This window comes from Caldiplasma sukawensis (assembly GCF_052315375.1).
Lineage (GTDB): Archaea > Thermoplasmatota > Thermoplasmata > Thermoplasmatales > Thermoplasmataceae > Cuniculiplasma.
Map to the genome: position 1 here is coordinate 1 of NZ_JBLSDG010000008.1, position 55,855 is coordinate 55,855.

The following is a 55,855-nucleotide window of genomic DNA, read 5'->3' on the forward strand; positions in this document are numbered from 1 at the left end:
CATTTATCTGAGAGCAGCAGAGATAAATGACAAATGGTCAATGAGATCATTGAGGGGATATTATAAATGCATTGATGAGATTAAGGAAATGTTCCAAAGGAGGTATCCTTTATAAATACACAACATTTGGGACACTATGATAAAATGGAATGTATAGAATTTTTTTAATAAAGAAAAAATAAACAGCAAATGAAATTATGAAAGAATGAAAAACTATTCGAAATGTTCTACGTTTTCTCTAAGAAGTTATAACGCTAAGAAACAAAGCTGGTATTTTCATTGAGTGAAAGAGAATATTGTAATTATGAGATAATTATTTTCTAAATGAATCCTGTTAGGAAACACGTTACATACGCAATTGCTTTCATTAATCTACATGAAAGAGGCGTTGAAGAACCAGTTTTGTTCATAGCAGATGGACTTCCAGGAATAGAAGAGGAGGTAAAACAGATGCATCAAAAGGGAGGCTTCCCGCTATTTGTATTTCATATCAGTGAATTGTGAAAATGATATGATAGTGCGGGAAAGTAAATGATAAGGATTATGATCTGAAAGATATATTCCTTTCAAGCAAAATAGAAGATTAAATTTATCAATTTTAATAATCCAGAACAGATGGTCAAATAAATATCTAAGAACAATGTGAAACCTTCAAGAAGATCCTAATATATTCTTAAATTATCCATACCCTCAAAATTACTTAATGAGATCAACACATTCAAAAAAAAACTTTGAACAATGAGGTGAGAATAATTATCAAGACAATCGATTAAATTAAGTCATTAATCAATTTGATGAAGACTATTTATTTTAAATTATATTAGATAAATGTTCAATCACATTTTGAGTGATTTTTAAATAAAAATGATAAGATTGATTAAATGTTGCAGGATAATTATAATTTAAGAATACACAACAATTTTTGGACTATTATTTAGATTCATATTGAAATACAATAATATACTGAAAAGAGCGGGGGAATAAAGAGGTATGTTTACACCATCTTTTCCCACATTTTCATTGAACTCACAGAGGATCAGAAATTAATTCTGGAAAAATTTCAACTCAATTGTGTTTTAAAATAGGGTAAAAATCCAATAGAATACTCAGTGTATTAAATAGTTGGAAAAAACTATAAAAGGATAAATGTGGTATCATTTTAAACAGTTTTTATGATTTGACCTTGAGTTTTCTTTGTAAAGAAAAAATATAGAGTTCTGAGCTTATTTTTATCATGTGGAATTTTCGTAATGATTTTAACTAGTCAAACTATAATCACACTACATAACGTTATTCCATTAAATCTTTTGAGACTTTCTGAATTAAAGTAAAATAAGGGAATGAGTCATAATCATTTCATCTTAAATAGACACAATTATCTGTTCTTCATAAAAAATTAAATCCACAGGTCGTTTTTAAAAAATAAAGAAATTAAAAACCCTTTGAGTTTTTAACTATTTTGAAGTTCTTCTCCAAATCAGTATTCCGATTACAGCAACCACTACGGCTAAAATAGCTCCAATCTCAATGTAAAATGTTATTGAACTGGAAGTTGATTGAGTGAACTTTATGGTTATTGAGACACTAGTTCCTTTCATTGTTATATTGCCTGTCCCGTTTGTGAGAGAGTAGCCGTTAATAGAACCTACTGAATAGTAGTATGTACCATTAGGGAGGTATATTGAGAAGCTATTCCCAGTAACATTATGCTCAACTCCATTTAAAGTTATTTTCCACATTGTACCATTTGGAAGACCAACTTCATTAAAGGTAAATTTGTATTTGAGCTGTGTAAATGCAATATAGACTGTGACAGGTCTTCCAGTTACTTCCACCGGTCCGGCTTTATTTGTGATGGAATATCCACTTACAGGATTTACACTGTAATAGTATGTACCGTTGGGTAAATTCAATGATATATCTGAACCACTCCCCATTACATTTATTGCATATGAACTATTATTAAGTCTCAAAGACCATGATATTCCTGTTCCAAGCCCAGTTTCATTGAATGTAACACCGTATGTAACTGAAGAGAATTTTATATAAACTGTTTTTGATGAATTTGCATATATTGTTCCACCAGTTGCAGTGAATTTTTTATTACTTGTTCCAATTGTATACGTATAATTTCCCTGTTTTAGATTGACTGAGTATACAGAACCTGATAACAGTGCACCAGAGGAGTTCATGCCGGTAATGTTAACGAACCATGTTCCATTTGCTTGTAGTCCACTTTCTTCAAAACTTATATTGTATGCTTTTGTTACAGCATATGAGTGAAATATGCTTTCCCTTCCATTAAAATTCAGACTGAATATTGTCTGATTTATAGAACTGAATTCTATATTGGACTGAGGCTCTCTAATGAGAATAGACATTACAACCTTTCCGTTGCTTGGTGTTATTATGGTAATATTGCCTGTACATGAACAGAAAGCTGTACTTTCACTGGAAACATACAGGTAGCCATTTAATGGATCAAAGTAACCTCCTAAAACTTCCCCGGGTATAGTTGGGCCATAACAAAAGCTTGATGAGATTGCATTAAAGATTAAAGTGGTATTATTCTCTTTATTGCTAACAATAAACTTTCCATTTTGACCATAGGGTACAAGTAAACCTGTACAATAGTATTTTGGAGCTGCATAATAGGCCTGGTGACCGCTGGAAAGATTCAAAACGTCGATGCCCGTACCATTTGCAATTAGAAGATCCTGACCATACATTGTTGGTGAAAGTAGAGCATATTGACCAAAAATTAAATTCTGTGGACATAGTTTTGTGTAGTTATGCTCCATGAGAATTTCACCTGTGTTAGAAAGGATAAATGAAGTACCATTTTCCGGATTGGTAATATTAAAGCCAAATAAGTATATGTCTTGAGAGTTTGTTGATTGAGTTATTGCAAAATCGCTACCCTTTAACGAAGGAAAACTTATATTTTCTATTATGGAAAGAGTTCTTCCATTAATTATGGTAAGATTTCCTGTACCTCTGTTACTGACATATAGATACCCATTTTGATTGTCATAGTATTCACAGGCGGGATAAGAATTAGAGCCAAGGGTGATGTTTTTCAGATACATTCCGGTTGTTATGTTGTAGGGTACAATTATACCATTGTTCTGTAAAATTGAAAAAATCATATTTGAACTACTGTCTACCGCCAGATCTGTTAGGACTCCATTTCCTGTTAAGATGTTATTATACCCATTATTCTGCTCTTCCATGGATGGGTTGAACGATTTAAGTGGTTTCAGGAGGGAAAGATTTTTGGGGCTTTCGAATTCTATTATATAAGTTTCTGGGAAACCATTTACATTTATTATCTTGTAATCTGGGAAAGGTACGTATCCGTTTGATGTATCATTAAATGTCACAATAAAAGAGCCATTTTGGATATTGACAACAATTGAAGACATGTTTGAGGTATATGCTGTAAAATTGCTAGAATTCGTGAATAGGTTGAGCTTCCAGTCAGTTCCCTTGGGGAGACCAGTTTCTTCAAAAGTCGTAGCAGTTTTTGCTATTACAAATGATACATTTATGAATACATTACTGTTTTTCACTGTAAAATTACCTTTGTTTTGGAAAGCTTGGTATCCTGGATCATCAGAGTATACTGTATAGTTATATACTCCAGGTACAAGGGAATAGTTGAAACAGGACAGAGATGTTATCCCATTGTTTTCCAGTGTATTTATAAGGTTCGGAATATCTATTCCCCAATATCCTCCTGATTGTAAACCATTTTCTTTGAATGTTACCTTGTGCAAGGAGAATGAATATGGGATTCCGGCTCCATCAGGGGTTGAATTAAATTCCATTATGTATTTAAAATCATTAACCTTTGGAAAATCTAAAGCCTGGAAACCAAGTGTCAAGTTCAATTCCTGAGAGCTTGGTACCAGTAAACTATTCCTCGATGAGTTCTGGAAAATATTGTCCAAGGTACCTCTCACATAGGAATCATTTATAAAACCAGTACCGAAAATATGATAATCATTGATGTTTGCCGACTTAGAATAGTTGTAATAATAAAGACTTTCACCATTGTAAAAAGTAAGTCCAAATCCATTTGTCAGGTTTTCTGTCCATCCTGAAGTAAAAACAGGAGAGGTATAATCCATTCCACCTTTTCCAAATCCAACGCCTCCAAGAGAGTAGCTTTTACTATCATTGGTCTGTGGTGTATTCATAATTCCATAAGCCTCAACGCATGATGGATATGAAAATTGCAATCTTGATGTTATATATGAGTCGGATTCGGTGAAGCTTATCCCATTGTCTACTGTGTAATTGGCGTTCAAAGCATTCCATTTGGCCTTGTCAAGAGTTGTTCCTGCAAAGTTGTCATAAAAGTTAAAGATGTGTGAGCCGTCATCGTATAGTCCATAAACATTAGTGAGTTGCGGTGCCTCACCTATGGAGTAATTATTCAGGATATTTGTTCCCAATGTTGCCGCATTCATGCAGATTTCCATGTAATCATGGGCAGGTATGCTTTCATTTATCCTTAACCAATAGGATGTGTTGAAAGCCTGGTTACTGTTCCCGGATTGAAGCCACGAGGGAATCAGAGTTGTACCATCAGTCATGAAAAATACATTTGATAGATTTGGATTCTCGTTGGGATACAAGGAACTGTTTACAATTATATGTTCATCAAAATATGATGGGGTTGGACTTGACAAATTGTTTATGATGAAAAATTTTGTTAATACTTCATAGTTAAAACTGATATCCTTACTCGTCAAAGTTTTGTTATCATTTCCATTTGGAGAAAGTGAGGCAAATGCTGCTAACATCATACATGAGCATAACAAAATCGCAAATATTTTTTTGAGATTTTTATACATATGGACTTAAAATATTTTACTATATAATCATTATGTATCTCACAAAACTAACTTTCATAGGGTTTAAAAAAGCCTAAATTCAAAATGATCAATATTTACTTAACTGCAAACACGCCTATTTATTATATGCTCATTTACACTCCCTAAATTCATTCATACAAAAGTGAAATAAGCAATCTTTTTTAAATATTTATGGATAGGGGAAATTTGTAATGCCGCCTTTGCATTAATGCATAAGAGAAGTTTGTTAACAATAACGACAATTGATTGTAATGATCAATATATTATTTAAAAATAAATTTAATTCAAACTCATTCCGATGGAAATATTTTTCCTGCCATGATTATCATTCAATTACCAAAAACTTTTTGGAAGGACTGCAGTGGTTTACCATTCAGGCTTATATTATGTGCTTTTTAAAGTTTCTTTAATCTCCAATCTTTTCTCAACGGCTAACCGTTTTGTTAAGGATTAAAAGTTCTTACAATAAAAGTATTCCATGCAATCCTTTATTCCAGATCATTAAGTCAGAGTGTGAAAAAATCAAAATTTTTCAGATTTTTCTTAAGTTTTTAATAATGTTTTAATCTCTAAATTTATTCTAATTATATAGAACACGAAGACGTAATATGTAACTGATGTTTTTATGCTCCGGTCGGGATTTGGACCCGAGTCGGGGGATTGAGAGTCCCTAATGCTTGGCCTGGCTACACCACCGGAGCTCAAGATGGTAATGTTTCTTTAAATTTATGATTTGCGATATGTATCATCAAACTATTGTGGCGTGGTTCCTAATTTTTCCATTTCTAACTTTAGGGTCGTGGTAATCCTAAGAAGTTCATCTACATCTTTCTCATCAATCTTGGACAAGAGTTCCTGTAGTATAAGATCGTGAACTTTTTTCATGCTTTTGAATGTTTTTGTCCCCTCCTCAGTGTTCTGGATATAAATTACTCTTCTGTCCTTTTCTGATCTTACCCTTTTTACTAGATTTTTGCTTTCCATTTTATCTATCATTCCTGTTATCCAAGCCTGAGTTACATAATTTATTTCCGCAAGGTTGGCCATTGTCATTTTTTTATTTTCATCCAATATTCTTAATATTCTGTATTCAAGAACAGAAACGTCATACTTGCTGAATGTTTTTTCTACTGCCCTATATAGCATTTTATATATGCTGATGAAGTTTCTCCACAAAGAAGTGAACCTTTCGGAATCTTCCATGATACCACTTATAAAGTGATTGATAAAATCTATAAAAAATTTACTAATTAAATTTTTTCTCTTTAAATTATCTACTCAATAAAGATTTTTCAAGTTGTTTATCCATCAAATCCTTTAGATCCTTTTCTGCAGAAATATCGTATATTCCAATATCTACAAGATCCGGGTAATTTAATATCTCAAGGATTGCCTCTCCACCATAGCTCTCCTTATTACCGCTCTCTGATTTTATTGTTTCCAATTTTTCATCCCTTACGCTAATTGTAAATTTTATACCTTTGGACGTTCCTATAACTATGCAATCCTTAATCTCTTGAGCTTTTTGTTTAATATATGGTATTGCTTTTGATCCAGATAGTGTTGATGTCTCAAGTAAAAATTCTCTTCCCTGCTCCTTGTAATTTATAAGGTTTATCATTTCAGGTATTCTCATAACAAGATGTTTTTTAATTATATGTTCAGGATTTAGTGTGAAATTTTCTCCTCTGAATCTATCGAAAAATGAAAATTCAGTGTTCAATTCCCAATCTATATTAACAGAAGTGCCTTCTGGCTCTGTTGTTAAAGTAATATTTATATTCATCTTAATTTCATGTCCAAGAGACTCACCAGTGTAGGAAACTTCCCTGGGTTTGATTGTTGGACCATTTAAAATTCCATAAAAGGTTGAACCTTTAGTCTGTTCTATATCCGGAGCATAAACAACATCATATCTATCATCAGTAATTTTTTTCAACACCACCACATGTCCCATGGGATTGAAGAATAACCAAGGATTTGAGACGTATTCCATAACCACTGGAGGTGGCATAGGAAGTTCAATTTTTGCAGTGTATTGATATCTCATATGTGTATATAATTTGAAGATATAAAAATCTTTTTTAAAGAATATTGTAAGTTTTCAAAAATTATTTTTAAAAAATTATCATATCCTTTTATGTCTGACAAAAAATCCAAATTCATAGTCCATATTCAGAAGAGATACGGTGATTTGGACGCACTTGGTCATGTAAATAATGCCGTTTATCTGACTTACTGTGAACTGGGCAGATTGGAATTTTTTAAGAAACACTTTAATGTATCAGGCGATTATGATTTTGTGGTTGCAAATGTAAATATTGATTTTAAAAAATCAATCCATTTTAATGATGAGGTATATGTAACAACTGGTATAAAAAAAATAGGAAGGACTAGTTGTGTCACCACGCATGAAATAAGAGGTAGGGAAAGTGATGAACTCTTCAGCAGAGCTGATATTGTTTTGGTGTGGGTTGACAGAAATGGGATGAAAAAAGAAATTCCAGAAAATATTAGGGAAAAACTTGGCCTATTTTTGGTAGAGAATGAGGAGGGGGTATGAAGCATCTTTTTATCTGGGATTTTGATGGAACTATTTATTACTATGAAAATGTATATTTGAAATATGCAGAATTAATAGAGAAATTGAATGATCCCTATGGTAATTTTTTTAAAGTATGCAAATCTAAAATAGAAGATAATTCAAATTATTTAGCAGATGATGGTTGGAAAATATGCGAAATTCTTGCCAGGCAATATAATTATTCAAATCTCGATGAAGCTTTTATAAAAGCTAGAGAGTGGCTTTTGGAAAGAAATATATCTCCAGATGAATACGCGCTGAAAATTATAGAGACATTCAAAAATTCTTATCACGTTTTGTTGACAAACACTCCAAAAATCTATGCTGAACCTCTTCTAATGAAAATGAACATGGAACATTTATTCAACATAATAATTTATAAAGCAGAAAAACCAAAAAGATTGAGAAGTGAATATTTCAAAATAATTGAAAAAATAGATGAAAAACCAGAGCACATATACTCTATTGGTGATAATTTTGATAATGATATTAAGGAAATACTAGACTTAATCAACGAAGCATTTTACATCAATAGATACGGAAGAAAAGATGTACCAGTTGAATCTTACAACAATATGAAAGAAATTTATGAAGTTCTAGTTAGGAGAATGAATTAAATTTATTATTATTAATTGAAAATTTTATTTTTTGCCCTTCTTTAATTTTAAGGTTTGATGGGACGTAAAATCTAATTTCCTGCTCAGCTGATGAGACAGTCAAAAGCTTTCTATAGCCCATATACTGAACATTCATAACTGTTCCTTCATACTTACCATCATCCTCAATAAAAGCCTCCTCATATCTCAAAAGATAAACTTTTTCAGGGCTTTCATTTTTGTTTAAAAATTTTGATGATACATGATTAACCTCACCCACAAAATCAGCCACAAATTCTGTAGCTGGGTTTTCGTAAATATCCTCCGGAGTTCCAATTTGCTCTATCTTTCCACCACTCATTACTACCATTATGTCTCCTAAAGCTAAACCCTCTGTCTGATCATGTGTAACATGTATGGCTGTGAGATTGAATTTTCTCTGAGACTCTTTTAAATAATCCCTCAATTCAACCCTGACCTTTGCATCAAGGTTTGAAAGGGGTTCGTCCAGTAGCAAAACATCTGGTTTTTTAATCAGTGCTCTGGCAAGTGCAACCCTCTGTTGTTGACCACCACTAAGCTGAGAGGGTATTTTTTCAAGTTGATCATTTATTCTCATTATTTTTGCAACTTCCATAACATTTTCTTCAATATCCTTGGGACTAACTTTTTGTTGAATTAGTGGCATTGATATATTCTGAAACACATTTAAATGTGGATATAATGCATAATTTTGAAAAACTAGTCCAATATTTCTTTTCCAAGGTGGAAGCGTTTCCACATTCTTTCCATTTATTATTATCTCTCCTTCATCCTGTGTCTCGAGACCAGAGATTATTCTCAAAAGGGTCGTTTTTCCAGATCCTGAAGGTCCAAGAATTGTAACATAACTATTCTCACTTATTTCAATATTATCAATGTCCAGAGCTTTAAATTTTCCAAAAGTTTTGCTTATATTTTTTATCTTTACTTCACTCATTTAGTTTGTCCCCCCGTCCTCCAAATGTTTTCCAATCTGTTTCTCATAATAATTGTTAAGATTATTGCTGGAAGAATACTTATAACACTTGAGGCTGCGAGCAACCCATAATTAATTGCTTCATGGCCAACAGAGCTTGCAATGAAAATTGTAAAAGTTTGGGCCCCTTCTGGATACCTAATATTAAGATTAAAGGGTGAATAAGATAAAGCCAAGGGAAAAATCAGTGCTCCCCATGATAAAACAAAAGAATAAAGGAAGGAAACAAGAATTCCATCTGTACTCAGAGGTGTTATAATCTTCCACATGCTTTTGTAAAGGCTCATTCCATCCATACTTGCTGCTTCATCTATGTGCTTTGGGAAATTATAATAAAAATTATATAGCAGCCAGATAGCCAAGGGGAGAATGAATATAGGATATGTAATTATAAGGGATGGAATTTCATTGTACAAACCAAGAAAAAGCATTATTTTACTTATTGGAATCAAAAATATGATAGTTGGCAAGGAGTATATGAACAATACAAAACCAATTATTTTAAGTCCACCCAGTTTGAACCTGGATGTTGCATATGCTATTGGAATTGCAAGTATTATCACAAACAATGATGAAACAAGTGATGCAATGAGGCTTGAAACAATATATGGCATACCTTGTGAAATAGTCTGAGAATAATGTGTGATTACAAATATATATGGAATTATTACGGGAGGCGATGCTAGAATCTCTTTAAGATTTTTAAATGAAGTGAGAAACAGAAAAATTATGGGGCCAATCAAGAATACTATATAAATAAAAAATATGACAAAATTACCAATCCTTGGCATAGATACATTTGGGAAGATTTTTTTTCCAAAATTTAAAAGTTTAAAATTTTTATTTCTCTGTTTTGAAAGTGTAATTCTTACAAAAATAAGAGTAAATATAGTTGACAGTATTGAAACAATGATAATTATTACTGCCGCAAATCCAGTTGAGCCATTAATATAATTTGAATAAGCAAAGTATGAAAGATCATTAATCCCAAAAGCTGACGACTTTGAGCTCAGTACATATATGGGGTCAAATGTAAATGACCCATACATTAACATTAGAACAAATGCAGAAATTATGCTAGATTTAATATATGGTATGTCCACAAGCATAAGTTTTCTGAGACCTATTATACCATCCATCTTACTGGCCTCATCCAAGTTTTGAGGTATTGATTTCATTGATGAAAATATTATAAGAGTGGAAAGTGGCAAGCTTGCCCAAACGTCTATAAGAACTATACTTAATGGACTATAAAAGATATCACCGATTTTAAAATAATATGCGAGACCATGTGTTGGACTTAGTAAAAACAACCATAGTGTTGCTGCTGTTACCTGAGGGATGAATGAAGGAATCATAATGGTTGGTAAAAGAGCTTTATTTTTTATATTCCTAAGAACAGATGCTAGAGGTATTGCAAGAAGCACATCGATAACTGGTACTAGTAAAGTGTAAAGAATTGTGTTGTACACAAGTTTATTAAAATAAGGTGTTTTGAAAATTAAATAATAATTTCTTAGACCCGTAAAAATCATGCCTTCTGTTGTAAAATTGTAAAAAGAATAATAGACATTTAAAAAAAGTGGATATAATACAAAAATAAAAAAATAAACAAGGGCAGGTAATGAGAGAATCACTGCCTGCAATTTTACTTTTGATCTCATTTATTACAGAGATATGTTTTCATTATTTAACTCTGTTTGCCAATCTGATGCTGCTGTTGAAAGTGCAGTAGAAGCTGAAACCTTTCCTTCGAAATAGTTTAATACCTGATCATTGAAATCTGGTATAAGTGTGGAGAAAAGAGGTGAAATTTTTGAAAATATTGAAATATATGATGTATTGAGAACAATTTTGTTTGAATAGCTAAGGAAGGAAGAGAGCCATGAATAATTGGCCTGAGTACTTGCATACTGAAGTCCGCTTGTTGTTGCAGGAATGAATCCATACTGATTTACCCCCTTTTCATACATAGAATTGCTAGATGCCATTTGTAAAAATTTCATATCAAGCCAAAGATTGGAGGAGTGTGGATTAACTCCCAGGTATGTTGGTGAATATCCTGTATAATTACCAGGAAGTAATGCGATACCAAGGTTCTTTCCTATTGAAACGTTTGATAAATATGAAGGGATAAAACTTGACCAGGCAATCCCCATTGCATAGTTATTCTGAGTGAAATATTCCAGTTGCTGATCGTATCCAATCGGCTCTGATGATACCGATGGCTCATAAGAAGTGAGATTTTTGTACATTTCAAGAGCCTTTACAGCAGGTTCATTATTATAAGAAATGTTCAACTGTTTTTTACCACTTACATTCTGAAAACCAAAGTAAGTCCAATAATTAGGTGATGAGTTGGCAAGCACTCCTGTGGTTTTGTTGCCTGCTGCATATCCATAGAAAATGCTGTAGAATGCATCAATTATTGAGTGATGTGAACTGTCAGGCATTAAAAGTGGATACTTCCCATCGTTCATGTTGAATGTTGTGTTATTTTTAATAAATTCCGCTATATCATTAAGCTGGGACCAATTGGATAAACCCTGTACTGTAAAATTGAAGCCATAAATTGATTTAAATTTCGAGGCAAGTGTACTGTTGGAAAACACTGTTTTATTGTAAACCAGAATATATCCAAATACAGTGTGAATAGGCATTCCTACAAATTCACCTGATGGATTAGATGGATTTATATACAATGAACCGGAGGAGAGATCCCCTTTGAGAAAAGAACTTTCGTTTATGAATTGGGAGCTGAAGGAATTGTTCAGATTATATAGATAAGGTTCTAAAGCAGGTGCCATTGAAGGATAATACATGATAATTTGAGGATTTGAAGCTCCATTTTCTAAAGCACTTAGAGCTGAAGTTTCAAGATCACTAAAAGATACCGGGGAAATCTTTATTGATACATTTGTATATTGGCTCATAAAATTATTTGCCACCATGCTTAAATATTCCTGAGTATCGCTTCCACTATCCACCAAAACATAAATAGTTTGTTTCGGAGGCTTTTCAAACTCAAACACAACAACAGCAGCCGCTGCAATAATAATTACGACAGCTATTATTGCATAAATTTTAGCTCTTTTTTTAGGTTGACCCTGCATGATTGATCAAGCCCTAAGTTTTAAAATGCATTTAATCCTTTTTAATGTAATCTATATACAGAAATTAATGTATATTTTAAGGGCATTTTAAATTAAAGAAATGAAATGTAAGGTTTTATTAAAAATTAGGAGGTCAATGAAAAATTTAATTAGTAACTTGACGATAAATTCTTCATTCAAGTTGTTTAGAGTACTCTTAACTTTTTTTAATATATTTTTTTAACAATTATAACTTTTTAATTTCTTTTTACCATATTCATTATCCTCTTTTTACTCTTTAATATCCTTGCATTGTATTAATATGTGAATTGCAAGAGCTGGATTATCTTCAAGGCTAGATGGATGTCCAAGAAAAGGAAATAGAACCTTTTACATAATATTTAATTTATCCATTAAGATTTGAGGAAAATATTAATTAGATAATTTATTTAAAAATAACCCAAACATAAACATAATAAACAAATATCATTAAAATTAATTCCTTTAAGGTTCTTAAATAATAAGAAGAATTAAAATTATAAGGAAGAAAGTGAAATGATAATCTAAATCCTTTAATTATCAAAAGTGCGGCAAGAAATTCTCAATCTTTTTGTCAATATTTAAGAAAAATGGAAATTTTTCTAATATTAATTACAATTTTTCAGATAAAAAAAAGATAGATTAAATAAAAATAATAGAATTTTTATCCATAACACCATATTTTAAATGAAATCAAGACAATAATATCTGAAGAATTAATTTGAATATGAACTATTCTGGATATTTTCTCATAACAATTCAAAGAAGTATGCCGGGATCGGGGTTCGAACCCGAGACCTCCGGATATCTCAGATTTTACTCTTATGAGTCCGGCGCTCCTCCAGCTAAGCCACCCCGGCTTAATAATACTTAAGCTTCAACCTTAGCTTCCTGTTCTTCAGGTAAGAAATTGTACTCCTTACCAGTTTCAAGAAGTTCACTTTTTCTAAATTCAATTTTTTTAACTGGGTAAACTTCCTTTAAATTATTTATTATTTCATTCAGTGATTCTTCTGAAATAACATATCTTATAAACTCAAACATATCCATGTTTTTTGTTTTGTCATATACGCTTTCCAAAATCTTATTTCTTACTTCAATTCTTTTAGAAGATGTTATGTTACCATCTGTAATCGCCACTATTTTCAGTGAAAAAACGTAATTGTCAACAGTTTTTATTTTTTCAATAATATCGATCCTTTCTCTCCCTCTTCTTACTAGCCTTCTTATATAGTCATCACCAACATAATGCCCTATAAACATGGTGCTGCATTTAAGGCCAGAAACATTTACTATTTTAAACACTACCTTACTATTTGTCCTTTTAAAGTTTCCACTAAGGTCTGAAATAGGAACTTCAATGGTTCTTCCTATAATTTCGCTTTCATTTGCACCAATTGTTGTTCCAATCTCTTTACCACCTATTTGATTAGGAGCCAATATTGTATACCATTTTTTCTCTTTCCATTTATCCTTGGCTTTTTTTGACGATCTATCTCCAGCCATTCAATCCCTCTTAAATTAACCAGCGGTAATAAGTTTTAATAAATTAAATCTTTCTATACAAAAATTAAGATTTCCTCTCAAGACTATAAAAAGTAGTTAGTAAAGCTAAAATATACATATACCATACCAAAGCAAAGAGTTTATAATATAAAAACCTTTTAAGGTTGAAACTCGATAAAAAGGTGAAAATATGGCAACACAGAAACCGCATATAAATCTGGTTACAATTGGTCATGTTGACCATGGAAAGTCTACGCTTGTAGGAAGGCTATTATATGAGCATGGGGAAATCCCTGCACATATCATAGAAGAATATAGAAAACAGGCTGAAGAAAAAGGAAAGGCAACATTTGAATTTGCGTGGGTTATGGACAGATACAAAGAAGAGAGGGAAAGAGGAGTAACTATAGATCTTTCACACAGGAAATTTGAAACTGACAAGATATATTTCACAATCATAGACGCCCCTGGTCACAGAGACTTCGTTAAAAACATGATTACAGGAACAAGCCAGGCAGATGCAGCCATGCTTGTAATATCTGCAAGAGAAGGAGAAGGAATAATGGCCCAGACAAGGGAGCATGCTCAGCTAGCTAAAACTCTTGGAGTTCAGCAGCTTATCGTGTTAATAAATAAAATGGATGCAACACAACCACCATACAGCGAAAAGAGATTCAATGAAGTAAAGGCTGATGTTGAGAAGTTCCTTGCTCAGGTAGGTTATAGGAATATTCCTATTATACCAATAAGCGGATACAAAGGGGATAACATTATTAAGAAATCAGAAAACATGAAATGGTACAACGGTCCAACATTAATAGATCAGCTAGAAACCTTAAAGATTCCAGAGAAACCTACTAACAAACCACTCAGACTACCTATACAAGATGTGTATTCAATAACTGGTATAGGAACTGTTCCTGTTGGAAGGGTTGAAACTGGTGTTTTAAAACCTGGAGACAAAGTCATATTTATGCCAGCAAACAAGCAGGGAGAAGTAAAATCTATTGAAATGCATCATGAGTCAATGGCATCCGCAGAACCTGGAGATAACATTGGATTCAATGTAAGAGGAATAGCGAAGAATGATATTAAGAGAGGAGACGTTTGCGGGCCAGTCACTTCACCACCAACTGTTGCAAAGTCATTTATTGCTAAGGTAGTGGTTCTAAACCATCCAAGTGCAATAACTGCAGGGTACAAACCTGTTTTCCATGTACATACCGCACAGGTTGCATGCAGATTTGAGGAGATAATCCAAACTATTGATCCAAGAAACGGGACAACAAAGGAGAAAAACCCACAGTTTATAAAAACTGGTGACATAGCTCAGGTAAGAGTAGTCCCTGATAAGCCCATGGTAATTGAAGAATCAAAGGACTTCCCACAGCTGGGCAGGTTTGCAATTAGGGACATGGGACAGACTGTTGCAGCAGGCCTTTGCGAAAAAGTAGAATAAGGTGAATAAATTGGCATCTTATAGGGCAAGGATTTCTCTGAGTGGCACCGATCACAAAGTGATAGACGCTGTGTGCATGGAGATCAAAGGGATTGCTGAAAGAACAGGGGTCGAAATTCACGGTCCCATCCCTTTGCCCACTAAAAGACTGGTAGTTCCCGTTAGAAAAAGTCCTGATGGTGAAGGATCCCCTACGTGGGACAGATGGGAAATGAGAATCCACAAAAGGTTAATAGATATAGATGGTGATGAGAGAACTCTTAAGCAGGTAATGAAAATTTCAATACCTGATGGAGTTCAGATAGAAATTAAAATGAAAAATTAATTTTTATTGTTTAAAAAAGATTTTGGGTGTTTTGTATGGGCCGAAAGGAAGATAATATTGAAAAAGCATCAAAGCTAGTTAGAAATCCTGAAAGGATTAGAAATATGGGTATTGCAGCTCACATAGATCATGGAAAAACAACACTGAGTGACAATCTTATCGCTGGGGCAGGTATGATGAGCGAAGATCTGGCAGGTAAACAGCTTATGCTGGATTTTGATGAGCAAGAGCAGGCAAGAGGAATAACTATAAATGCAGCAAATGCGTCAATGGTTCATGAAGTAGAAGGCAAGGAATATCTAATTAATCTCATTGATACCCCGGGACATGTAGATTTTGGCGGGGATGTCACAAGGGCTATGAGAGCTGTGGATGGGTGCATAATCGTTGTCGATTCTGTTGAAGGAGTGATGCCTCAGACAGAAACAGTTATAAGACAGGCTTTGAGAGAATATGTTAAGCCAACCCTTTTCATAAATAAAGTTGATCGATTAATAAATGAATTGAAACTGACCGGAGAGGAGATGCAGAAGAGATTTGTTAAAATAATAAATGATGTAAATAAATTAATTTCAAAATATGCACCTGATAAATTTAAAAAGGATTGGGTTTTAACAGTTCAGGATGGAAAAGTAGCCTTTGGTTCTGCATATAACAACTGGGCTATTTCTGTTCCAGCAATGAAAATTTATAATGTTAACTTTAACGATATAGTTAATTATGTAAGAGAAGGAAAGCAGAAAGAACTTGCAAAAAAAGCACAATTACATAAGATCATTCTGAACATGGTTGTTCATCATCTCCCAAATCCAAAAGAGGCCCAGGCTTACAGAATTCCCAATATATGGAAAGGAGACCTAGATTCGGAAATAGGTAAAAGCATGATTGCCTGTGATGCTTCAGGCAAACTGGCAATGATGATCACTAAAATAATAATAGATCCTCATGCTGGAGAGATAGCAGTAGGGAGGGTCTTCAGTGGTACATTAACAAAAGGTATGGAACTTTACATTTCAGGTTCATCTGGAAAATTCAAAGTTCAAACACTTGCAATGATGGTTGGACCTGATAGGATTCAGGTAGAAGAGATACCATCTGGAAACATAGCAGCTGTCATAGGTCTAAAAAGTGCAATAGCTGGGTCCACTGTTTCAATGATTTCAGATATGGAGCCCTTTGAACCCATGATTCATTATACAGATCCTGTGGTAACTCTTTCAATCGAGGCAAAACACACATCTGATCTTCCAAAGCTGATAGATGTTTTGAAGACGGTAGCCAAAGCAGATCCTTCAATTCAGGTAAGCATAAACCAGGATACTGGAGAGCATCTTATCTCGGGAATGGGCGAACTACATCTTGAAGTAACACTATACAGAATAAGAAATGACTATAAGATTGATGTAACAACAAAAGATCCAATCGTAGTATATAAGGAAACTGTAGAAAAAACCGGAGGTCCATTCGAAGGTAAATCTCCAAACAAGCATAACAGGTTTTACTTTAAAGTTGAGCCACTTGAGCCAGATGTAGTTTCGGCCATAAAAGAGGGTCTGATACCTCAGGGTTCAAAATTCAAGGATAAAAGGGCTGTTATTGAAACATTGCAGGCAAAGGGTATAGACAGAGATACTGCCAGAGGTATAATCTCTGTTAACAATGACAATATAATGTTTGACGTGACAAAAGGTATTCAATATTTGGATGAAACAATGGAACTTCTTATTGAATCATTTAAGGAAGTTTGTGATAAGGGACCACTGGCAAATGAGAGCTTATCAGGTGTAAAGGTTTTGCTGGTTGATGCAAAACTTCATGAGGACAGCATACATAGAGGACCAGCACAAGTCATACCTGCCGGAAGAAACTCAATTTACGGTGCATTATGTCAGGGAAAGAGAATTCTATTAGAACCTATTCAGAAGGTATACATCAACGTTCCGCAGGAAATAATGGGATCAGTGACAAATGAAATTCAACAGAGAAGAGGTGTAGTAGAAGAGATGAACATCGAAGGCGAGGAGATTATAATTACAGCAAAGGTACCAGTTTCCGGTATGTTTGGTTTTGCATCAGCAATTAGGGGAGCAACTGGTGGAAAGGTCCTGTGGAGTTCAGAAAACAGCGGATATCAGAGAGTGCCTCCAGAATTGCAAAAAGAAATAGTGGCAAAGATAAGAGAAAGAAAAGGATTGAAACCAGAGCCTTACGATGAAAACTACTATGCACAACTCTGATGAATAATTTTAATTTTTTTTGTAGAAATTGTTCTCAAAATGCTTCACCTTTTGATGTCAAATGTAAAAGGTGTGGCAGTCCAATTTATATAAATTTTGATTTTGATTTTAATCAGGATTTAATTCAGAATTTTCCATACATTGAAAAGTTTTTGAAAAAGCCCATTAATAATAATGATATAGAAAAAGAAGAAAATTTTATGGCAAAAATAGAGTACCTTTGGGACACCCTTTCATATAAGGACAGAGGAATGAACAATTTATTTTCATATCTAAAGAGTTCAGAAAAGGATAACATGATAAATGACCTGGCCGAAGATTCTTCTGGAAATGCAGGGGCCTCATTTTCTTTTTACTCTAGAATTGCAGGAAAAACAGCTCATGTATTTGCCTCTACAAACGCAAATAAAAATAAGCTCAGGCAGATAGAACAATATGGGGGAAAAATACATTTGGTACAAGGAGGGCGTGAAGAAGTTAAAAATGCTGCCATAAATTCTCCATATTATTACTTTGGACATCAATACATGGCATTATTTTATGATGCATTCAGAATGATATCGTATGAAATATTTTTGGATTTGGATAGAATTCCTGATAATATTGTTATACCGTTTTCAACAGGTACTCTCCTTCTTGGAATATACGAGGGTTTTATGCATCTGAAAAAATCTGGAAAAATTAAAAATATGCCAAAATTATGGGCAGTAAGTCCTGAAAAGGCAGCCGGATTTATTTGGAAGTTAAGGGGAGAGTCACATTCACCTGAAAAGTCTATAGCAGATGCGTTGACTGGAATTATTCCCTTAAGATTTGAAGAATTAAGCAAAATAATAAAAAATTATGGTGAAGGAGTTACGGTGAGTGATGATGAGATTATTAAAGCAAGAGAGGAGATGCTAAGCATAGGATACGATATAGAATACAGTTCAGCCGTAACATTTGCTGCCATGAAAAAATATAAAATTGAAAATCCTCTGCTAATATTGACAGGGCATGGAATTAAAAACGAATGATCACGCCTTTCTTTTATCAACGATTATTTTTCCATTATGGGTTATGGAATATATAAGATCTGCACCACCCTGTTTAGCTAGTATTGAAACACTGCAATATTTTTCAAGTGATAGTTTTACGGCTCTTTCAACGTTTTCATCACTCCCATCTGTTTCTATGATATAATGAAATTTTGCAGTTTTTAGAGTTTTAGGATCTTCTTCCTTTCTCTCCCCCTCCAGTTCAACCTTGAAGAAATTAATTTTCTTTCTCATCTTTTCCAGGATAACTATAACATCGGAGGAGGAACAGCCCGACATTGCTATCAAGAGTAGTTCTGTTGGTGAATAGTGTTCGTTATCTTCATTGATTGGGTCTTTAAGTATTATCTCTTGCTTTCCCTTTTCTTCAGTTCTCATTGATTTTCCATCAAATTTTATTGATATTTTCATTTTACATCTTCCTGATTTTTCAGAATACTGCCAAGCACTTTAAGCATATTTAGAACTGAAGTAAGACCTGCAGCAATTTCTGGATCCTTTAAAATACCAAAAAGCCTCAAAAGTGAAAAATTCTCTGGTTTTTTTGCCCCATCAATCATTGCTGACCACAGTTGATCACTATTGTAAAGTATCGAAAGAACAGCGGATTGTGATGGTTCCTTTGAAAATGAGGCCATCAGACCCACTATTAGATTGAAAAGATTAATTCCTCCCTCATGCATCTCCTTTCTGTCAAAAAGGGAGAGTATACTTTTAGGATTACCTGGAATGTTCTCCTCACCCAGTTTCTGTAAAAATTCAATATTTCCAGAATCTTTCATTATCTTTGCCAAGTTTAAAAGACCTGCTATGGCACTGTCATCCTCCAGAAATTCAGCAAGCATTTCTTCAACTTTGTCTTTTTCATTCTGTTTATTTTCAGTTTCCATATTATCACCTCATATAAAACCAAAAGCGTAGGATCCAAAAAATGACTTGAATCCATAGAGCTTCAGCAGGTAATCTGTCTTACTCTCTCTTCCGGTTTTAATCTCCCCATCCTCAATTGATATACTCGATGCTTTGTTATCAGACGTGATCAGGGAGGTAAATATTGTTTGTTTGTAAGAAAACTGCTCAGGATAACCTCCAATTTCCGATGCAATTTTTCCTGTGATATAATCCAATTGATCATACGAAATTCTCCAGTAATTTGTTAGCTTCCCGTTGAAATATCCTGCAAGATATGATTTTTCAAATCCCTTAAAACTGAAATCATTTTCAAGAATTATATTTCCATTTTCATTTCTCTGAACCTTCATTCCTTGAATAAAAGGTTTTTCTTTACCTTTACCAATTATTACTGGAATGTCATACTTGAAAGTTTTTCCACTTTCCATTACAAGTTCACTATTTTTAACACTTAGGGTTTTAAGTTTTTCATTAAGGACAAGATTTATACCGTTTTTCTTGCAAACATCTGTAATGTATTCCGTGATACGCTGAGAACCGAGGATTTTCTCACCAGAATAAATCATTGTGATTGTTGGCTTCTGATCTCCTGACATCTTTGCATCCACATAAGATTTTGCCAGGATTGAAAAATCAAAACCGGCGAAAGGTGAATATGCTGCTTCCTCATCCTGATAAACAACAACATTCCCTTTTTTCAATTTTGCCAGATCTTCTTTCAAGGAAAGGGATGATTGAACAGTGTCAAGGGTTCTAGCATCCTCACTGAAACCTTCTATTGAACTTTCATCAAAATACATTGGATCCGTTATCATGAGATATTCATATCTTATGAGTCTGCCTTCTCTTGTGTTAACAGCTTTTCCATTCAGGTCTACACTGACAACCCTATCCTTGATGTATCGAACCTCAGGTCTTAGTACGCTGGTTATTCTCTTTGTTAATTCGTGGTGATCAAGGTTTGATGTTGCCACGAAGGGCGTACCATCCTTATAATCTAAATAACTTTTATCTGTTAATAAAATTATTTCAGCTTCATCTTTTCTAGTTCTCTGAACCAATTTATTAGCTGCGATTATTGCAGATTCTCCGTCACCTATAATTAGAACTCTATCAGGAATTTTCAATTTGACACCTCACCGGATTTTATTTGAAATTATTTCTTGATATTATAATTTTTACCTGTTTTTGGAAAAAATCACTCCAGAAATCATAATGGTATTTTTTTCAAAGATATTTTAATATAAAATCTTTCATTATTCATCTATGATTGGAAAAGTAAATCTCTATGGCAATATAAACGAACGACTTAGGTCTCAGATAATTAGACAGTTATCATTTTTCAGGATGAAAAAGGATACAAAAGCCATAATTTTAGAAATAAATTCAGGGGGAGGAACAGCATCTGATTCTGAAATTCTATATGATTATGTTAAAAATTTAAACAGAGTTAAACCTGTTGTAACCCTTGTATCGGGAATGTGTGCCTCTGGTGCCTATATGGTCGCATGTGGAACCTCGCAAATTTATTCCATAAACAGTTCGGTTATAGGTTCAATTGGTGTCATATCAATAATCCCTGATTTTAGTGGGCTTCTGGAGAAACTCGGTATTAAGATACAGGAATCATATCTTGGTGAAAATAAAAAGTATGGTTTACCGTTGAGCCCAATAGAGGAAGAGGCAAAAGAAGAGAGATTTGAAATTATAAAGGATTTTTACAATTATTTTCTCAGTGTTGTTTCAAAAGAGAGAAAAATATCTAGCAACGACATCCAGCAAATAGGAAAAAGTGGAATTTACAGTGCAGTTAAGGCAAAAAATATTGGATTGGTTGACGAAGTTGGAGAGTATTCATCACTAATCGAGAGAATAAAAGGAAGGTTCAATGAAAAGAATGATCCATACACAATTCCGCAAAAGCTTCCATTAATAATGAGGCTTATTGACAAATTCATGTAATTAACAAAATAATATACTGTAATTTTTCATTACATTTACTCATGGGCATAAAGGAGGAACTTAAAAAACTCTTAAATGACAGATTCTTATTATCAGAGGAGGAGTTAATACCATATGAGAAAGATGCATCATACTTTCAGGAAGTTAAACCTCTGGGAGTTGCAATTCCAGATAATGAAAAGGAAGTTTCTGAAATATTAAAAATATGCAATTATCACAGGGTTTCTGTTGTTGTAAGATCTGGGGGCTCATCCCTAACTGGTTCTTCTCTTCCTTTAAAAGATTCAATAGTAATAAGCATGCTTAGAATGAACAAAATTATAGAGTTAAGTTTGCCAGATTCCTATGTTATAGTACAACCAGGCCTCAGGTTAAACGAACTCAACCAATATTTGAAAAAATATGGATTTTTTTATCCACCTGATCCTGCCAGTTCAATGGTGGCAACAGTTGGAGGTTCCATAAGTACAAATGCGGGTGGATTAAGAGCTGCAATGTATGGAACAACGAAAGAGTGGGTGCTTGGAGTTAGGGTGGTTCTTGCAAACGGAAAAATACTGGAATTTGGAGGCAAAACCCTGAAGCGGACAAAGGGATATGACCTAACATCTCTTCTAATAGGAGCGGAAGGAACACTTGGAATTATAGTGAGTGCAACTCTTAAGATATTGCCAATTCCTGAAAAAATAGGCAGGATACTCTCATTTTATTCATCTTCAGATGATCTCTTCAACTCACTGATTGAAATAAAAACTGCGGGTATAACACCATATATAGGGGAATTTCTTGACAAGAGAAGTATGGATGCTGTAAGGAAAAATTCTGATCTCATATTTCCAGACAAAGCAAATTTTCTTCTCATGATTGACATAGCCTCAACAGAAGAATCCTCAGAAATAAAGATCCGAAAAATTGAATCAATCATGAAGAATAACAAATGTATGGAATTACAGAGAACATTTGAACCAAGTAAAATGGAGAAGATGTATGAGGCTAGAAAAGGTCTCTATTCCTCAGCACTTTATCTTAGAAAGGGAAACAATGACAGAGTAATCATCGCAGATGTTGTAGTTCCACCTTCCAAATTATCATCAATATACAAAAGTATGGAGAAAATAATTTCTGACATGGGGATAAATGTGCTTCTTTTTGGACATGTTGCTGATGGAAATATACATTCAAACATTATTGTAAATCCTGATGATGATGAAGAATTGAGAAAGGTTGACTTTTTCATGAATGAAATTGGTAGGATTGCCGTTCAACTGGGGGGAAGTGTATCTGCGGAACATGGAATTGGTCTGGAGAAAAAAGATTTGTTGAAAATGGAGTTTGAATTAAACTCCTCATCATATAACCTTGAAATCATGAGGAATATAAAAAAAATTTTTGATCCCAATGGAATATTAAATGGGGGTAAGATCTTTGATCCTTAAAGAAAAAATGACTTCTTTGATGGAACAGGTTGATAAATGCATTAATTGTGGTTTTTGTGAGGCAGTATGCCCAACTGTTGTTGGTTCAGGTTTTAATCTCTCCATGGGAGCAAGAGGAAGAGTAAATCTTGGTAAGGCAATCACCCTTAGTAAAATTAATGAATATGATGATAGCATTTTTAAATCATTTTTTTCCTGTCTTGACTGTTTTCAATGTTTAAAGGTATGTCCTGCAGGAGTAAATGCAGGAGAGGTAAGTCATATAATGAAAACAATCATATCCGAAAATGGAAATAATGAAAGATCTCTGAGAAACTCCACATCCAGAATGTTGTCATCTTTAATAATGAAATACGGGAGTCCTCTGGGAAAAGTCAGGGGAATGGAAAACTGGTCAGACGGATTGGAATTTTCAGAGGATTCAGAATATCTCTTTTACACAGGACATATGTTTCAGTTAATGGCTTACACTAATAATATTGCCAGGTTCAATGAAATTCTAGGTGAGCAGATGACAAGAATGTGTTCCTATTTCATAAATAGATATCCCTCAGTCTCCTCCATTTTCAGTAAATTTATAGATAGAAAAATGGAAGCGAGGATGAATAACATTCTAAGGACAATATATGATTTGCTAAGAATAAATGGAATAAAAATGAAATATCTTGGGATAGATGAGCCATATCCAGGAACATTGTTATATGATCTGGGATTTGAGGAGGAGTTCAGAGAATATTCATCAAGGTTGGCAGATACACTATCCGGTGTAGGATGTAGATACATAATAACCGTGGATCCTCACACTTATGATCTGCTGAAAAATATCCTTCCAAAATTTACAAATAAAAAAATTCCAAAGGTTCTTTATTACCTGGAACTCCTAAAATTTCACAATCATAAAAACATCAGGCAGGAATATGCATTACATGAACCTTGCCATCTTATTATTCACGATGATAACAATATTGTAAAAAAAGTTGCAGAAAGTTATTTAAATGTAAAAATTCCAGATAGAAATGGAAAAAACACATTTTGCTGTGGAGGGCCAGTAGAATCATTATTCCCAAAAGTTTCAAAAAAAATATCTAATGAGCGAATCAGACAGCTTGAAAATACGAATGCAAAATATATAGTTACATCGTGTCCCATATGTTTTTCAAATCTTAACAAAAATCAAAATGTATTTGACATATCTGAAGCAATTATGGAGTCAAAGAACGATTTTCAATCATCAGAATGAAAGCACTGACCGCACAAACCAGAATTGCAAAGATGTATACTGAATTTAAACCAGTTGAATAAAAAAGTATCTGAGAGATTAAAGGACCTCCTACTGATCCAGATGTTGAAAATAGATTATAAAGGGAGACATTTTTCGTTTTTTTGTTACCGATCCTTGCAAGCATCATATTAAAAACAGTCAATGAGGTGCCTGACTGAGAAATACCATATAAAATTCCCGTAAATATGACAACATAATAGTTTGCGAAAATCAATATGGCTATCAATCCAATAATAAATATTAGTATTGACAGAGCGGCAGTTCTCTCAATTGGTATTCTTTTGGAAATTTTTCCAAATATTAATTGAGAGACAATAAATGAAAGAGAAATTATTATGATAATGATTGTGTACTGGAAAACGGAAACTCCCAAAAAATGATCAGAAAGAATTTGAAGCTGATAAAAAGGGTAAAATCCAGAAAGACCAGTTGAAAGCAGAATTACGAAAATTAGAAAAGTACCATATCTACTATGTTCACTCTGTGCAGTCATTGAACTTTTTTCCAATTTGTGATCAGGTATCTTCATCATCAGAGCAATGGATGCAGAAGAAAAAATTACAACTCCAATCAAATAGGTGGTAAAAAGTGCAATCTTCTCATCCTTTATGTAAAGGAATATCAATGAGGAAAAAAGATATCCCGCCAGTGAAAAAAATTTCATGATAGCATTTCTTTTTGAGAAATATGTATTCCTATGGCTTGCAGGTACAATGGATGGGATCCAAAGTGTCCATGTAGTACCTGAAAATGAACCAAAAAAGAATCTGATTGATAAAAGCACTATGAATATGGAAATCATTCTTATCTGTGAGGGAAAGAATAATAAAAGTACAGGTGGAATCCATAGAATTCTGTCTAAAAGTGTTGTGATCACTGTAAGTTTTTTGATGCTTCCAGTTTTTTCAGAATAATTTCTTGAAAAATATTGTGCCGCTGGTAAAAGTATATATGGGAGACCAGTGATCAAACCAACGGGAGCATTATTCCCGAAAAGATAAATTGAAAGAGGAACAATGTATGTTCCTGTCATTGCTGAATAAATTGCCCACAGGGCACCATCTGATATAGAAAGATACTCTGTGGTGGAAACTATGTCACTCTGTGTTTTAAAATATCTCTTCAGATTTTCAGATAAATGGCTCAAATAATAACATATAAAATACAATGATTAAAATATAATTATTATTCATAACTACTTAAAATAGTAAAAAAGAAAAATTTAAAAGCTGGTATTAGTATATCTCATAAGTGATTCCATGAAACTTGGACCATATTTTAAAAAATATGATATGAGCAGGAAAAAGGTCTTTCTTGCCGTGGCAATTACTGCTATTTTTGTCCTTAGTGGAGCAGTTTTTGCATTTCAGAACATACAGCAAACAGGGAGTCCTTCGGCTCATATTATTGCTCAGCCTCAGACCTCTAACCAGGTCACAATTACAGTCTGGGGTGCAGGATCTCCTGGCGGTGAGCAGGAAGTTTTTAACGAAACCTGCAAATACTTCGAGTCCGTATATCCTAATGTAACTGTGCAGGATAATCCAGCAGTAAATGTTGCAAGCAGCACATTCTCAACCGCCGCTGCATCTGGAAAGGCTCCTGACATTTACAGAGATACAAGCAACGATGGTGGAGTACTGTTTGAGTCAGGATACCTTTTGAACCTGAGTCAGTACCTTCCATCATCCTTCTTCTCAAACTTTACAACTGGAACAATATCAGACTGGACAATAAACGGAGCAATATATGGAGTACCAGTTAACACAAACGGTGTTGGTCTATACTATAATAAGAGATATGTGACAACACCCCCAACCACAATTAATCAGCTGATTAAAGAGGCAGAAAATATTACCAAAAACGATACATACAATGGAAATCCAGTATACGGTCTTGCTTATGCGCTCGGTGCAGATTATGGATACAGGGCTGCAGCTTGGTGGCCAGCATTTGGAGGGCAGATATTTAATTCAGCAGGACAGCCAACACTGAACAGTTCTGCAGGAATACAGGCAATATCATTGCTATACAACTTTACATACAAATATAAAATAAGCCCAACAGGCATAACATCAACAAAACAGGAAAACGAATTGTTCGAGGACAATCAGTCTGCATTCATAATAGAGGGTCCATGGTGTCAGTCAAAATTTGAGGCATATCTTGGAAAGAATCTTAGTGTTGCACCACTTCCAGAGAATTCTGCAACAGGAGACTGGGTTTCACCAATTTGGGGTTCTGTTGGATACGAAATATCTTCACCTGCAGCCAGTGGTATAAACGCACACCAGCTTTGGGCTTCAATACAGTTTATTAAAATGCTGACCAATTTCACTGCACAGAAAAATCTATTCCTTAAGGCTGGAGACTTTCCATCCCTAACATCAGTTGGCTCCTATATATCAGCAAATGCCACGGCAAGGGCTCAGGATCCTCTGATATCAGGTTGGGTTGCACAGGAACAGCACACACAGATACAGCCAAACTATGTATCAATACAGTACTACTGGCCAAACTTCCACACCTATATAGGAAATCTTTATGACAACGGAACAAACAACGTTACTTCAACCATGAATGCATTCCAGCACGAAGTTCAGAAAGAGATAAGCCAGTTGAACGAAAAACCAGTGTTCTTGTCAAATACTGATATCATAATAATAGTGGTAGTACTTGTTGTACTGGTTGCAATAGTTGCAGTTGTTGCAGTCTCAAGAAGGAAGAAAGGCGGAGACAGAGACAGCGGCAATAATTGATAAAATTTTTTAAATTTTTTTAAATTTTTTCAGGTTAAGTGATTCGAATGAACGTTTCTATCAAGAGAGATATTAATAGAAAAGCGGCAAACAAAAAAATGCGCAGAAAACTTGCCATTATTGGACTTGTAATGATATCTCCAATTCTTGTTGTTCTTGGATTTCTGAATTTTTATCCAATTGCATATAGCATTTATCTTTCATTTACTAATTACAATTCCATACATACAACTGCTACAGGTTTTGAGATAGTTGGCATAGCAAATTTTGTATACATCTTTGGCTCTAATGCTCTAAGACAAGTAATAATGAATACAATTGTATGGAGCCTGGGAAGTATTGCTGTAATGGTTCCAGCAGGCTTTATATTGGCACTCATCATAAATCAAAAAGGTCTTCTTGGAAAGAGAGTTTACAGAACCCTATTCCTGTTTCCATGGGCATTTCCTGCATTTCTCACGGTACTTGTATGGTCAAACATGCTTGCAGTTCATGGTGGGGTCGTTGATGAATTTCTGAATTATTTACATATTAAGTCAATACCATTTCTTACAAACCCAGGTGATGCAATGTTATCTCTCATACTTGTGAATTTCTGGCTCTCTTTTCCATATTACACTTATGTTTATACGGCATCCATACAGAGCATACCAAAGGAGATGTATGAGGCTGCCGAGATGGATGGCTATGGTACAATAAGAACCCTAAGATATGTGACACTCCCACTGATAAAAAGACAGTTTGCCTTTGTTACGATTTTCGGTTTCATTTTTACATGGAATAATTTCTATGTGCCTTTTCTTCTAACAGGAGGAGGGCCTGGTAGGTCAACACAGATACTTATTACTTATGCATACACTCAGGCATTCAGCGAATTAAATTATTCACTGGGCGCCGCATATTCTATAGTATCAATTCTCATACTCCTTGTGTTCGTAATAGTTGCAAATCATTACACAAAAATGATGAGAGTACTCTATTGAGGTGAACTTATGGTGGATCAGGCAATTAATAATAATGAAAATTTAATGAAAAAAAATTCAAATATTGATCTTTACAGGAGGAATCTTTACTACAAAAGAATGAAAAAAATTAAACTTGCAGTATCACACATAGTACTGATAATATTCTCAATATTTGCAGTGTTTCCAATTTACTATATTGTTTTAACATCGTTGAATCCAATAGGAAATCTTATAAATACTTCACTTTACCAGCTGATTCCAAATCTGAGAATGAATCTCAGTAATTATTCATCCATATTATTTCAGCACCCATTCCTGCTCTGGCTGAGAAACACACTTTATGTAACAATTTTATCCACACTTATTGGTGTTGCCCTTTCTATTTCAGCAGGTATCGCATTCTCCAGGTTTAGATTTCCACTTAAGGTTACACTACTTTACATGCTTTTAATACTTTCACTGTTCCCTTTCACAATGATGGTGATTCCTTACTACTTCATGTTCTCCTCACTTCATCTGACTAACTCACTGAACGGTCTCCTTATTCCTTATTCAGCAGGCGCTATAGTCTACTCTTCCTATCTGATTAAGAACTATGTTGATGCAATACCAAAGGAATATGAGGAGGCAGCCCAGATGGATGGCATGTCAAAGGTTAAATCACTGTTCAGAGTTCTCATACCCATGTCCAAGCCAGTAATAATATTCGCACTGCTCATTGCATTTATGGGCCCATATACAGATTATGCACTTGCGGGACAATTTCTGACAAGCAAAAGTAAGTATACAATGGCAATTGGCATGTACTATGTTTCACAGGGAAATATCACAGTTAATTATGGGGTTTATGCAGCATTTTCTGTACTCATGGGGATTCCAATATTCATATTGTTCTTCGTGTTCCAGAAATACCTTGTATCTGGCTTCAGCCTTGCAACATATAAGTGAAGATATATAAATAAAGGATATACTACTAAAAATGAAAAATCAAATATAATATAATTAACATATCTTTTTTGATATTATGGGAAAACTTGTGCTTGAGAATGTATCAAGAATTTTTGACAAGAAAGGTCACGGGGTTTTTGACGTTAATCTGAATATAGATGACGGAGATTTTTTTGTGATACTTGGACCGAGTGGTTGTGGAAAGACAACAACTCTAAGGATAATGGCTGGCCTTGAAACTGTTGATAGCGGAAGAATATTCCTTGATGATATTGAAATAACAGATTTTCCACCGAGGAATAGAGATATTGCTATGGTTTTTCAGAACTATGCACTTTATCCATTTCTGTCAGTGCGAGATAATCTAAAATTTCCACTTAAAATTGCCAAGATGGATAAAAATGAAATGGAAGATAAGATTGAAAAAGTTTCAAAATTGCTAGGAATTAGTGAAATCCTTGACATGAAACCGGGCCAGATCTCAGGAGGACAGAGACAAAGAGTTGCCCTTGGAAGAGCAATTGTGAGAGAACCCAAATTATTTCTCATGGACGAACCTTTATCAAATCTGGATGCAAAATTGCGAGCACAGATGAGGGTAGAGTTAAAAAAATTACAAAGAGAACTAAAAACAACAACTGTTTACGTTACACATGATCAGGTTGAGGCTTCAACACTGGCTGATACAGCAGTGATCATGAATGGTGGGAGGGTGATTCAGCTAGGTGATCCCGCTGAAATCTATGCTCAACCAGAGAACAAATTTGTGGCAGGTTTTATGGGAGACCCTCAAATGAATTTTATCAATGGCAGATTATATGAAAAAAATGGAGAGGCAATGCTTGAATCTTTGGGGAAAACTTATCAAATTGATGGCTTGGAGTTGCCAGGTGGATACAGTGATGATGTTGTGGTTGGGTTCAGACCAGAGAATACATTGGAGTCAAGTCAGGGAATAAAAGCAAAAGTTACTGGAAAACAAATCATGGGAAAAATAATATATGAATTCATGGTTCTGGAAGATGGCACATCAATATCCATGGAGACAAACATAGAAAATTCACACAATCCTGACGAATTAATTTCTATAGAGCCAGACATTTCAAAGATACATCTTTTTTCTGGGCCAGACGGTAAAAGAATATACAGTGGTGGAGATAAAAAATTGAGGGAAATTGAAAATAGTGAAAAAGTCATTCAATAGAGTATAAAACCATTCTTCTCTATTATTATATTTTTTTCATTTTCCATATATTTGTTTCCAAGTGTTATATTTACCTTATTAATTTCTCTTTCATTTTTGGCGAAAATTAGTGTTGTAGTGGCATTGTGCAAAATTTTCTGAAAGATTATGGTTTCACCTTCTTCCTTAATAAAAAGATGACCGGTCTGCATCTCTTTTCTCTCATTTCTTATTCTTATTAATTTTCTGAAAAAATCCACCATTTGTACATTCTGGTTTTCCCATGGGTAAGGCCTTCTGCAGTCAGGATCACTTCCACCTTCAAGTCCGGTCTCATCACCATAATATATCAATGGCATACCATCCATCATAAACAAAAGGGTGTATGAAAAAAGCATCAGATCCCTTCCAAGTATGTTTATTATTCTCTCTGTGTCATGGGTCGAAAGCACATTCATTGAGTTCATCAAAGACAGCTTTCCTGAATGGACATTTAACATTGTTAACAAACCTTCCATTTCCTTGGTTGAAATTACCCCTTTTGAAATTTTAATTATTAAATCTCTGAGAAAATAATTTGTGAAGCCGTCATACAAACCACTTTCCGTAAATATCTGAGGATCACACCATATCTCAGCTATATTAAGCATTTCTGGTATTTCTTTTTTCAATTGTTTAAAGTAGTATTCTACAGCCCTTAGATCAATGGAATCTGAAACATCATATCTGAACAATCTCACTCCAATTTCATTGTAATAGAACTTTATGACATCAAGCACCATATTTCTTACATTTTCATTAAGATGATTCAATTTAGGCATTCCCTTAACATTTTTGAACTTCCCATAATCTTCTTGGTACATATGATACCAGTTATCAGCTTTATTTTCATCTCTGAATTTAGGAAAATTTGTTGATGTATGGTTAAAAACCATATCTAGCATCAGTTCCATATTATTCTCTTTCAGTTTAAAAGAAAGCATTTTCAGATCATCCATGGTTCCCAATAATGGATCAACACTGAAGTAATCATCCACATCATATCTGTGGTTACTTCTTGATCTGTAATGTGGATTCAGGTAAATTATGTTGCAGCCAAGTGATTTTATATAATCAAGTTTTTCAATTATTCCACTTATATTTCCACCGTAAAAAGATTTTGAATCCGGGAGGCTGTTCCATTCTATGAGACCTTTTTCCTTGTCACCTTTTCTATAAAATCTATCGGGAAATATCTGATATATGACTCTATTTTTTTCTTTATTTTCATGATACTGTGGTTTGAAATTATATTTATTTCCATCATAATCCAAAAATGTGTAATCCTCTCCACCTTTTACAATAAAGCAATAAAAAGAAACATATGGTGTTTCATAGGATCTTATGAATGAAATTATACTTTCATTGTTGTCAATTAGCATTGGAGGGTTTTTTCCAGTGGGATTTAATGCTATAATTTCAGCAAATTCATCTGGTGAATAATAGAATCTATCTTGAGAAGGATCGTGAAAGAAGTTTTCCTGATAAATTTCAATTGTTTCAAACTGTTCCTGGTCCAATGGTTCTCTTTCATTATTATAATATTTATACTGGTTTATTTCATATCTGTAATTGTATTTACCTGCCTGAAGTATTACTTTTCCGGTCCAGAAGTCTCCCTCATTTTCCAGTTGAATACTACCATCGCCGAAACAGTTGAAATTTCCAGATACATATGCATCAACATCTCTATCCTCCCTTCTGATTTTAAAGTATACAGTCCACTGGTAACCATTCAACTTTTCAATATGTGGTTTCATAACACCTTCACGACTTTATACTTACCTGTTTTTCCTGATTTTAAATTGTATCTGATTCCCATTATTTCAATTTCATCCTTCACATTCCCGTATATCCTGAGTTCATCCCCAAATATTATGCATGAATTCATCCTGATAAATATGGGGAATTCTTCCTCTGATGTAATGTGTACCGGACCTTCAATTATTGAATTTGAATTGAAATCAATCCACTGTCCAGGTGGTATGTAAACATTCCTTTTTGAAATTGTTTTTTCAATCTGAGGGGCATAAAGTATGTACTCGCCAAGCATATACTCATCCTCCGCATAGAACGCATCATCGTTCTGCCATTCATAATACACAGGTCTAATGACGGGTTCAAATTTCTCGGTGCTTTCTATTATGGTATTGTATATATGCTCAAGGAATCTGTATCTGAGGTTAACTGCCTCTGTGATCCTCTTTTTAACATTCTCCGGAAATAGAAATACTTCCTGGTCATTTCCATCTATTGTTTTATGATTCCTATAGAGGGGGAAAAACAGGGCCATTCTGTAGTATGCAGCTACCATTTCAGGGTCGCTCCTTCCAAAGAATCCCCCAAGATCAGTTCCACAAATCACAATTCCACTTATGCTCATTGAAATTATCATACTGATCTGAAGTTTAAGATCATCATATTCAGAAAGGTTATCTCCTGTCCATACAGCACCAAATTTCTGAATACCCGCAAAACCTGATCTGGTAAGTATGAATGGTTTTTCATCCCTGTTTTTAAGAACCTCATAAGTTGCTGCAGCTTCAAAGTATGGGTAATAATTTCTCACATGCTTGTGTTCAATCTTATCTCCATTATCAAGTGTATGCATTGCATCTTCAGGAAACAGATGATCTTCAGTGAGAAGCGTAGGCTCATTCATGTCCAGCCATATTCCGTCAACACCACTTTTTATGAATTTTTCAATCTGTTTTTTCCAGAATTGTCTACCTTTATTATTCAGAAAATCCGGAAAAGCGCTCAATCCAGGCCACATTTTTCCAGTAAATATGTCACCGTTTTTCATTTCCATATAAGAACCCAGTCCTTCTTTGAAAACTTCATAGTTTTGGTCAACCTTTATGCTTGGATCTATAATTGTAACGATTTTAGTACCTTTTTTATGAATTTCGTCGATGAATTCCTCCGGGTTGGGAAATCTCTCACTGCTCCATGTAAACATTCTGTATCCTTCCATGTAATGGATGTCAAGATATACAGTGTCAACAGGGACTATTTTTTTGTATTCATCTATTATTGAAAGCACAGTTTTCTCAGGATAATAAGTGTACCTTGAAATGGAGTGTCCAATTGCCCAAATGGGCGGTATAACCGGTTTTCCAGTAAGCTTAATAAAATTACGGACAACCTCACTATATTTATCATTATCAATTATGAAAAATTCAATGGAATTTGTACTCATTTTGGCTTTTATAATGTTGTAATTCTCTATTCCTGTATCAAATTGGATTTCCCCTCCATAGTTGATGAAAATACCCTGACTATGCCCATTTTCACTCACAATAAAAAATGGTATTGGCAGATATATTGGTTCTTTTCCTCTCCCATAACCTCCAGGATCAGTATTTCTGGATAGAAGCTTCATTCTTTTTCTGTCATAAGAAAATGCATGTTCTCCAAAACCGGTTACTCTGCTTTTTATATTTATTTTCAGATCCAATTCTAATGTATCATTTATTATTTTTACGTCCATTCCAAATTTTTTTAGTATTTCTCCAGGATTTTGCAGTGGTTTACCTTTAAATCCAAAATCCAAAACAGGCCTGCATTCATTTATGATGAATTGATATGTACTATCATTTTCATAAGCCTCAATTTTCATGAAATTGTATGTATATTATGTTTAAATCAATTTCTAAAAAGGAAATAAATTTTAAATTTCATATTTTTTATATTAAAAAATTTTACAAAATAAAATACAATCAATTTAATATCCCATATTTAAAAGTAAAATCTTAATATAATAATTTTTTTCAAACATTATATTTAATTACAAGTTACTTTATCAAGTAGTTATTTCCAGGCAAATTCACATCCATGCATTGCAACATCTTCTATCCTTGCAGTTTTTCCACCTATCCTTATTTCAGAACCTCTGTAAAGGATATTGAAAGTATGCTGATAACCTTCCTTCACAGTAACATTTGTAACGTCCCCTTCAAGTTTTCTTAACCTGTTTTTATAGATACCAGTTACTTTGCATTTTACATTTAGATTTGTCAAATCAAGGTTTTTCAAAAACCAACACGCATACCAGGCTGTTTTAAATCTCAACTCACCTCTATCCCTGCTTATGTTCAGTGTATCTCCGGGCATCCAGATTGTATGATAAAAATAGTAACTTGCAATATGTATTATTTCATCCTCCCTGGCTACTATGGCATAATTGTCATCCTTTCTTCCATTATCTATCTTTACGACAATTTCACTTCTATCCTTAATAAATACCTCTGAAGCCCTTCCCCATCTTCTCATAATATTTGCCTTTTTAAGAAGTATTTCAGGAATTTCACCCTCTTCAGGAAAGAGAACAAGGCCCACATTTATCCCTTCATTAACGGCATCCACAAGGTCGTCCTTTACATAATTGAAATTATCCCTTTTCAATGACAATAATATTTCATCCTCTGTATTCCTTATCATATTTTTGAGTTCTTTCTTGATTTTATTCTCAGATTTTACAATCCAGAAATAGGGATCATCAGAAGTTCTTGAAGATTTTAATTTTTCCACCTGTCTATCAATTTTTGATACTGTTTTTTTCATTTCCTCAAGGTGTTGACTGAATGCCTCTGATACACTTTTGGCTCGGTAAAGATTCTTTTTCCCCGGGCTCATCTCTATGAGTCCTCTTTCTGTAAGCTTTGCTATGACATCATAAACTCTTGGTTGAGGTATACCTGAAAGCTTTACTGTTTCACCAGTGGTAAGAGGGCCTTTAGTAGCTATTGCCCGAAACACCATTATTTCATAGTTTGTCAAACCAAATCTCTTTAGTTCTTCAAAGGCATCTTCCATTGCTACAGTAAAACCAACATGTGAAAAAATGTTTTTGCTAAATTATGCCTATGATATAATGCCTTATATTTTTATAATACAAAATTCTCATGAAAATATGATTAAAGAGATTTTCAATGAACACGAAAAGGAATTTAAAGCAATAAATGAAATATGCAACAGACTTGAATCAGATGGTGAATTAGACATAGACAATTATGAATCTTTCGAGGAAAGCCTTAAGGATCACATATTTATTGAAGAGGAATACCTGTTTCCATTGATTAACGAGGATGGGAGGGTTGGGCTCGAAATAGCAGGTTTCGAAGCGGAACATGGGGCCGTTTGGAATGTTATGGAGATGATTCACAGGGATCTGGAAAATCAAAATTATACAAAGATAAGAAAGTATCTGAATGAGATTAGGAGTATTCTTCAGGAACATCAGGAGAGAGAGGAGAAATATCTTTTCAGCAGATTTCCCGATTATCTGCCAAACAATCTTGCAAAGAGACCTCCTGAGTGGAGAGCAAGAAGGTCAAGAATGATTAAAAAACTGTAATATCTGTGTTAGTTATATTCTTGCATGGAAAATCAGTGGATAAATGAAGTTAAAAAATACATTGATGATCTAAGAAGTATATGGAAAGAAGCATTTAGAATTTCAGTTTTGTCTCTTGCAAATCCTTCAGACATTTATACAATGGCAGGTGAACAGTTTCAGGTATCATGCAACATAAATATTAAACTGGATTCTGAAAATATCACAATTCTTAGGGAGAACGGAATTGATGTAATAACCCAGGGTGGTAAGAATTTTATAAAGCCCATGAAGGATGATTACGGAACCACACCAGTTGAAATTAAGCCATCCAATCTTAAAATCAAGGATTGTTTTCCTTTGCTATTTAATTTATATTTTCATTCCAGTAAATTCAAAGATCCAGTGGATATCGTGGAATCATTCTATCATATAAAAAATGAACTCAAACTTCCCGATGAGATGTTCTATTCATATCCATCAAGGGCCATTGAAAATCCTGGGATCGTTACAATTCCATATCTGCAACAGGAAGGAAGGATTATGGGATCTAAAATTTTTTATTCATTTTTTTACAGGGGAAATGACAGAATTATGCCCGCACTATATTATCCTGCGAGGATCACTCTTACTGAGGAGCTGGATTATGAAAACCTTAAAAATAAGGTGATTGAAAAATTTAATGAATTTATGGAAACAAAAACTTATGAGAGATATGAGGAATATCGTGTCTTGAAGAATGTGAGAAATAAGATGGTAATAAAAAAATGGGCTCCGATTTCTTTATCAACAATAACTGAGAAAGAATTATCAATGATTCAATCAAGAGAATATTTTGTAATTAAAGATGGAAAAGTATGGCTTTCTGGTGAGGAAAAAAGGGAAAATCTTTACGATGAAATTGAAAAACTTAGATTATCTTCTCTTTCCTCGGTTGAATACTGGTTTAACCTTCCATTTTACTGATCATCGTCCAGGCATTTCCCAAATATTTTTACTATCTCTCTGAAACCAATTTTGGAGTAAAAATTCAGTGCTATTTCATTCATTGCGGGAAATTCTGCAGAAACCATCCCTATACCTCTCTTTTTTCCTTCCTGTATCACAGTATCAACCATATTCCTTCCCAGCATGGTCCTTCTATATTCTGGCATAATGTAAAGATCTTCTATCCTTATCTCCTGCTCTGGATTGTAAAATATCCTTTCCCTTATTTCAGCCTTTATCAATGAGATGATCTTTTTATCTCTTGTTCCAACAAATATTATGAATCTCTGGCTGTCCTTAATTGCATTAAGATAGTAAATTCTTATTTTGTCAAGCTTATCTTCTGTGGTATTGAACATACTGTCGAATTCACCATTGAATCTCTTCATCCTGACTATAAGTTTAAGGAACTCATCAATATCCTTCTCCTCAGCCCTTCTTATCTCTATATTTTTATTCATTCATATCACCCGGCAGTTTCTTTATCACTCCTTCATTCAGAAGTCTGTTATAATTATCTCTATTTGTTTTTATTATCTCATAGGCAGTTTTATAAAAACCCTCCTTGCTGTCTGATTTTCTGGCCATTTTTTCATCCACAGTTGCCCTTGCAACCTCAGATGCCACAACTGGATACATTTCCCAGTCTTCCATGGTTGGAACTATATTGTCCTCAGTCGGATCTTTAATATAAGATGCAATTGCCTTTGCTGCCCTGACCATTATTTTAAAATTTACACCTTTGGCTCTTGCATCAAGTACCCCTCTGAAAATTGCTGGAAAAACCAGACTGTTGTTTATTTGATTTGGAAAATCACTTCTTCCGGTTGCCACAATTTTTGCACCTGCTTTTTTGGCATCATCTGGCCATATTTCTGGCAAAGGATTAGCCAGTGCAAAAATTATTGGATCATTATTCATGCTTTTGATATGTGAAGCATTAAGAAGACCTGGCTGAGATTTAGCAGCTGAAATTATGGCGTCACTGCCCTTAACAGCCTCTGCAATATCCCCCATCCTTCTCTCCCCATTAGTCTTAATTCCAAGCTCATATTTCCAGGGATTGTTTATCATCATTCTATCCATATCTTCCCTTTCAGGATTAAGGATACCTTTTGAATCGCACATGATAATATTTTGTGGTCTTACACCTGCCTCTATTAAAAGAAAGGCTGCAGCTATATTTGCAGCTCCGGAACCTATCAGGGATATGGTTGAATCCTCTAGTTTTTTTCCCACAAGTTTCATAGCATTGTAGAGGCCCGCAAGTGTTATACAAGCAGTTCCAAGCTGATCATCGTGCCACGCAGGTATTTTCAATTTTTCCTGAAGTTCTTTCAGTATGAAAAAACATTTGGGGCTTTCGATATCCTCAAGATTGAAAGCTCCAAAGGCTGGTTCAAGAGCAAGGGCAGTGTTGATAAAAGCATCTTTATCCGGAGCCCTTATGGGTATGGGTATTGCATTCACACCACCAAGAAGATTAAAAAGCAATGCTTTACCTTCCATCACCGGCATTGCAGCCTCTGGCCCTACATTACCTATACCAAGAACCCTTGTTCCATCAGTTATAATCCCAATGGTGTTCCATCTACCTGTAAGTTCAAATGAAAGATCAACATTCTTATTAATGTCCCTTGATACCTCTGCAATTCCTGGAGTGTACCAATATGAAAAATCCTCTTTAGTTCTAACGGGAACCTTTGGGAAAGTTGATATCTTACCTTTATAGTACCTGGAATATTCGACAGCCTTCCTATTGAAGGTTTCTGTCTTTTTTTCCTCTTCCATTATGATGTTATAGCAAAATCATTTATTACAATTCCTATTCTACATTTAATGGAAGAGTTAAAAAATGTTAAAATAGACTGGAAAGCAATACTTTCTGAGCAGATAAAAGAATTATCACAAAAATATGGAGAAAACAAGGTCTCAGAATATTATGAACCACTCATAAGAATGCTATCTGAAAACAAGATTCCTTCTAGGGTTGTTATCAGGAAAGGAATGGTTTCAGCATATGGATATATTCTTGATTCAGAACTTTCCGATGACAGAAAACTTGGTTTCATAGGTTTTTCAAAGGAGGAAAATCATTCTCCTGAGGATCTAAAAATTATAACGGGATTTTTCGAAGAAAAATGTCGCGAAAAATCTTCAACCCTCATAATAGATGGCATTTTCAACAATCCATTTCCAGGCCTGATGAGTGAATTGGATTATAATGCCATTAATAGGGTTAAAATGATAAGGGATGTTGATAGTAATTTTAAAAATATTTCAGAAGATGAAAACATGTTCCAGCTCTCAAATTTTAAGGTAGAAGACCTTAATTTATTTCAGGAAGATCAGTACAGCAGGGAAACAGATTCTGTACTTTTATTAAGAAAAAAGGGGAAAAATGAAACATTTTCATATATTTACAGAGGAATTTACGGAAAACCAATCTGGGAGGCAAGTCTCATAATTTATATGAATGGTATCGCAGGGATTTGTGCAATCACAGATGGCAGTCAGGAACTTTCATACAGAGGAACACCATTGATTGTTGATTTTTCTGTTCGTTCAGATCTTAGAGGAAAAGGATTGGGAAAAAGGTTAATGTTTCAGGTATTGAAGAAACTACACCTTCTGGGTCACAAAGATGTTCAGTTATGGGTATCAGTTGAAAACCCGGCACATGAATTCTATAAGAAACTTGGATTCAGGGAAACAGAAGAAACTGAAACAATTCATTACAAAATTATAAAAAATTAATTTTTTCAAAGAGGAAAATCTAAATTCCCAAATCCTTTTTCCCAGTCCTTAAGGAATCTCTGAAGTCCCTCATCGGACTTTGGATGCTTTGAAAGCTGAACTAACACATTGTATGGCATTGTTGCTATGTCTGCCCCTATAATCATTGATCTTAAAATGTGAATTGGATTTCTTACTGATGCTACAAGTATCTTTGTCTTGATTGAGTAATTGTCGAATATTGTTCTGATCTGTTCAATTATGCTCATACCGTCCTCGCCTATGTCATCAAGCCTTCCTACAAAGGGTGAAACGTATTCTGCACCTGCCTTGGCAGCAAGCATTGCCTGTATCGCATTGAAAATCAGTGTAGCATTTACAGGTATTCTCTTTTCCTTAAGGTATCTCATTACCTTGAGGCCATCCTGTGTCATTGGTACCTTTACAACTGCATTATTCCCAAGCTCGCTTATTTTTATTGCTTGCTTTATCATTTCATCATAGTTTGTTGATATGACTTCAACGCTGACAGGACCTGGCGTTATCTTCATTATTTCAGATATTATCTCTTTGAAGCTTTTGCCTTTCTCCATCTCTTTGGCAATCAACGAGGGGTTTGTTGTTACCCCATCAAGCAACCCCATTTCAACAGCACTTTTGATCTCATCTATATTCCCAGTATCAAGAAACAGTTTCATATCCACTTTCCTCCCTGAACGATTTAATTCCAGCCTCCACTATATCCTTTACTCCCATATGAAAATAATCAAAAAGCTCCCAGGCTTTTCCGGACTTTCCAAAGCTGTCCCTCATGCCAATCCTCACAACTGGTACAGGATAATTTTCTGATAAAACTTCACATACTCTGCTACCTAGACCGTTGTAAATTGAATGCTCTTCCGCTGTTACTACATGTCCTGTGTTTTTTCCATATTTTATAATATTCTGTTTATCCATGGGTTTTATGCTAGACACATTAATCACAGCAGCATCCAGCCCCTTCTCCTTTAAAATCTCTGCAGCCTTTAATGAATTGTCAATCATTGAACCGTTACAAAATATTGTTAAATCCGATCCGTCCTTTAAAACAGTATTTTTTCCTTCCTTGAATTCGTAGTCCTTTTGATTAACAACTGCAAATTTTTCCCTTGAAAGTCTGACATAGTATGGTGTTTTTGTATTTTCAACAAGGTATGTTATTACAGATCTTGTTTCAATGGAATCTGCAGGTACTATTACCTTCATATTAGGGAGTCCAGACATCAGACCAACATCTTCAACTATCTGGTGAGTTGCCCCATCCTCTCCCACTGTTATACCTGCATGGGTCACAACAAACTTCACATCAATGTTATTGTAACATATTGACTGCCTCAGTTGCTCATATGTTCTTGTAAGGAATACTGCAAAGGTTGACGCAAAGGCCTTAAAGCCGCCAAGAGCCAGCCCTGCCGCAGTTGTAACCATGGACTGTTCAGATATACCCATGTTGAAAAATCTATCTGGAAATTTCTTACCAAAGGCCATTGATTTTGTTGAAGATGACAGATCTGCATCCAGGACAACTATTTCACTGTGTTTCTCTCCCAGTTCAGCTATTGTTTTACCGTACTCCTCTCTCTGACTTTCGTAAACTGTCATGATGACTCAATCTCCTTTAATGCTCTTTCATATTCATCCTGATTGGCAGGGGGCGATCCATGATATTTAGGGTTGTTTTCCATAAAGCTTACACCCTTTCCTTTTATTGTATTTGCAATCAGCATTTTTGGTTTACCATTTTTTTGAGAAGCAAACCTGAAAGCTTTCTCTATCTGTTCAAAATCGTGTCCGTCAAATTCAAAAGCATCCCAACCAAAAGATTCAAATCTTTCCTTTAACCTTTCCATTGGCATGATGTCTTTTGTGAATCCGTCCAATTGTACACCATTCCTGTCAAGTACAGCTATAAGATTTTCCAGATGATACTTTGATCCAGCCATTATAGATTCCCACACAGAACCTTCCTCTATTTCCCCATCACCAAGTATGACGACTATCCTATTGTTTATGTGTTTAAGTCTTGATGCGATTGCAAGTCCTACGCCAATTCCAAGCCCCTGTCCCAGGGAACCAGTTGAAGCCTCAATTCCTGGTATTCCCTTATGCACATGGCCTTCCAGTTTGGAATTGAGTTGTCTGAAACCGTCCAAAAGTTCAGGAGGGAAAAATCCCTTCAACGCAAGAATGCTGTACATGGCCGGTGATGCATGCCCCTTGCTCATTATTACATAATCCCTGTCAGGGCTTGACTGGTTATCTGGGTTAATATTAAGTTCCTTGAAGTACAGGTAGGTAAGTATATCTATTATACTCAATGAACCTCCAGGATGACCGCTTTGTGCTAGAAAAGTCATCCGTATTATTAGGCTCCTTGCCTTTTTTGCAATTTTTTTTAAAGTTGCATAATCAATTGAGTCATCATTCTTTTTAATATACTCCATCTGAATTCTCCTTCCTGCCTATGAATTATAAAATTAAAAGTTTTTCTAAAATCTATAATTAATCATATTTCCTCAATATTGCCCATATCTCTTCTATATCCCTTATTTTTATATGTTGCCCCTGAAATGAGTACAGTTATTCTTATCCTACCGTTTAAGGAATTATCTACATATTCTCCCTTCTTTATCATCACAGTATCATTTGTAAATTTCTTTATTTCTGCAAGTATCATGTCAGTTTCATTCATGGATAAATCATCGTTGGATCCTATGCTTACTATGACACCAGATGCAGAATTTTTGTCAATGTTGCTGTAAAGTTTTCCAAGAGCTTCCTTAAGTGCTTCCTGTGTTCTCTGGGAGTGTGATGAAGAAGATTCACCAACTCCAAATGCAGCAAACCCTTTCATTTCAATTATCTTTTTAAAATCAGAATAATCCGCATCTATTCTTCCACTTTTCACAAACATCTGTATAAGAGAGTGAATAATTTCCGCAAGTTTGGTATCAGCAAGCTCCATTGCCTGTTGATATGGCATTTCAAGATATGTTGAAAGAAATTCTTCATTTTCAAACACAACAACGTTATCAGAATAATCAAGAAACCTTGAGAGTGCTTCCTGTGCAATTTTGTCCTTGCCCTCCTCCTTAAATGGCATTATGCAAACAGACAGAACGTTAGCCCCCTTTGATTTGGCTATATTTGCAATAACAGGCCCTGCCCCCGAGCCTGTCCCTTTTCCAAGGCCTGCAATCACTATTATGAGATCTGTGCCGGAAACAAGATCCTCCAGATCTGCCTGTCTCTCTTTTGCCGCATCTATTCCCACCTCAGGATCTGCACCCGCTCCTCTTCCTCTGGTTTTATTTGTACCAAGAACCAAAAAGTTTTTTATTCCCATCTTTTTAATATGTCTGAAATCAGTGTTTGTTCCTATTGACATAACTGAATAGTATTTCTCATCCACGTCATGCTTTTGGAGATGAGCAATTGCATTGTTCCCAGCTCCTCCAACTCCGATTATTTTAATCTTGATTTTTGATTTTTCAATGTTTTCATCAAGTTTTTTATCATTATCAAAAATATCCCTTAATTCATCATTCAAATCTACAAGGGGTTCATCCTCATCAAAGGGCATAATTAAGATATAAAGTATAATTAAATTAATTTTGCCTTAGTTTTTCCCTCAAAGCTTTTTTATCCACCTTATTTGTCGATCCCTTTGGCATTTCGCTTATTCTGATAAATTCATCAGGTATCCAGAATTTCTCGATTCTTTTCTGTTCTACAAATTTCATAAGAAAATTTCTTATCTCATCATAATCTATTTCCTGATCAGAGGTGTAAAATGCTACAGGCCTCTCACCCCATTTTTCGTCCTTTTTTGCCACAACTGCTACCTCTTTCACCTTTCCATATAGAGAGATAACGTCTTCAAGAATAAGCGAAGGTATAAATTCTCCTCCTGATTTAACAGCATCCTTCTCTCTATCCGCAATATTGAGATAGCCATATTTGTCAACATATCCTAAATCTCCAGTGTGAAGCCATCCATTTTCCCATAATTTCTTTGTACTTTCCTGATCTTTATAATATTCTGAGGCTAGCCATGGGGCCCTAACAACTATTTCTCCAACTCGCTCTTCACCTTCACGGATAAAATCACCATTTTTATCAACTATTCTAAGTTCAACAAATGAAGCGGGTATACCAGCTTTCACTCTAAATTTATCTTTTTCATCCTCACTCAATGCCCTTATATTATCATTGAAAAGCGACAGGGTTAAAACTGGTGCCGTCTCAGACATTCCATATCCTGAAATGGTTTCCACTCCAAAATTTTTTGCCGCTTTCATTAGGGACTCTTTTAGGACGGCCCCTCCAATAATTGCCTTTAAGCCAGAATCTTTTAACATCTCAGAAGCATTTTCTGTGTTTATAAGCATATACAGAATGGAAGGTACCATGGCGCTATGGGTTACCTTGTATTTCTTTATCAATTCAAGTATCCTCTTGGGGTCATATCTTCCAGGTAGGACATATTTTAATCCTTTTAAAAAGAAAAAGTGTGGGAATCCCCAAGCGTGAACATGAAACATTGGGACCAGGGGCATTAAAACCGACTCTGAATTTATATTGATTGGCTCATCACCAAGTGATATTGAAACTGCCGTGGCATGCAGTACAACATCTCTGTGCCTGAATCTTACTCCTTTGGGCATGCCTGTGGATCCAGATGTGTAAAAAATGGTTGCATAATCGTTCTCAGAAACATAAGGAAGTGGAATCGATGTGTCCTTACCCATGCTTATTACGTCATCATAATCATACACATTTGAAAAAGGTAGGGTCTCCTTGCTTTTATTCAGATCATATATTATCCATCCCTTTACAAAGCCAAAAAGGTCCTTATAATTCAAAAACTGTTTAGCAATTTCAAGTCTCATTATCAAAAACTTATCCTCTGCATGCTGTAATGTGTAATATATGAGTTCCACCGGATACCTAATGTTTACAGTATGTATTGTTGCTCCAGCCATTGGTATTGCATAATACAGTTCAAGATATCTTATGGTATCCCAATCGAGTACTGCAACCTTATCATATTGATTCACACCTATCTTAACAAGACCCCTTGAAAGATTTTCTACATTTTCTAGAAATTTTTCGTAAGTTATTTCTCCCATTTCAGAATCGATAATCTTTTGGTTCCTGTTATTCCATACGGAGGTTCTTAAAAGATTATTCAGCGTCAGTTCATTCTGTACATAAACCATATATAAGAAATGAATAAAGGTAAATAAAAAATTTGTTACTTTTTCATTATTTTAATATAAAGATAACCTTTTTCACATTCAGGTTGTTGTGCTTTCCCCAACATGAGATGTCATATTTGTCTGTACTGAAATGAAAACGTTATTAGACACAGTGTATGTTCCTGCGTTTGCCAGCCATATTCCTATGGCCTCATCAACAACTGTGTTTCCACTTATTACAGTGAAATTTACCTCAGGCGGCGGGTTGTTATTCTGTGGTATCCAGTTTGAATAAACTGCTATTCCATTTGTTTCATTTGCAAGGTTCATGTCTGTGGCGTTGTCAAAAGGTGGGTTATTCAATCTCTGAAAAGTTGCATCCTTTACATAATTATTTATTATGCTGTTATGAAGATCCTTTGCTCCTGATGCCTGGTTGTTTATTATAATGCCATCTTCAAGTCCACCTATCACTGTGTTTCCCATAACAGTGTTGTTATTTGCCTGAGCAAATGGGAAATCTCCAGCTATTACTATGGTTCCAACGTAGGGTCCAGTTGGGCCATGTTGTCCAAAAACTGACCCTGTTACATAGTTGTTCATTACAATTGTGTTGGTTGTCATCATAGCTGGTCCCCAGGCTACAACAACTATTCCGCATCCTCCAGCATCCTCTTCAACAATATTTCCGTTCAAAATAACACCACTACTGTTCATAGGTCTTAATTTTCCTGAAATTCCATCTGGCACAACAGGGGACTCTGAAGCTACGACTATACCGCTTACATTGTTTTTAACAACTTGGTTAAAAGAAACAGTTGAGTTACTAACTCCATAGAGACCTATGGTTCCAATTATTGCTCCATCTTTGGAGGAATTCAATCCGTTATTAGTAAGGTAGTTGTTTGTGATTGTTATACCATTAGTTTCAAGAACAAGTATACCTTCTGAATTAGCGTCAGTTATGTTTGCTCCCACAACTGTAACATTTGTTACTCCAGGCCCAATGTAAACGCCAACGGTGTAACCAGAAGCATTTATATTCCCTGTGATTACCTCATTGCTCTTTGCAATAACCTTAGCAGTCATATTTCCAATCCCTATATTTCCAGATTCATAACCTTGAGTTGTTTTAGTCTGTGTTGTTTTAGAGGGCGACACATTCATACCTATGAAATATCCTCCCAAAATTCCAACAACAAAAACCACAACAATTGCAGTTATGATTAAAACGTTGTTTTTTGTTGCTATCAAAGGACAATGACCAATTTTTTTATAAAATTTTCTTTATATGTTGTACTAATAAAAGATTAAATATTAATCATAAATATTGGACACATTAAGGTTAATTATGAGATGTATTATAAATTTAAAAGCTTATAAAGAATCCTCACCAAAAAATATCGATTGGTTTTTGGAAGAAATTAAACCATTACTGAGAAATGAAGATAGGGTTGCAATACCATCAATAATGTTGTATAAATATTCCGGGAATAAAAATGTAATCTCTCAGCATGTAGATTGTCATGAATATGGCGCCTATACTGGAAGGATTATTATGGATGACCTTGTTGAATTGGGTATAAATGGATCACTTCTTAATCATTCTGAAAGACCTGTTGATATGCCCACAATTAAAAATTGTATCAGAAAGGCTGAAAAACTAAATTTTGAACTTATAGTATGCGCAAAGAATCTAGGTGAAGCAAATAAAATCCTGGATGCAGGAGGAAAAATAATCGCCTATGAGCCCCCGGAACTTATAGGTGGTGACGTTTCAGTATCAATATCAAAGCCCGAAATTATAGAAAAAGGTGTAACATTATGTGAAAGGAAAGGTGCAGATTTATATATAGGTGCAGGAGTTAAAACAAGGGAGGATGTGATCATTGCTTCAAAATTAGGAGCTAAGGGAATCCTCGTTTCAAGCGGTGTGGTTAAAAGTAAAGATCCTGCAAAGAGTTTAAATTCTTTAATAATCTAAGGGGTCAGTGCCAAAAAATAAGGATGAACCAGTTTTCAAATTACCTGAATTTAACGAAGAGGAATACTTAAAGTATGAGAGAAATAGATCAAGTACTACAATAGTGGTATTTGTATTTGCGATACTTGCTGGTTTTGCAGAAGGTTTTCTGGAACTATTTGGCTATGGCTACCTATCAGTACTTTTATTCCTTGTGCTTCTTATGCTACTTTTCAGAATACTGGGATATTTGAAGCTACCAATTCCACAGAGAAGTTCTCATAAATTCTATCTTATCGCAGTTTTTTTCCTTGCCTCCATTCTTTTCTGGTCTTTAGCATTGAATCCACCAATAAGTGTCAATACGGAACCATCAATTACAATGCAATACCTTCATAACGGATCCTGGGTAAATGTAAATCAAACAAACGGAAAATTTACACTTTTCACAATTACTTCCTTAAATAAATATGAGATAAGAGATAATGTAAGCTTTATAAATTCTGTAAGTCTGGTATATGTTACATCACCAACACTATCCAGTGCAGTTTTAAATTATAGTCAGAATGGAAATTTTATTTACTATGATGTGGCCATGGAACCTGTGAATTCTGAAATTCAGATAACGCTGGAGATGCATTCCGCAGGTAAATTCTATAATGAAACACAAACAATTGAATATATATCACCTGTGTGATTATATCATAAAATTATTATTAATAGTGAGAATTAAGAATTAATGGAAATCATCAAAAACTTTCTCAACGGAGTATTTGACAGAAAAGTAATCATCAGATTTAAAAAAGAAAGTTTCAGCACCAAAGTAATGGAAAAGCAACAATTTAAGGGGATTATTATTACAAGTGAAAAACTGGGAGAAAATATAAAATTGAAAATATTTCCAACTGAAAATTTTTCACCTGAAAAGCTTAACATTATTGCTTATGAGTTGAAGGGTGAGCTTGTAAACGGTGTATTATATTTAAACAGAAAATATGAATATGAAGAAGTTTTCAACCATCTTAATAAAATATTAAGCATAGAATCATTTCTGATGTTCAATATATATTATTATGAAGATTCTTATTATTCTGATTTCATATTCAATTCTAAAGATAATAATAAATTTTCAAAGATATTTTTCGAAAATCAAATGTATAACGAACTTGAAATTGTAAGTTTGACAAATTATGAATTTTCAAACTGGGTGGATGAGGTTTTTACTAAATATTTGGAAAAAAATACAAGAATAATTAATATTTCATATGATGACTTCCATACAAATGATAATAAAAATTTAACAATACTGAAGGCTGCACCTTTAAGCCAGTTTAAAGCAATTAGGATTGATTATGATGAAGACTCGATAAATTTTAAGATTCTGGATGAGCCTTCAAGTTTTGCATTATCCTTTTTAACAAGTCTTAAAAATCTTGATGTTTGGCCATTTTCAGTAATGGAGTTTAATGAAAATAAAATGCAAAATCTAAGGCTACGTATAATGGATGTCGATTTGAATAGGACCATTATGGCTTTAAAAACAGTGAAATCATCCTTCAAAGAAAACAAAGTTATAATAAATGAAATAAGGTAGAAATTACATTTTAAAAATTTTTATATGCGATTAAATAGCTGAAATAAATTAGAAAATATGGAATATAGAAAACTATCTCGTGAAGAGGAGAGGGTTATTCTCTACAAAGGCACAGAGATGCCATTTACTGGGAAATATTACAATCATTATGAAAAGGGGACCTATATTTGCAAAAGATGTGGCACTCCTCTTTATAAATCTGAGTGGAAATTTGATGCAGGTTGTGGTTGGCCATCATTTGATGATGAAATCCCGGGAGCTGTAAAAAGGGTACCTGACAGGGATGGAATAAGAACCGAAATACAGTGTGCAAAGTGTGGTGCTCACCTTGGTCATGTATTCCTAAATGAGGGTTTTACTCCTAAAAATACCAGGCATTGTGTAAATTCAATTTCACTGGACTTTATTCCGGATAAGGAGGGAAAGTAAATGGAAGAAACAATTGTTTTGGGTTCTGGTTGCTTCTGGTGTACAGAGGCAGTTTTCTCCACATTAAATGGAGTAAAAAATGTGATTCCAGGATATTCAGGGGGGCATAAGGAGAACCCCTCATATGAAGAGGTTTGCAGAGGAAACACTGGTCATATTGAGGTTGCGAAAATAACATTTGACGACTCAGTGATTACACTTGATGATATACTTGATGTATTTTTTGTCAGCCATGATCCAACTTCATGGGATAAACAGGGTGCTGATGAGGGGGAACAGTACCGGTCTGTCATTTTCTATATGAATGATGAACAGAAATTAACTGCGGAGAAAAAAATAGAGCAATTGGAAAAAGAGGGCGTTTTCAGAAAAAAGATAGTTACTGAAATAAGGCCTTTAAAAAATTTTTATGAAGCAGAGGATTATCATAAAAAATACTATGAGAGAAATAAAGATCAACCCTATTGCAGATTTGTAATATCCCCTAAAGTGTCAAAAATCAAAAAATCATTCAATGATAAAATTATAAAACTTTAATCATACTCTCAACTTCTCTCTCATCTCTTTAATTATACGATTGTAATTAAATCCTGGGATCTCATTCTCATACATTACCACCGCAAGAGGTGCTAGTTCCACAGTAATCTGAGAAGTTTTGAAAAATTTAACCTCCCTGCTCATAGTTTTAAGTTCTTCAAATACTTCCTTTGATAGAGGTTCAAAAACTAAACTTCTGGAATCTGACATACCGCCCCCAATCATAACGGATTCAGGGTCAAATATATCTATCAAATTGCTTATTCCTGTCACTATATATCCCATTATTTCATTAACAATTTTATTGCATTCTTGATCGCCTGAAAGTGCACCTTCAAAGATCGTTTTTGCCTCTACTTTATCCTTTTTGAATCTTCTTAAATATGGGGATTTTTCGTAGGCGCCATTTTCATTCATGATTCTAACTGCCGCCAGACCACTTGCAAGGGATTCAAGGCACCCCTTTCTTCCGCATCCACATAGAGGCCCATCCTTTTTTATAACCATATGGCCGAATTCTCCTGCCATACCCCTTGAACCTCTGTAAACTCTCCCATCCTGAATAATTCCTCCCCCGATACCTGTACTCAGTGTAACATATACAAAATTATTGAAGGTTTTTCCATTTCCAAATATCTTCTCAGAGATTGCAACAGCAGTTGCATCATTTTCAATAAAGACATTCTTAGACAATCGTTTTTCAAGCATTTCTGAAAAATTTATCTTCTCTCCACCAAAAAGATTTGGTGATGAATGAATTATGCCTCTTTTACCATCAACCGCTCCAGCTATTACAACTGAAACAGTCTCAATATCCTCCTTTATTTCCTTTTCAACATCTTCAGCTATCTCTGCAACCAAATTTACAAGCTGTTCTGGGTTCTTCATCTTGGGTGTTTTAATCCTTGATCTCTTGTAAATTTTCCCAGTAGAATCAGTCAAAAACATTGAAATTTTGGATCCACCTATATCAAATCCCATGATCATTGTCAGTCACCTTTTTAACAGTTAATGTCAGATTATTAATTCCTACAACCACAATGTTTTCTCCTTTGTAAATTGTTTCTCCATTAAGGCTTGTGGCACTCCACCTAACACCATCAATTGAAACCCAGCCTTTTGGTGCAAGGTCAGAAACAACAGTTCCATTTTTTCCAATCATAGATTCCCATCCGTTTAAGGGCTTTCTGAATTGTGTGCGTACTATTCTACTTATATAGAAGGCAATAAAACCTCCAACCAATACAATTATAATAATGTAGTAAAAATAAGTATAATCGATTGGAGAGGGTGAATATCCTGAAACATAATTTCCACCATTTATATTATAATATGGGGTAACTAGAAAGGCTGTTCCTGCAATATCCATAGCAACTCCTCCCATAAGCGAAATACCATGACCGGTTTTAGCCTCCAAAAGTATAAGTACGGAACCCATTATAAGCATTATTATACCTACTACCGAACCATTTATTAACTGGGCGCCTAGAAATCCAAGTATGAGTAGTGATATTCCCAAAATAGTGAGCAGAATTGTTCTGTGGTAAATGTCCAGCAAAATTACCAGGGAACCAAATGAAATGAGAATTCCATCAATTGTTGCATTACTGAGAAAACTCACAAATTGATCATATGTAGACTCACTTACTGTGTATTGCACGTATCCGTTTAGATTCAGTTGACTCAGGAAATTCGTGAAATTTGTTGCAATTCCATTTATAAGATGTATTTTAAAAGCCTGTTCGTAATTATAGCCCACATCATCAAAAACCATAAGTGCAGCGGCTGATACATTTCTTCCGTGAGCTTCCGCCAGACCTGTCATAAGAGCCTCCATTCCATTCAGAGTGTGATTTTCCTGAATCTGAGAACCGCCTTCCACTATTGGTGTAGATGGACCTATTTCAGAACCTGTACCCATCCATATCTGATCGGTTGCCATTGCTATGTATGAACCCGCAGAAGCACCAAGACCATCCTGAACTATATATGAGTAGACAGGTATACCCTGAGCTTCAGTTTTGTTGATGGCCTGAACCATATTGACCATGGATTCAAGGAGACCACCCGGGGTATTCATTTTTATCACCACTGCAGCTGTTGTTGTTCTATTCAAAGAAGAGAGGGCCTGCGTTAGCATATTGCAAGACCCAGGATCAATTGTATACTCAAGATTTATTATCAAAAGATCTTTTTTCATTTCAAAATTCTTGTATTTGTGTTCGTTAATTCCTTGAGAATTAAAAGTAATTGTGATCAATAATATACATAAAAAAAGAAGCATTATTGAGTGTTTAAACACCCTCTTATTCATAAGACCATAACTTGAATTCTATATATTAGATTACCTGAGTCAAAAAAATATGGAAAAGATTTTTCACATCAAAAATATTGAGGGATATGGAAAAAACATCTCTTGCTGATGCAACTCATTTAAAGCCAGGAATAGAGGTTAAAATAAACGGATGGGCTGAGGACATAAAGACACTAAAAAATATGACATTCATAATAATGAGGGACAGTACAGGGAAGGCTCAGATAACCGTAAAGAGAAATGTTGAAAATTATGATGAAATCTCTCAGATCTCGAGGGAGAGTGTAATCGAAGTTCATGGTGTAATACCAGAAGAACAGAAAAGCAAATCATTTTTTGAAATAATTGCTGAAGAAATAATTATAATAAATAGATCAGAATCACCACTACCTCTACCTGTAGCAGACAGGGTTGATGTAGATTTTGAGACAAGGTTCAATAACCGTTTTCTCGATTTAAGAAGAAAGGAGAATGGAGATATATTTAGGGCTAAAGCCGGGCTACTCTGGGGAATAAGAAGTTTTCTACACAATCAAGGTTTCACTGAAGTTCAAACCCCAAAAACAGTGTCAGCTGCAACTGAAGGGGGTGCAGAACTTTTCAGCATCCAGTATTTTGAAAAGATAGCTTACTTGAATCAGAGTCCACAGCTATACAAGCAGATGCTGATAGCATCTGGCATTGAAAGGGTATTTGAGGTCGGTCCTGCTTTCAGGGCAGAGGAGCACAACACTCCAAGACATCTTAATGAATTTACATCAATAGACATTGAAATGGCTTTTTCAGACCACAATGATGCAATGTTCATGTTAGAGAATGCAATAGCAAATGGAATCAAGAACATGTTCGAAACAATACCGGATATAATGGAAAGAACTGCTATTAAGGAAGTCCCAAAAACACCATTCCCTAAAATAACACACAAGGAGTGTATAGACATATTGAGAGATGCTGGTTTCAATATCAATTATGATGAGGATCTTAACAATGAGGCACTGAAAATAATTGGCCAGAAATTTGATGGTTTTTATTTCATTATAGAGTGGCCGGAAAAAGTAAGACCATTTTACACAAGTTTACTTGAAACAGACAGATCAAGAACAAAGTCCTATGATCTTCAGTTTAAGGAGTTAGAACTAACTTCTGGAGCACAGAGAATTCATGATCCAAAATTACTGGAAAAAAGGATAATTGAAAAAGGTTTAAATCCAAAAGATTTTGAATTTTATATAAGAACCTTCAGGTATGGAATGCCTCCTCACGCCGGATGGGGACTGGGCCTTGAAAGATTGACACAGGTTGTTCTGGGTCTCAATAATATAAGGGAGGCATCACTTTTTCCCAGAGACAGAACCAGAATATTTCCCTGATTTTATTTTTCTATCTTTCTTATCCTCTCCAAAAACAAGCCTGTCCATGTCCTTTGCGTCTCCTATCTCATTCTCTTCCAGATCCCAGTTCTTCTTTTTCACCATAGGATCACAATAATGTTAAAAAAAAATAGTTTAAAAATTTAGTGGTATGATTTTATATTTTAAATAGATATAACTATTTATGAGTTATAAAAACTGCAGTGAATGTGGCTCAATATTTTTTTGTGATCAATCATATTCATGCTGGTGTTCATCCATTAATGTAAATAAAAAAATAGAACAAAATAAAGACTGCAAATGTCCAGCATGTCTAAGAGGATCATCCAATTCACCATGAATATTTTTAATTTTTGTTCTGGTTTGTCTTTGAGGCAATCTCATTCTTTGCTTCCCAATATGCCTTATCGAATGCCACATTGATAGCATCTGAGCACTTATTGTAATTCATAATGTTTCCAATTGATATTATTACTTTTACCTGGTTTGAATTAAAATTTTTCTGGAACAATGTAACCTCTTTTACAATAAAATCAAGTTCTTTTCCCTTTGTTTCAAGAATGGGTACAGCTTTCTGTATAATGTCAGAGTATGGAACATCAACAGGTAATGTTAAAGTGACATGATACCTTGCCCGGAACCTGTTTTCAGGATCTGTTAGATTTGTGAATTGTGTCTGCCCAAGAAGCGCAGTGCTTGGCAATTCGATTTTTAAACCATCTATTGAAGATACTTGAGTTGTAAGGACCTTTACGTCTTCAATCTTTCCAAGGACAGGATTATCAAATAACCATGAAAATATGTACATTGGATCCCCTGGTTTCATTATTCCTGATGATGAAAGCATAAGACCTGATAGAAGATTTGATATTGTGTTCTGTAAAGCAAATGAAATTACCAATCCACCAACTGTTCCACCAAGAACAGCTCCAGTCAGACTTACTCCAATATCAAGAAGGAAAATTACAATTGCCACTGAGTAGACTATTGCCCTTATTATGGTGTAAAGATTTTTCAGGTTCACTCTTTTTGATCTATTTGAGACAAGTTCAATTTCAAATCTTGAAAATCTGTTTATTTCATGGGCTATTCCGAAAATTATGAAAGCGTCTATGGCATAATACAAGTAATGTGTTATGTTATACTTGCGAAGATAATCAATTATTGAAGACGGAAGAACATATGATGTAAAAAAACGAAAAATTATTTCAAGGGCAATTCCAATTATAACTATAAGACTAATGGAAATGATAATCGATCTGAGTTCTTTTTTGGTTTTTTCCTCCATTATGTATGTAATAATTTAATTGCATAAATTATTTTTTTAACTTTTATCAATTTTTTTCTTCAATTCCTTTATTTCTTCCTGCAATTCTTTGTTCAGTGGATTTTTTCTAGCCTTTTCCTCCAGTTCTCTAAGTTTGTCCTCCAGATTTTTCTTTTTTCTTGTAATATCCCTTTTACTGAGGCCCATGAATAGTCATATTCAATGAAATATTAATTTTTTATCAAAAAAAAGAAATTGAATTCCGAAAAAGGTAAAATAAGTGTCTGACATATTTATTAAAATGTCAGTCATTTTCTTTTCAATTATCCCGCTCATTATTGGGTTATTTTTTGGATTCCTTGTAGGATATTATTCAGGGAAAAAGATCTGGTCTCTTAAAAGCAATCAGATAAGTGATTACGTAAATAAGATACAGAACGAAATGAAGGATATAACCATAAATGCATTGAATCAATTAATACAACAAAAAAATAACATTATTGATTCACAGTCAGAGGAAAGACTTCAGGGTATTTCAAAATCATTTTCGGAAAAGATGCAGGAGTTAAACTTAGCAGTAATTTCAATGGAAAAAACAAGAAGAGAAGATTACGGCTCAATTCTAAGATATATGGACTCAGTAAAGGAAATGGCAGAAAACATTAACAATACAGCAACCATGCTTAAAAATACAGTTGGTAACACAATAGAAGCAGGGAAATGGTCAGAGATAGGACTTGAAAACCTTTTTGAATATGGCGGCTTAAGAAAATATATTGATTTTACCACACAAGTGGTGCTGGAGGATGGATCAAGGCCTGATTTCATAATAAATTTACCCGGAAACAGAAAGGTGGTTATAGATTCAAAGGCTGTTGTCAGGAATTTTTTAAACGCTGAGAACTCTCAAGATACTAGGGAAAAAGAAGAATTCTTAAAAAAATTTAAAAAAGATATTCAGGATACAATTAAAAAACTTTCAGAACGTAACTATCCAGAAAAGATAGATAATGCATATGAGTATACCTTACTTTATATCCCTTTTGAAAATGTCTTCTCATACATATATGTAAAATGTCCTGACATTGTAGAATATTCATTTTCAAGCAAGGTTTTTCTTACATCTCCCGTTTCCATAATCCCAATACTTAGGGGAATTGAAATTTCTTGGAGAGAAGAAGAAATGATAAAGAACTCAAAAAAAATAGTTGAATTCAGTTTAAATCTATATGGAGATTTCAAAAAAATGCTTGACATGATCAAAATCATAGGAAAAGATATGAAAAAAACCTCAAGGGATTATAATGACCTGATCAATCTGATGCAAATTAAGGTTTTAAACGATTTTAACAGATTTGCAGAGTTATCCAATCAGGAGACTGAGAAATCATCTTTTATTGAAAGTGTTCAGGAGAATAATTCTCTTGATTGAAAAACATGAACCTTTTTTTCATCATCAATTTATAGATGATAAGTACAAAAATATTAATGAGCATTCATTACCTTTTTACAATTTAATGTGTCATTTATATGATTATGAAATAAAATTGACAAATTCACAGGAATAAGTTATGCATATGGGTTAATCATAGTGTCCCAAATGTTGTGTATTTATAAAGGATACCTCCTTTGGAACATTTCCTTAATCTCATCAATGCATTTATAATATCCCCTCAACGATCTCATTGACCATTTGTCATTTATCTCTGCTGCTCTCAGATAAATGATCTTCATTGCACTCTCTTCAGAAGGCATTGAATCAATGATCTTGATCCTTCTTCTTATCTCCTTGTTCATGCGTTCCATGAGATTTGTAGA

Annotated in this window: 52 protein-coding genes and 2 tRNA genes; 24 read left to right on the forward strand and 30 right to left on the reverse strand. The window is 34.4% G+C overall.

All coding sequences use genetic code 11. The features are described 5' to 3' along the window. Positions 1-324 precede the first annotated feature (324 nt). On the forward strand, positions 325-504 hold the full coding sequence (locus ACNF4Z_RS05200) for a hypothetical protein (protein ID WP_458328183.1): 180 nt from the start codon (positions 325-327) through the stop codon (positions 502-504). A 950-nt stretch (positions 505-1,454) separates the two neighbouring features. Here the strand turns inward: ACNF4Z_RS05200 and ACNF4Z_RS05205 are convergent. From ACNF4Z_RS05205 to ACNF4Z_RS05220, 4 genes are all read right to left on the reverse strand, one after another. After that, the gene (locus ACNF4Z_RS05205) at positions 1,455-4,814 is read right to left on the reverse strand and encodes a hypothetical protein (protein ID WP_458328184.1); all 3,360 of its coding nucleotides are present in this window, start codon (positions 4,812-4,814) and stop codon (positions 1,455-1,457) included. Positions 4,815-5,509: 695 nt separating this feature from the next. Next, positions 5,510-5,584: transfer RNA gene (locus tag ACNF4Z_RS05210), tRNA-Glu, on the reverse strand. Between the two features lie 52 nt (positions 5,585-5,636). Further along, complete coding sequence (locus ACNF4Z_RS05215; RefSeq protein ID WP_458328185.1) at positions 5,637-6,086, reverse strand: MarR family winged helix-turn-helix transcriptional regulator; 450 nt, start codon at positions 6,084-6,086, stop codon at positions 5,637-5,639. Between the two features lie 67 nt (positions 6,087-6,153). Then, the gene (locus ACNF4Z_RS05220) at positions 6,154-6,933 is read right to left on the reverse strand and encodes a hypothetical protein (RefSeq protein ID WP_458328186.1); all 780 of its coding nucleotides are present in this window, start codon (positions 6,931-6,933) and stop codon (positions 6,154-6,156) included. 90 nt (positions 6,934-7,023) lie between these two features. Between ACNF4Z_RS05220 and ACNF4Z_RS05225 the strand changes: the two genes are divergently transcribed. Together ACNF4Z_RS05225 and ACNF4Z_RS05230 are read left to right on the forward strand one after the other, a co-directional pair. Then, entirely contained in the window at positions 7,024-7,446 is a 423-nt protein-coding gene (locus ACNF4Z_RS05225; RefSeq protein ID WP_458328187.1) for an acyl-CoA thioesterase, read from the forward strand. Next, positions 7,443-8,084: an HAD family hydrolase gene (locus ACNF4Z_RS05230; RefSeq protein WP_458328188.1), complete on the forward strand. Its 642-nt coding sequence runs from the start codon at positions 7,443-7,445 to the stop codon at positions 8,082-8,084. Before ACNF4Z_RS05225 ends, ACNF4Z_RS05230 begins: the two co-directional genes overlap by 4 nt. Here the strand turns inward: ACNF4Z_RS05230 and ACNF4Z_RS05235 are convergent. The 5 genes from ACNF4Z_RS05235 to ACNF4Z_RS05255 form a co-directional block, all read right to left on the reverse strand. Then, on the reverse strand, positions 8,068-9,042 hold the full coding sequence (locus tag ACNF4Z_RS05235; RefSeq protein ID WP_458328189.1) for an ABC transporter ATP-binding protein: 975 nt from the start codon (positions 9,040-9,042) through the stop codon (positions 8,068-8,070). The two genes, ACNF4Z_RS05230 and ACNF4Z_RS05235, sit on opposite strands and share 17 nt — an antisense overlap. After that, positions 9,039-10,745 carry an ABC transporter permease gene (locus tag ACNF4Z_RS05240; protein WP_458328190.1) on the reverse strand — a complete coding sequence of 569 codons (1,707 nt, stop codon included), beginning with the start codon at positions 10,743-10,745 and terminating at the stop codon, positions 9,039-9,041. Before ACNF4Z_RS05240 ends, ACNF4Z_RS05235 begins: the two co-directional genes overlap by 4 nt. Before the next feature lie 3 nt (positions 10,746-10,748). Then, a complete protein-coding gene (locus ACNF4Z_RS05245; RefSeq protein ID WP_458328191.1) occupies positions 10,749-12,194 on the reverse strand; it encodes an ABC transporter substrate-binding protein in 1,446 nt (481 codons plus the stop codon). A 788-nt stretch (positions 12,195-12,982) separates the two neighbouring features. Then, positions 12,983-13,072: transfer RNA gene (locus ACNF4Z_RS05250), tRNA-Met, on the reverse strand. Between the two features lie 10 nt (positions 13,073-13,082). Further along, positions 13,083-13,718, reverse strand: a complete 636-nt coding sequence (locus ACNF4Z_RS05255; protein WP_458328192.1) for a 30S ribosomal protein S3ae — start codon at positions 13,716-13,718, stop codon at positions 13,083-13,085. A gap of 190 nt (positions 13,719-13,908) precedes the next feature. Here ACNF4Z_RS05255 and tuf point away from each other — a divergent pair, with 190 nt between their 5' ends. The 4 genes from tuf to ACNF4Z_RS05275 are packed head-to-tail and all read left to right on the forward strand — an operon-like array spanning position 13,909 to position 18,755. Beyond that, positions 13,909-15,177 carry a translation elongation factor EF-1 subunit alpha gene (tuf, locus tag ACNF4Z_RS05260; RefSeq protein ID WP_458328193.1) on the forward strand — a complete coding sequence of 423 codons (1,269 nt, stop codon included), beginning with the start codon at positions 13,909-13,911 and terminating at the stop codon, positions 15,175-15,177. Between the two features lie 10 nt (positions 15,178-15,187). Continuing rightward, complete coding sequence (gene rpsJ / locus ACNF4Z_RS05265) at positions 15,188-15,502, forward strand: 30S ribosomal protein S10 (protein WP_458328194.1); 315 nt, start codon at positions 15,188-15,190, stop codon at positions 15,500-15,502. A 35-nt stretch (positions 15,503-15,537) separates the two neighbouring features. Further along, positions 15,538-17,739 (forward strand): elongation factor EF-2, encoded by a 2,202-nt coding sequence (locus tag ACNF4Z_RS05270; protein WP_458328195.1) that lies wholly within the window; start codon positions 15,538-15,540, stop codon positions 17,737-17,739. Beyond that, entirely contained in the window at positions 17,739-18,755 is a 1,017-nt protein-coding gene (locus ACNF4Z_RS05275) for a pyridoxal-phosphate dependent enzyme (protein ID WP_458328196.1), read from the forward strand. The genes ACNF4Z_RS05270 and ACNF4Z_RS05275 overlap by 1 nt, the downstream gene beginning before the upstream one ends. Here ACNF4Z_RS05275 and ACNF4Z_RS05280 read toward each other — a convergent pair whose 3' ends face one another. The 3 genes from ACNF4Z_RS05280 to ACNF4Z_RS05290 are packed head-to-tail and all read right to left on the reverse strand — an operon-like array spanning position 18,756 to position 20,815. Then, positions 18,756-19,187, reverse strand: coding sequence for an OsmC family protein (locus ACNF4Z_RS05280; RefSeq protein ID WP_458328197.1), 432 nt, complete (start codon positions 19,185-19,187; stop codon positions 18,756-18,758). Beyond that, on the reverse strand, positions 19,184-19,666 hold the full coding sequence (locus tag ACNF4Z_RS05285) for a DUF1641 domain-containing protein (RefSeq protein ID WP_458328198.1): 483 nt from the start codon (positions 19,664-19,666) through the stop codon (positions 19,184-19,186). Before ACNF4Z_RS05285 ends, ACNF4Z_RS05280 begins: the two co-directional genes overlap by 4 nt. A gap of 9 nt (positions 19,667-19,675) precedes the next feature. Further along, entirely contained in the window at positions 19,676-20,815 is a 1,140-nt protein-coding gene (locus ACNF4Z_RS05290; protein ID WP_458328199.1) for an FAD-dependent oxidoreductase, read from the reverse strand. A 139-nt stretch (positions 20,816-20,954) separates the two neighbouring features. On the opposite strand from ACNF4Z_RS05290, the gene ACNF4Z_RS05295 reads away from it, so the two are divergent. Genes ACNF4Z_RS05295 through ACNF4Z_RS05305 form a run of 3 tightly spaced genes read left to right on the forward strand, consistent with a single transcriptional unit; the run spans position 20,955 to position 24,326 of the window. Then, the gene (locus tag ACNF4Z_RS05295) at positions 20,955-21,650 is read left to right on the forward strand and encodes a S49 family peptidase (protein ID WP_458328200.1); all 696 of its coding nucleotides are present in this window, start codon (positions 20,955-20,957) and stop codon (positions 21,648-21,650) included. Between the two features lie 41 nt (positions 21,651-21,691). Beyond that, positions 21,692-23,086 (forward strand): FAD-binding oxidoreductase, encoded by a 1,395-nt coding sequence (locus ACNF4Z_RS05300; protein WP_458328201.1) that lies wholly within the window; start codon positions 21,692-21,694, stop codon positions 23,084-23,086. Further along, complete coding sequence (locus ACNF4Z_RS05305; RefSeq protein ID WP_458328202.1) at positions 23,076-24,326, forward strand: (Fe-S)-binding protein; 1,251 nt, start codon at positions 23,076-23,078, stop codon at positions 24,324-24,326. Before ACNF4Z_RS05300 ends, ACNF4Z_RS05305 begins: the two co-directional genes overlap by 11 nt. Here the strand turns inward: ACNF4Z_RS05305 and ACNF4Z_RS05310 are convergent. Next, on the reverse strand, positions 24,289-25,515 hold the full coding sequence (locus ACNF4Z_RS05310) for an MFS transporter (RefSeq protein WP_458328203.1): 1,227 nt from the start codon (positions 25,513-25,515) through the stop codon (positions 24,289-24,291). The two genes, ACNF4Z_RS05305 and ACNF4Z_RS05310, sit on opposite strands and share 38 nt — an antisense overlap. Positions 25,516-25,627: 112 nt before the next feature. On the opposite strand from ACNF4Z_RS05310, the gene ACNF4Z_RS05315 reads away from it, so the two are divergent. From ACNF4Z_RS05315 to ACNF4Z_RS05330, 4 genes are all read left to right on the forward strand, one after another. Beyond that, positions 25,628-27,127 carry a sugar ABC transporter substrate-binding protein gene (locus tag ACNF4Z_RS05315; protein ID WP_458328204.1) on the forward strand — a complete coding sequence of 500 codons (1,500 nt, stop codon included), beginning with the start codon at positions 25,628-25,630 and terminating at the stop codon, positions 27,125-27,127. Between the two features lie 47 nt (positions 27,128-27,174). Beyond that, positions 27,175-28,110, forward strand: a complete 936-nt coding sequence (locus tag ACNF4Z_RS05320; RefSeq protein WP_458328205.1) for a carbohydrate ABC transporter permease — start codon at positions 27,175-27,177, stop codon at positions 28,108-28,110. 9 nt (positions 28,111-28,119) lie between these two features. Next, positions 28,120-29,040 carry a sugar ABC transporter permease gene (locus tag ACNF4Z_RS05325; protein WP_458328206.1) on the forward strand — a complete coding sequence of 307 codons (921 nt, stop codon included), beginning with the start codon at positions 28,120-28,122 and terminating at the stop codon, positions 29,038-29,040. Positions 29,041-29,116: 76 nt separating this feature from the next. After that, positions 29,117-30,244 (forward strand): ABC transporter ATP-binding protein, encoded by a 1,128-nt coding sequence (locus ACNF4Z_RS05330; protein ID WP_458328207.1) that lies wholly within the window; start codon positions 29,117-29,119, stop codon positions 30,242-30,244. On the opposite strand, the gene ACNF4Z_RS05335 is transcribed toward ACNF4Z_RS05330, so the two are convergent. The 3 genes from ACNF4Z_RS05335 to ACNF4Z_RS05345 form a co-directional block, all read right to left on the reverse strand. Next, positions 30,238-32,022, reverse strand: coding sequence for an alpha-amylase family glycosyl hydrolase (locus ACNF4Z_RS05335; RefSeq protein WP_458328208.1), 1,785 nt, complete (start codon positions 32,020-32,022; stop codon positions 30,238-30,240). The genes ACNF4Z_RS05330 and ACNF4Z_RS05335 overlap by 7 nt on opposite strands. After that, positions 32,019-33,884, reverse strand: coding sequence for a TIM-barrel domain-containing protein (locus tag ACNF4Z_RS05340; RefSeq protein WP_458328209.1), 1,866 nt, complete (start codon positions 33,882-33,884; stop codon positions 32,019-32,021). The genes ACNF4Z_RS05335 and ACNF4Z_RS05340 overlap by 4 nt, the downstream gene beginning before the upstream one ends. Before the next feature lie 191 nt (positions 33,885-34,075). Then, positions 34,076-35,080, reverse strand: a complete 1,005-nt coding sequence (locus ACNF4Z_RS05345) for a TrmB family transcriptional regulator (protein WP_458328210.1) — start codon at positions 35,078-35,080, stop codon at positions 34,076-34,078. Positions 35,081-35,177: 97 nt separating this feature from the next. Here ACNF4Z_RS05345 and ACNF4Z_RS05350 point away from each other — a divergent pair, with 97 nt between their 5' ends. Then, complete coding sequence (locus ACNF4Z_RS05350; RefSeq protein WP_458328211.1) at positions 35,178-35,621, forward strand: hemerythrin domain-containing protein; 444 nt, start codon at positions 35,178-35,180, stop codon at positions 35,619-35,621. A 24-nt stretch (positions 35,622-35,645) separates the two neighbouring features. Continuing rightward, on the forward strand, positions 35,646-36,566 hold the full coding sequence (locus ACNF4Z_RS05355) for a hypothetical protein (RefSeq protein ID WP_458328212.1): 921 nt from the start codon (positions 35,646-35,648) through the stop codon (positions 36,564-36,566). Here ACNF4Z_RS05355 and ACNF4Z_RS05360 read toward each other — a convergent pair. Both ACNF4Z_RS05360 and ACNF4Z_RS05365 read right to left on the reverse strand, forming a co-directional pair. Then, a complete protein-coding gene (locus ACNF4Z_RS05360) occupies positions 36,560-37,048 on the reverse strand; it encodes a GNAT family N-acetyltransferase (RefSeq protein WP_458328213.1) in 489 nt (162 codons plus the stop codon). The two genes, ACNF4Z_RS05355 and ACNF4Z_RS05360, sit on opposite strands and share 7 nt — an antisense overlap. After that, positions 37,041-38,378, reverse strand: a complete 1,338-nt coding sequence (locus tag ACNF4Z_RS05365; protein ID WP_458328214.1) for an NAD(P)-dependent malic enzyme — start codon at positions 38,376-38,378, stop codon at positions 37,041-37,043. Before ACNF4Z_RS05365 ends, ACNF4Z_RS05360 begins: the two co-directional genes overlap by 8 nt. 48 nt (positions 38,379-38,426) lie before the next feature. On the opposite strand from ACNF4Z_RS05365, the gene ACNF4Z_RS05370 reads away from it, so the two are divergent. Continuing rightward, entirely contained in the window at positions 38,427-39,344 is a 918-nt protein-coding gene (locus ACNF4Z_RS05370) for a GNAT family N-acetyltransferase (RefSeq protein WP_458328215.1), read from the forward strand. Between the two features lie 5 nt (positions 39,345-39,349). Here the strand turns inward: ACNF4Z_RS05370 and fsa are convergent, their stop codons facing one another. From fsa to ACNF4Z_RS05400, 6 genes are all read right to left on the reverse strand, one after another. After that, positions 39,350-40,021, reverse strand: coding sequence for a fructose-6-phosphate aldolase (gene fsa, locus ACNF4Z_RS05375; RefSeq protein ID WP_458328216.1), 672 nt, complete (start codon positions 40,019-40,021; stop codon positions 39,350-39,352). Further along, complete coding sequence (locus tag ACNF4Z_RS05380; RefSeq protein WP_458328217.1) at positions 40,005-40,964, reverse strand: transketolase family protein; 960 nt, start codon at positions 40,962-40,964, stop codon at positions 40,005-40,007. The genes fsa and ACNF4Z_RS05380 overlap by 17 nt, the downstream gene beginning before the upstream one ends. Next, on the reverse strand, positions 40,961-41,806 hold the full coding sequence (locus ACNF4Z_RS05385) for a transketolase (RefSeq protein ID WP_458328218.1): 846 nt from the start codon (positions 41,804-41,806) through the stop codon (positions 40,961-40,963). The genes ACNF4Z_RS05380 and ACNF4Z_RS05385 overlap by 4 nt, the downstream gene beginning before the upstream one ends. A gap of 62 nt (positions 41,807-41,868) precedes the next feature. Next, entirely contained in the window at positions 41,869-42,945 is a 1,077-nt protein-coding gene (locus ACNF4Z_RS05390; RefSeq protein ID WP_458328219.1) for a cell division protein FtsZ, read from the reverse strand. Positions 42,946-42,970: 25 nt separating this feature from the next. Further along, complete coding sequence (locus tag ACNF4Z_RS05395) at positions 42,971-44,584, reverse strand: long-chain-fatty-acid--CoA ligase (protein ID WP_458328220.1); 1,614 nt, start codon at positions 44,582-44,584, stop codon at positions 42,971-42,973. A gap of 78 nt (positions 44,585-44,662) precedes the next feature. Next, positions 44,663-45,817 (reverse strand): right-handed parallel beta-helix repeat-containing protein, encoded by a 1,155-nt coding sequence (locus ACNF4Z_RS05400; protein WP_458328221.1) that lies wholly within the window; start codon positions 45,815-45,817, stop codon positions 44,663-44,665. Between the two features lie 97 nt (positions 45,818-45,914). On the opposite strand from ACNF4Z_RS05400, the gene ACNF4Z_RS05405 reads away from it, so the two are divergent. From ACNF4Z_RS05405 to msrA, 5 genes are read left to right on the forward strand one after another with little or no spacing between them, the layout of a single operon-like run. Beyond that, positions 45,915-46,547, forward strand: a complete 633-nt coding sequence (locus ACNF4Z_RS05405) for a triose-phosphate isomerase (protein WP_458328222.1) — start codon at positions 45,915-45,917, stop codon at positions 46,545-46,547. Between the two features lie 7 nt (positions 46,548-46,554). Beyond that, positions 46,555-47,223 carry a hypothetical protein gene (locus ACNF4Z_RS05410; RefSeq protein WP_458328223.1) on the forward strand — a complete coding sequence of 223 codons (669 nt, stop codon included), beginning with the start codon at positions 46,555-46,557 and terminating at the stop codon, positions 47,221-47,223. A gap of 42 nt (positions 47,224-47,265) precedes the next feature. Then, complete coding sequence (locus tag ACNF4Z_RS05415; RefSeq protein ID WP_458328224.1) at positions 47,266-48,120, forward strand: hypothetical protein; 855 nt, start codon at positions 47,266-47,268, stop codon at positions 48,118-48,120. 57 nt (positions 48,121-48,177) lie between these two features. Continuing rightward, positions 48,178-48,549, forward strand: coding sequence for a methionine-R-sulfoxide reductase (locus ACNF4Z_RS05420; RefSeq protein WP_458328225.1), 372 nt, complete (start codon positions 48,178-48,180; stop codon positions 48,547-48,549). Beyond that, positions 48,550-49,086, forward strand: coding sequence for a peptide-methionine (S)-S-oxide reductase MsrA (gene msrA / locus ACNF4Z_RS05425; protein ID WP_458328226.1), 537 nt, complete (start codon positions 48,550-48,552; stop codon positions 49,084-49,086). Here msrA and ACNF4Z_RS05430 read toward each other — a convergent pair whose 3' ends face one another. Continuing rightward, positions 49,087-50,067, reverse strand: coding sequence for an ROK family protein (locus ACNF4Z_RS05430; protein ID WP_458328227.1), 981 nt, complete (start codon positions 50,065-50,067; stop codon positions 49,087-49,089). Continuing rightward, positions 50,057-51,286: an NfeD family protein gene (locus ACNF4Z_RS05435; RefSeq protein WP_458328228.1), complete on the reverse strand. Its 1,230-nt coding sequence runs from the start codon at positions 51,284-51,286 to the stop codon at positions 50,057-50,059. Before ACNF4Z_RS05435 ends, ACNF4Z_RS05430 begins: the two co-directional genes overlap by 11 nt. A gap of 200 nt (positions 51,287-51,486) precedes the next feature. Between ACNF4Z_RS05435 and aspS the strand changes: the two genes are divergently transcribed. Next, positions 51,487-52,770: an aspartate--tRNA(Asn) ligase gene (gene aspS, locus ACNF4Z_RS05440; RefSeq protein WP_458328229.1), complete on the forward strand. Its 1,284-nt coding sequence runs from the start codon at positions 51,487-51,489 to the stop codon at positions 52,768-52,770. On the opposite strand, the gene ACNF4Z_RS05445 is transcribed toward aspS, so the two are convergent. The 3 genes from ACNF4Z_RS05445 to ACNF4Z_RS05455 all read right to left on the reverse strand — a co-directional run bounded on the left by ACNF4Z_RS05445 (position 52,732) and on the right by ACNF4Z_RS05455 (position 54,244). Continuing rightward, positions 52,732-52,875, reverse strand: a complete 144-nt coding sequence (locus ACNF4Z_RS05445) for a hypothetical protein (protein ID WP_458328230.1) — start codon at positions 52,873-52,875, stop codon at positions 52,732-52,734. The two genes, aspS and ACNF4Z_RS05445, sit on opposite strands and share 39 nt — an antisense overlap. 241 nt (positions 52,876-53,116) lie before the next feature. After that, positions 53,117-54,058, reverse strand: a complete 942-nt coding sequence (locus tag ACNF4Z_RS05450; RefSeq protein ID WP_458328231.1) for a mechanosensitive ion channel domain-containing protein — start codon at positions 54,056-54,058, stop codon at positions 53,117-53,119. A gap of 36 nt (positions 54,059-54,094) precedes the next feature. Then, positions 54,095-54,244, reverse strand: coding sequence for a hypothetical protein (locus ACNF4Z_RS05455; protein ID WP_458328232.1), 150 nt, complete (start codon positions 54,242-54,244; stop codon positions 54,095-54,097). Positions 54,245-54,338: 94 nt separating this feature from the next. On the opposite strand from ACNF4Z_RS05455, the gene ACNF4Z_RS05460 reads away from it, so the two are divergent. After that, positions 54,339-55,469: a DNA recombination protein RmuC gene (locus ACNF4Z_RS05460; RefSeq protein ID WP_458328233.1), complete on the forward strand. Its 1,131-nt coding sequence runs from the start codon at positions 54,339-54,341 to the stop codon at positions 55,467-55,469. A gap of 179 nt (positions 55,470-55,648) precedes the next feature. On the opposite strand, the gene ACNF4Z_RS05465 is transcribed toward ACNF4Z_RS05460, so the two are convergent. Beyond that, positions 55,649-55,855 (reverse strand): transposase (locus tag ACNF4Z_RS05465; protein ID WP_458328234.1); only part of this gene is annotated, 207 nt, incomplete at its 5' end.

Coding starts and splice junctions, on each gene's coding strand:
- ACNF4Z_RS05345 (WP_458328210.1), bottom strand. CDS start 35,080: ATGGAAGATGCCTTTGAAGAACTAAAGAGATTTGGTTTGACAAACTAT.
- ACNF4Z_RS05360 (WP_458328213.1), bottom strand. CDS start 37,048: ATGAATAAAAATATAGAGATAAGAAGGGCTGAGGAGAAGGATATTGAT.
- ACNF4Z_RS05395 (WP_458328220.1), bottom strand. CDS start 44,584: ATGGTTTATGTACAGAATGAACTGACGCTGAATAATCTTTTAAGAACC.
- ACNF4Z_RS05435 (WP_458328228.1), bottom strand. CDS start 51,286: ATGAAAAAAGATCTTTTGATAATAAATCTTGAGTATACAATTGATCCT.
- ACNF4Z_RS05225 (WP_458328187.1), top strand. CDS start 7,024: ATGTCTGACAAAAAATCCAAATTCATAGTCCATATTCAGAAGAGATAC.
- ACNF4Z_RS05405 (WP_458328222.1), top strand. CDS start 45,915: ATGAGATGTATTATAAATTTAAAAGCTTATAAAGAATCCTCACCAAAA.
- ACNF4Z_RS05445 (WP_458328230.1), bottom strand. CDS start 52,875: ATGGTGAAAAAGAAGAACTGGGATCTGGAAGAGAATGAGATAGGAGAC.
- ACNF4Z_RS05455 (WP_458328232.1), bottom strand. CDS start 54,244: ATGGGCCTCAGTAAAAGGGATATTACAAGAAAAAAGAAAAATCTGGAG.
- ACNF4Z_RS05255 (WP_458328192.1), bottom strand. CDS start 13,718: ATGGCTGGAGATAGATCGTCAAAAAAAGCCAAGGATAAATGGAAAGAG.
- ACNF4Z_RS05365 (WP_458328214.1), bottom strand. CDS start 38,378: ATGGAAGAGGAAAAAAAGACAGAAACCTTCAATAGGAAGGCTGTCGAA.
- ACNF4Z_RS05355 (WP_458328212.1), top strand. CDS start 35,646: ATGGAAAATCAGTGGATAAATGAAGTTAAAAAATACATTGATGATCTA.
- ACNF4Z_RS05235 (WP_458328189.1), bottom strand. CDS start 9,042: ATGAGTGAAGTAAAGATAAAAAATATAAGCAAAACTTTTGGAAAATTT.
- ACNF4Z_RS05240 (WP_458328190.1), bottom strand. CDS start 10,745: ATGAGATCAAAAGTAAAATTGCAGGCAGTGATTCTCTCATTACCTGCC.
- ACNF4Z_RS05335 (WP_458328208.1), bottom strand. CDS start 32,022: ATGAAACCACATATTGAAAAGTTGAATGGTTACCAGTGGACTGTATAC.
- ACNF4Z_RS05275 (WP_458328196.1), top strand. CDS start 17,739: ATGAATAATTTTAATTTTTTTTGTAGAAATTGTTCTCAAAATGCTTCA.
- ACNF4Z_RS05460 (WP_458328233.1), top strand. CDS start 54,339: ATGTCAGTCATTTTCTTTTCAATTATCCCGCTCATTATTGGGTTATTT.
- ACNF4Z_RS05285 (WP_458328198.1), bottom strand. CDS start 19,666: ATGGAAACTGAAAATAAACAGAATGAAAAAGACAAAGTTGAAGAAATG.
- ACNF4Z_RS05385 (WP_458328218.1), bottom strand. CDS start 41,806: ATGGAGTATATTAAAAAGAATGATGACTCAATTGATTATGCAACTTTA.
- ACNF4Z_RS05450 (WP_458328231.1), bottom strand. CDS start 54,058: ATGGAGGAAAAAACCAAAAAAGAACTCAGATCGATTATCATTTCCATT.
- msrA (WP_458328226.1), top strand. CDS start 48,550: ATGGAAGAAACAATTGTTTTGGGTTCTGGTTGCTTCTGGTGTACAGAG.
- ACNF4Z_RS05245 (WP_458328191.1), bottom strand. CDS start 12,194: ATGCAGGGTCAACCTAAAAAAAGAGCTAAAATTTATGCAATAATAGCT.
- ACNF4Z_RS05220 (WP_458328186.1), bottom strand. CDS start 6,933: ATGAGATATCAATACACTGCAAAAATTGAACTTCCTATGCCACCTCCA.
- ACNF4Z_RS05315 (WP_458328204.1), top strand. CDS start 25,628: ATGAAACTTGGACCATATTTTAAAAAATATGATATGAGCAGGAAAAAG.
- ACNF4Z_RS05430 (WP_458328227.1), bottom strand. CDS start 50,067: ATGGGATTTGATATAGGTGGATCCAAAATTTCAATGTTTTTGACTGAT.
- ACNF4Z_RS05330 (WP_458328207.1), top strand. CDS start 29,117: ATGGGAAAACTTGTGCTTGAGAATGTATCAAGAATTTTTGACAAGAAA.
- ACNF4Z_RS05415 (WP_458328224.1), top strand. CDS start 47,266: ATGGAAATCATCAAAAACTTTCTCAACGGAGTATTTGACAGAAAAGTA.
- ACNF4Z_RS05200 (WP_458328183.1), top strand. CDS start 325: ATGAATCCTGTTAGGAAACACGTTACATACGCAATTGCTTTCATTAAT.
- ACNF4Z_RS05380 (WP_458328217.1), bottom strand. CDS start 40,964: ATGACAGTTTACGAAAGTCAGAGAGAGGAGTACGGTAAAACAATAGCT.
- ACNF4Z_RS05340 (WP_458328209.1), bottom strand. CDS start 33,884: ATGAAAATTGAGGCTTATGAAAATGATAGTACATATCAATTCATCATA.
- ACNF4Z_RS05300 (WP_458328201.1), top strand. CDS start 21,692: ATGGGCATAAAGGAGGAACTTAAAAAACTCTTAAATGACAGATTCTTA.
- ACNF4Z_RS05295 (WP_458328200.1), top strand. CDS start 20,955: ATGATTGGAAAAGTAAATCTCTATGGCAATATAAACGAACGACTTAGG.
- tuf (WP_458328193.1), top strand. CDS start 13,909: ATGGCAACACAGAAACCGCATATAAATCTGGTTACAATTGGTCATGTT.
- ACNF4Z_RS05390 (WP_458328219.1), bottom strand. CDS start 42,945: ATGCCCTTTGATGAGGATGAACCCCTTGTAGATTTGAATGATGAATTA.
- ACNF4Z_RS05270 (WP_458328195.1), top strand. CDS start 15,538: ATGGGCCGAAAGGAAGATAATATTGAAAAAGCATCAAAGCTAGTTAGA.
- aspS (WP_458328229.1), top strand. CDS start 51,487: ATGGAAAAAACATCTCTTGCTGATGCAACTCATTTAAAGCCAGGAATA.
- ACNF4Z_RS05230 (WP_458328188.1), top strand. CDS start 7,443: ATGAAGCATCTTTTTATCTGGGATTTTGATGGAACTATTTATTACTAT.
- ACNF4Z_RS05215 (WP_458328185.1), bottom strand. CDS start 6,086: ATGGAAGATTCCGAAAGGTTCACTTCTTTGTGGAGAAACTTCATCAGC.
- fsa (WP_458328216.1), bottom strand. CDS start 40,021: ATGAAACTGTTTCTTGATACTGGGAATATAGATGAGATCAAAAGTGCT.
- ACNF4Z_RS05325 (WP_458328206.1), top strand. CDS start 28,120: ATGGTGGATCAGGCAATTAATAATAATGAAAATTTAATGAAAAAAAAT.
- ACNF4Z_RS05370 (WP_458328215.1), top strand. CDS start 38,427: ATGGAAGAGTTAAAAAATGTTAAAATAGACTGGAAAGCAATACTTTCT.
- ACNF4Z_RS05420 (WP_458328225.1), top strand. CDS start 48,178: ATGGAATATAGAAAACTATCTCGTGAAGAGGAGAGGGTTATTCTCTAC.
- ACNF4Z_RS05320 (WP_458328205.1), top strand. CDS start 27,175: ATGAACGTTTCTATCAAGAGAGATATTAATAGAAAAGCGGCAAACAAA.
- ACNF4Z_RS05350 (WP_458328211.1), top strand. CDS start 35,178: ATGATTAAAGAGATTTTCAATGAACACGAAAAGGAATTTAAAGCAATA.
- ACNF4Z_RS05280 (WP_458328197.1), bottom strand. CDS start 19,187: ATGAAAATATCAATAAAATTTGATGGAAAATCAATGAGAACTGAAGAA.
- ACNF4Z_RS05205 (WP_458328184.1), bottom strand. CDS start 4,814: ATGATGTTAGCAGCATTTGCCTCACTTTCTCCAAATGGAAATGATAAC.